Here is a 56,357-nt window from a genome sequence, read left to right as displayed (position 1 = left end):
CGTTTGACGGTTCAGTGGCGGTGGCGGGAGCCGGGCATGCGATGCATGAACAGCATCATGCCCATGCAGACCAAGCCCACGATCAGGGTGCCGCCGCCCGCACCGCGGGTCAGTGACCACAGGCCCAGTGCCACCAAGGGGAGGCACATCAGGAGCATGTGCCAGTGGTGCCCGCGGTGGCGCGATGGGGATTGGCCGGGCTCGGCGTCGCTGCCGGTCGGATGAGGATGCTGGTCGGCGGTATCGGTGTGCGGGTAGCCATGGTGTGTCATGGGTTGGGTCCTTTCATGGAAGACTCAGGGGTGGACGGGCAGTTGCGCTCCGGTGCGCACTCGAGGACTTCGTCGGGCGGGAGGGGGCTGCGCAGGGTGCCTCATTGTGAGTTCGAAGCCCACGTTCCCCAGCCGCGCGCGCAGCTCTGAACCGGTCGCGGCGTCAGCCGGCGTGACGGTAAGGAGTGATTCGCCGGATGGGATGAGACTCATCTTGACGCGCCGGATGCCGGGCAAGGCCCGGACGGCCTCGAGCGCACTTACCAGGCAGCGGTTGCAGGTGAGTCCGCGTACCCCGTAGGTGGTCTGGTTCCTGTTCGTCATGTCCACACTCCAACTCGTCTGCTAGTTCCCATGATCAACCGGCGGTGTTGAGACTTGGTATGGCTGGGATCAAGTTCGCGACAAGACTGGCGCTCGCTGCGCCTGCTGGCTCGTTCTCCCTTCCCGCCGCGCCTGCCCACTTGGCGGGTCGGCCGCGTTGTGCCCCTCCGTTGGGGGTGAGCCGGTGCCGTCGGCAGCCGGTGCAGCGTTCGGGCACGGCGGGACGGGCGATACGGGGTGTTCCGGGAGTGTTGTTACCGCGTCACAGCGACGAGACGCGGCCGGCCGTCCTCCCTAACATCGGTCGACGTGGTGGAGTCGGTCACCACCCAGTCCATGGTTGAAGGATCCGCTTCGGCGCGGACCGCCGTGGTGGTGGGGGTTCCGGGAGGCGAGGCGCCTTCAGAGGGCGCTGTGCGGCTCGGTGGTGGTGGGGTGTGGCGGTCGTAGGGTGATCCACATCGCCGCCAGCACGGCGAGGAGCCCGAGCGCGGTCCACCCGCGCGGGCGTTCACCGAGCAGGGCGGCGGCCAGGACGATGCCCAGGATGGGGGTGAGGAAGGTCCAAGTGGTCAGGGTGTCCAGGCGGCTGTGGCGGGCCTCGGCGAACCACGCCACCGTGGTCGCCGCGGTGCCCACCAGCGCGAGGAACGCCAGCGACAGGACGAAGCGGGGGGTCCAGGCGATCACCGGTGCGCCCTCTGCGGCCGCTGCCAACACCACCAGCCCGGCTCCGCCGATCAGTAGGTGCCACGCGGTTGCCGTGACCAGGTCCAGCCCGGCCAGGCGGCGGGACAGCAGCGTGCCGGCGGTCACGGCCGCCGCCGAGAGCAGCGATAGGGTCGCGCCGCTACCCCCGCCGCCGGGTACCGCGACCAGGACGAGTCCGGCGAAGCCGACGACGAGGGCGGCCGTCGTCCGGGTGGAGAGCCGCTCGCCGTAGAGCCGCCAGGCCGGTAGGAGGATCAGGAGGGGCTGGGCGTTGGCGAGCACCGCGGCGGTGCCGGTCGCGCCACCAGCGACCCCGGCGAACATGGTGGCGAAGGCGAGGGTGACGTTGACCAGCCCGAGGACCGTGACCAGGCCCCAGGCACGTGCGCCGCGCGGGGGCGGGCGGTGCTGGATGGAGCCCAGGGCCAGCAGGGCGAGGCCGGCCACGAGGGCACGCAGTGCGGCGTACCACAGCAGCGGGGCGTCGCGCAGCCCCCATTCGATCACGACGAAGCACGCCCCCCAGGCGGCGGTGATCCACAGCATCCGCAACGGCTTCGGTCCCCGGGCCACCGCTCCGGCCGGCGCAGCGGTGGTGCCAACAGGGACGTCCACGCCATCCCCGTCAGCGGGTCCCGGCCGGGACCGGTATGATCGGCTCTTGGACCGCGCGCTGGGGCGCGCCCGGGGTTTGTTGCGCGGGCAACCTGAGCCGCTTGAGCAGCAGGGCGTTGAGCGTGACTATGACCGTGGAACCCGACATCGTCAGGGCCGCGATCTCCGGACGCAGCATTAGGCCGAAGGCGGGGTAGAACACCCCTGCAGCGATGGGCAGCGCGATGGCGTTGTACCCGATCGCCCAGGCCAGGTTCTGGCGTTCCTTCCGTACGGTGCCCTTGCCGATGCGCAGCGCGATGGGGACGTCCAAAGGATCGGAGCGCATCAGGACGAGGTCGGCGGTCTCGATCGCCACATCCGTGCCGGCTCCGATCGCGATGCCGATGTCGGCCTTGGCCAGCGCCGGGGCATCGTTGACGCCGTCACCCACCATAGCCACCGACTTCCCTGCCTGCTGGAGCTCGGCGATCTTGTCGGCCTTGTCCCCGGGCAGGACCTCAGCGATGACGGTGTCGATGCCGAGCTGCTCGGCGATGCGCAGTGCGGTGGCCTCGTTGTCGCCGGTGAGCATGACGACTTCGATCCCGGTCTCGTGCAGGGCCGCGACGGCCGCGGCGGCTGTGTCTCGAGCCGCGTCGGCCAGCGCGATGACACCCACCGCGCGCCCGCCCACCGCCGCCAGCACCGCGGTGCGCCCGGACGCGGCCAACTCGTTCCGCCGCTCGGCCAGGTGCCCCAGGTCGACGTTCTCCGCGATCATGAGGCGCAGGTTTCCCACCAGGACTCGGCGCCCGTCAACCGTGGCCGTGGCACCGTGGCCCGGGACGTTGAGGAACTCGCTTGCGGCCAGTTCGGGCACGCCGCGCTCGGCGGCGTAGTTGTCGATCGCACGGGCGAGTGGGTGTTCAGACTCGCGTTCGACGGCGGCGACGAGGGCCAGCATCTCCTGCTCGCTCATGCCGGCGGTGATGATTTCGGTGACCTCCGGCTCGCCCTTGGTCAGGGTGCCGGTCTTGTCCATCACCACCGTGTCGATCCTCGCCGTGCCCTCCAGCGCGGTGGCGTTCTTGAACAGCACCCCCCGCTTGGCGCCGAGCCCTGTGCCGACCATGATCGCCATCGGTGTGGCCAGCCCCAGCGCGTCGGGGCAGGTGACCACCACGACGGTGATCGCGAGCAGCATCGCGACAGGGACCCCGGCCCCGGCGAGCATCCACACGGTGAAGGTCACGGTGCCGCCGATGAGGGCGACGAACACCAACCAGAACGCGGCCCGGTCGGCGAGGCGTTGCCCGGGGGCCTTGGAGTTCTGTGCCTCTTGGACCATCTTCACGATCTGCGCTAGCGCAGTGTCCGCGCCGACCTTCGTGGCCCGTGCCCGCAAGGTGCCTGTGGTGTTGATCGAGGCGCCGATCACCTCCGCTCCGGGCGCCTTCTCGACCGGCATGGACTCTCCGGTCACCATCGACTCATCGACCTCGGACTCGCCCTCCTCCACGACTGCGTCGGTGGGGATCTTCGAGCCTGGCCGTACCAGCAGCAGATCGCCGACGACGACCTCGGCGGTGGGGACCTCCACGGGTTGGCCGTCACGAATCACCACGGCTTGGGAGGGGGCCAGCTGCAGCAGCGTGCGCACTGCGTCGTTCGCGCCGCCCCGGGCTCGCATCTCCAGCCAGTGCCCCAGCAGCACGAACGTCGTCAACACGGTGGCCGCCTCGTAGAAGACCTCACCACCGCCAGTGAGGGTGACCACCAGGCTGTAGAGCCAACCGGCCCCCACGGCGACCGCTACCAGGACCATCATGTCCAACGTCCTGGCCCGTAGCGCCCGGAAGGCGCCGTCGAAGAAGATCCACGCCGAGTAGAACACCACCGGCAGCGACAGGATCAAGGTGAAGACGTCGTCGCGCAGCCCGAACGCCAGCGGCGGGTTCAACCCCAGCACGTCACGCCCGAGCGGGGACCAGATCGTGATGGGGATCGCCAGGATCAAGGCAACCAAGAACCGGTTGCGCATGTCCCTGGCCATGTCCTCCATCGAGCCGCCACCATGGTGCCCGCCGTGGCCCATCACCGCCTGCGCGGAGCGGTCAACCTCATCCGCACCGCCACCGGGACCGGTGTGGCGGGCGTGGTCGTCATCATGCCCCGGCGGGCCTGGATGCGTGTCGGCCTGCCGTGCGTGGGCACCGTGCCCGGCGTGGCCGTCGGTCGGGGCGGGTTCGGCCATCGGGTGGCACATGTGCTCGGGCACCGACTGCCCAGTGCAGTGGTAGCCGCAGTCGTTGACCCAGCCGACCAGCTGGGCCACCGAGGTCGCGTCCGGGTCGTAGGTGACGGTCGCTGTCTGGGAGGCGGCGCTGGCCTCGACGGCCAGCACGCCGGGCAGTCCGCGTAACGCCTTCTCGATCACCGATTCGGAGGTGGCCCAGTGCAGGCCGCCGACCTCCAGGACCGTGGTCTGATTCTTCATGATCGGTCTTCCGTTCCAGTTTCGTGGCCAATAGTCGTGCGTCGACGGGTCGGCGATGCCTGCTCCCAGACTGGGGCGGGAAGGAACTCCCGGCGCATCCCCAGTGCGTCGTCTGTCATTTCGATCGAGGTGGCGCCCTCGGTAACGGTGCCGGCCAGCGCGCGGATGGCGTCGATGGTCTCGGGGACGACGATGGCCTCGTTGAAGACCTGGTAGGTCAGGAAGGCTTCATCCCCCTCGACCGTCAGGACGTCTTCCCACATGGCGACCTCCCACATGTCCCCGCGGGGCCGGCCGATGTCGCGCATGAGCTCGACGGTGGTGTTCAGGGCTGTGAGGCCGTCGGCCATGCGGATGAACGCGATTCTGGGGGCCGCACGCAGGGCATCAAGGACCTCCCCGCGGCTGGCGGGCCGGGTCAGCTGGAGGGTCCAGTAATGGTTGTGGGTCTGGGTGTGCGCCGCCTTCGCGGCCATGGTGACCACGTCCAGGTCGGGCAGCACTGTGCGGGCGTCCGGGCCCTGGTGGGACGGGATGGCGCCCTCGGGGACCATGGTGTTCATGATGCCGCCCTGATGGGACTCGCCCGGGTCGGTGGCCCGACGGATGAGCACCCCTCGGGCGCGGGCGAGGAGGTCTGCGTCCCGCAACGCGCCGAGGACGCGCACGATGCTGGTGGTGTTGCACGACACCACCCGCGTGGTGTCCCGGCCGAGTGCGGTGGCGTAGTTGGCTTGGGCGACGAAGGAGTGCCCGGTGGTCGCGTGGGACTCCCCACCCTGAAAGACCGCCTTGACCCCAGCCGTGCGGTAGATCGGCAGGTTGGTGGCGGCGATCTTCTTCGGGGTGGTATCAACGACCACGTCCACCCGTTCGAGCAGATCGGACAGGGTGCCCGCCAGGGGCACACCGGCCGGCTGCATCGCGGTGCGCGCATCTTCGTTGGCGGCGAACACGTCGAGTCCGAGCCCTACGGCAGTGCGCACGTGCCAGTCCGTGGCGACGTCGGCCACCCCGACGAGGACCATGTCCGGCATGGCCCGGACGGCGTCCGCGACCCTCTTTCCGATCACTCCGTAGCCGTTGACGGCAACCTTTATCTCCATATCAGTCTCCAGTGCTTGTTTCGTATCGTGTGTTTCTCTGAATCTGTGGCGCTCGTCGGTCGGTTCGATCGGCGGGTTGCTCCGCGTGCTCTTCTTTGGGCTCTCCGCCTGCCGCCGAGGACTGGGGCGAAGCGGAGGGTGGCGGTCTCCTCAGCTGCGCAGGAGGCGCCCGATCGCTGCGGACGCCTCCTGGACTTTGGCGTCTTGCAGCTCTTGGTCGCCGGACTCGACCGCCTCGGCGAGGCAGTGCTGCAGGTGGTTCTGGATGAGTACCAGTGCCAGCGACCGTAGCGCGCTGGAGGCGGCCGAGATCTGCGTGAGGGTCTGTATGCAGTACGTATCCTGATCGACCATGCGGGAGATGCCACGGATCTGGCCCTCGATCCGGTTGAGCCGGTTGATGAGCGCGTTCTTGTCGTCGGTGCTGGCCATGTCGATCGATCCCATCTCCCGCATGCTCTGCGCTCGGCTAGTGGTCGTGGTGGCCGGAGTGCGGGCCGTGGGGGGCCGTTTCGGGTTCCGGGTGTCCGTAGCGGTGGGGGTCCGCGTCGAACGTCGCTGCGCAGTGCGTGGAGCAGAAGTAGAACGTGTTGCCGTCTTGGTCGCGGGTGGCGGCGGCCTTTGCGGGCTGTACCTTCATCCCGCAGACGGGGTCGATGTGGGTGGGGGTCTTCTTCTTGCCGAACATGGTGGTGTCCTTTTCTGTGGTGGTGGTGGTGGCGGATACGGTGCCGCCGATTTCCACGACGGGCGTCGTGGCGTGCCCGGTCGGGCCGGGCTCCGGGATGGGGCGGGGCGTCCAGCCTCGCAGGCGGTTGGCGTTGGCGACGACGGAAAGGGACGAGAGCGCCATGGCGCCGGCGGCGATCATCGGGCTGAGCAGGATCCCGAAGAACGGGTACAGCAGGCCGGCCGCGATGGGGATGCCGAGGGTGTTGTAGAGGAACGCGAACACGAGGTTCTGTTTGATGTTGCGCATCGTGGCGCGGGACAGGTCGACTGCCGTGACGACACCCGAGAGGGCGCCGGAGATGAGGGTGATGTCGGAGGATTCGATGGCCACGTCAGTGCCGGTGCCGATCGCGGAGCCGACGTCGGCTTGCGCCAGTGCGGGGGCGTCGTTGATGCCGTCGCCGACCATGCCCACGACCTTGCCCTCCTCCTGGAGGCGGCGGACCTCGGCGGCCTTGTGTTCGGGCATCACCTCGGCGACGACGCGGCGGATCCCGACCTGGGCGGCGATCGCGGCCGCCGTGGCCCTGTTGTCGCCGGTCATCATGATCACTTCGATGCCGCGGGCTTGGAGGGCCGCGACCGCGGCGGGGGATCCTTCCTTGATGGTGTCGGCGACGGCTACCACCCCGGCGGCGCGGCCGTCGACCGCGACCAGCATCGGGGTCTTGCCGTCGGCGGCGAGCGCGTCGTGCAGGGGGAGCAGTGCCTCGTCGATCACTCTGCCTGCGGCGAGCAACCGGCGGTTGCCGACGAGGATGTCGTGTCCGTCGACCCGGCCGCGCACGCCTTGCCCGGTGATCGAGTCGAAGTCGTCGGTGTCGAGCACCGTGATGCCGCGCTCGACGGCGCCGGCGACGATCGCTGCGGCGAGTGGGTGCTCGGAGCTCTTCTCCACGGCGGCGACCCAGCCGAGCAGCTGGTTTTCGTCGTGGCCACCGGCAGCGGCGACGTCGGTGAGGATGGGAATGCCCTTGGTGATGGTGCCGGTCTTGTCGAGGATGATGGCGTCGAGCTTGTGCGCGGTTTCAAGTGCCTCGGCGGATCGGATCAGGATGCCGTGCTCGGCGCCCTTGCCGGTGCCGACAGTGATCGACATCGGAGTTGCCAGGCCGAGCGCGCAGGGGCAGGCGATGATCAGCACCGAGACCGCGGCGACGAGCGCGAACACGAACGCGGGCGGGGGGCCGACCAGGAGCCAGATCGCCAGCGTCCAGACGGCGATGATGATGACGACGGGGACGAAGTAGCTGGAGACCTTGTCCACCAGCCGCTGGATGGGGGCCTTCGAACCCTGTGCCTCGCGGACCAGCTTGATGATCTGGGCGAGCATCGTGTCGGCCCCGACGCGGGTGGCCTGGTAGCGCAGCGCGCCGGTGGAGTTGATCGTCGCGCCGATCACCGGATCGCCCACGGTCTTGGTCACCGGGATCGACTCCCCGGTCACCATGGACTCGTCGACGGCCGACGTCCCGGAGATCACCTCGCCGTCGACGGGGATCTTCTCGCCGGGCCGAATGAGCACCACATCGCCGACCTCAACCTCCTCGATCGGGATCTCCACCTCAGTGCCGAGGCGCAGGACCCGGGCGGTACGCGGCTGGAGACCGATGAGCTTGCGGATCGCCTCGCCCGTGCCCGCCTTCGCCTTCGTCTCCAGCAGGCGGCCCAGCAGGATGAGGGTGATGATCACGCCGACGGCCTCGTAGTACACCTGCTGCAACTCCGGAGGGAGGATCTGCGGAGCGAACGTCACCACCAGGCTGTAGCCGAATGCCGCCACCGTGCCGAGTGTGATCAGCGAGTTCATGTCGGCGGTGCGGTGCGACAGCGCCCGCCACCCGACGCGGTGGATCGGCCAACCGGACCACAACATCACCGGCGCGATCAGCGCCAGCTGCAGCCAAGGGTTCATCAGGAACTCCGGAACCCAGGTCACTCCGAACAGTTCGACACCCATCACCGCGACGAGGACGGGTAGAGTGAGCAACGCGCCGATGGAGACGCGCCGGGTCAAATCCCGGATCTCGGCGGCCCGCTCCGACTCCTCATCGTCATCGTCGGCGACGAGCGGCGACGCGTTCGCCACGGTGCCCGGCGTGGCCGCTTCCGATGCCGCTGCGTCGGGCTGTGCGAGGGCAGGTGGAGTCTCCGGCACAGCACCGGCGACCCGGATGAGGCCCGAGACCATGTTCATCCCACAGGCGAACCGGTATTCGCCGGCAGCCTCCGGGGTAAACTCCACCGCCGTGGTCCGGAATGCCGGCAGGCTAGCGTTGATCTTGAAGTCGGGCATCACCACCCGCGATGTGCATTCACCGCCCTCCTTGCGGTCGAACAGGATCCGCACCGGCATGCCTGGACGGACGCCCTCGATCACGCCGGGACTGTAGCCACCATCGACGGTGACCTCCACCACCTGCACCCCGTCCTCGACGTGCACGCTCCCAGCCTTCTTCGGACCGAAGAAGAACCACAACAGCAATGCAGTCAGCACTCCTGCGCCGACCAGAACAAGCCAAACCATCACGCCACCTCACTCGGAATTTCATACCCTGGGGGGGTATACAGCGAGACTACGGCGGGACTATGCGAACCGCAATGGCATCCGATCAAGGTTCGATCAAGATCCGTGCGCTGGTGCGAGGGGGTCAGAGCCTGCGGGCGGATCTTGACCGAATCTTGCCCGATCCCGGTCAAGCGCTTGACGCGGATCGGTCAGCGTGGAGTCGGTGGCGCGGCTGTGCGCCCTCGTGATTCGACGACGGGAGTCGACTGTGTGGCCTGAGCTGTTTTCGGTGTTCGGTGTGGGGGTCCAGTCCTATGGACTCAGCAAGGCGCTCGCCCTCCTGGTGGGCGCGTACCTTCTGGGCCGTTCTTTCCAGCGGATCGGATACGACAAGGAGGTGGGCCAGTCGATCGCGCTGTGGGCCACTCTCTGGGGCTTCGTCGGCGCCAAGGTGTACTTCCTCATCGCCAATTTCCAGCACTTGTCCTGGCACATGCTCGGCGGTTCCGGTTTCGTCTGGTACGGCGGCCTGATCGGCGGGACGATCGCGGTGGTCGTCATGACCCGGCGGAACGGGTTGTCGCTGCCGAAGGTCGCCGGGGCGATGGCGGCACCGTTGTCGGCGGCCTACGGCATCGGCCGGATCGGCTGTTTCCTTGCGGGCGACGGTACCTACGGCAAACCTACGGACCTGCCCTGGGGGATGGCCTTCCCCAACGGCGCGGTCCCGGTCGACGTCCCGGTCCACCCCGCCCAGCTGTATGAGGCGGCCGGGGCGTTCTTGATCGCGGGCATCTTGTGGGCGCTGGGACGCCGCGTCGGCCCGCTCACCGTGTTCGGCGCCTACCTCGCACTGAGCGGGACGGCCCGGTTGCTCGTCGAGTTCGTCCGGATCAACAATCCCATCCTGTTCGGCCTCACTGAGGCGCAGGTGTTCGGCATCGTCAGCATGCTCGCCGGCACCGCCTTGATCGTTCGTGAGGCCCTGCCCGGACCCACGCCACCCAGCGAGGACGGGGATCCGGCACAGGCCGGGAGGAACGCGCGGATCATGGCCGCGTCCACGACGACCCCGGTGGCCTGACGCGCCGCCGATCCTTGACGGAAGCCGGGTCGAGGCTTCACCGAATCCATACCTGCCGGCGGGAAAGTGGTCGTGGTGGCTCTCGTGCCGCCGATGACCAAAAGGAGACCCCACATGACCCCCACGAAGAGGATCGCCGCCCTCGTCGCAGCGGCTGCCGCACTGCTCGCCGTGACCGCTGTGCCAGCGGGCGCCGGGGAGCCCAGCGGGCGCCACTTCGCCGAGCACGTCCGGATGCACGCCTCCGAGACGGGCTTCAGCGGCACCCACAACCCTGGCGTCATGCATCAGGGGTTCGCGGGCTGGGACGCCCACCACAACAGCTAGGACACACCCATGATGGTCGAAACCGCCGTGGAAGTGATGGCTCCGGCTGAGCCCGCAGGTGGTGGCGCGCGCAGTCTCCTCGGCACGATCTGGGCTGGGGCCCGCGCCGCCGTCGGCGCGCTCATGGGGCTCGCCCCCCACGTGATGCACCACATCGGGTTCCTGGCCGGTGCAGCGATCCTCACAGGGTTCCTGGGCAACGCGGTGTTGTACGTGGCGGGGTTGCTGTTGAGCATTCCCCTCCTCCGCCGCCTCCGCCGACGCTTCGGGACCTGGAAGGCGCCCGCGATCGGTGTCGTGATCTTCTCGGTGTTGTTCGCCTTCTCGACGTTCGTCCTCGGCCCCCTGTTCAACCCTGACCCCGGGAGCGGGGATGAGCCTGACGCCCCGGCGCCTTCAGCGACGCCAGCAGAGGAGGAACACGACGGTCACCACGAGTGATCAGCCGTTTCGGGCACTCCAACACAAGCGAACCGCACCCCCGGCGAATGGCTGGGGGTGCGGTTCCACGTTGCCCGAGCTACCGAGCGATCGGGGATCCGTCAGTGCTCGTCGTGGCCGGCTCCGGTCGCGGTAGCGTATTCCGGCACGCTGATCTCGACGGTGCCCGGCCCGGGGGCCGGCGGCAGCGGGCTGTAGCTGATCCCGTTGGGCTTGTCGCCCACGGTCACCGTCGCCATGGTGGCCTTCGCGGTGAGGTCGATGACCGAGACCGTGTCGTCGTAGAGGTTGGTGACCCAGGCTCGCTGCCCCGTGGGCTCGATGACGACACCGTGCGGCCCGGACCCGGCTTGCACGGTGGACTCGACGGTCATGGACTCGGGGTCGATCATGGTCACGGTGGTGCCGGGAGTGTCGTCGGTACCTTGGTCCGCCGAGAGCAGCCGCGTCCCGTCGGCAGTGAGGTAAAGCTGCACCGGGGGGGCCGGGACCGCAACCGATCCGATGACCTGTTGTTCCGCGAGGTCGACCTTCACCACCGAGCTGGACCCGATGAGGGTCACGTAGACATATCTTCCGTCGGCGCTGACCGCCACCTGAGGTGGCGAGTCGCCCACGGGGATACTGGCCGCCACCGCGTTCGTAGCAGTATCGACGACGTCGATCGCGCCGGCCGTGGTGTTGGCGACGACCACGGTTGACCCGTCGGGACTGGCCCGCAGCCCGTGCGGGCCGGCGCTCAGGTCGATGGTGGCACGCAACTCGAGCGAGTCCGCCTCGTAGACGCTCATTGTGTCGTCGCCGGCGTTGGTGACATACACAGTCTCGCCGTCCGGTGTGACGATCACGTGTGCGGGACTCGTGCCGGTGGGTGCCGTCCCCCGCAGTTCGTAGGTCTCCGCATCCAGGGCCACGAGTGCGTTGTTGTGTCCGCTGATGGCCCAAACGGTGCTGCCATCGGGGCTCACCTGCACGTTGTGCGGGCTCTCGATTCCTGTCACGGTCGTGACGACCTCGCCGGTGGCGGCGTCCAGCGCGCTGAGCGAGTCCCCGTCCTCGTTGGCGACCCATACGGTGCCGTCGACGGACGCGATCTCCGGCGTCGACCCCGAGGCGGTTGCATCCTCAGTCGCCACGGTTGCGCCATCGTCTGTCGCCGCTCGCCCCGGTGTTGTCGTGCCGGGGTTCGGGTCGGTGCCCTCGCCTTGGCCGCAGGCGCTCAACGCCAGGGCCACAGTGGCGAGGACGGTGAGGGTCGCTGGTCTGCGCCAGCTCCGTTTGGTGGTGCGAATCACTGACTTTCTCCTTGTTCTTCGTGAAAACTCCCGCGATCACTGTGCGCGCACCGGATCTGGCCCGGGTGCGGATTCGGTGAAGATCCCGTCAAGATCCTGGCATGTCCCTACCCACGGAACCTTGACCGTTCCTGAACATTCCAGGCTTGGATCAGGACGATACCCAGGGGAGTATTGACTCATGACCGCTTTGAACCGCCGCCACCTACTCCTCGGCGCCACGGGTATCGCCGGGGCGGGACTCCTGTCCGCCTGCACGAGCCCCTCGAACAAGCCCGGCACTCCAGCGCCCGGCTCCGGTGCCTCTCGCTCGTACCCGGCCCCTTCGCTCGCTCCGGCGCCGGGGCGTTCCGTCGTACAGCAGACGTTGGCGCCGCGGCCGGTCACGCTCGACCTCGGCGGCCTGACGGCGAAGACTTGGGCGTACGACGATTCGAGCATGGGTGTGCTGCGCGGCACGGCTGGAGACCTGTTCAGGATCACGGTCGACAACCAGTTGCCCGCATCGACCAGCGTGCACTGGCACGGCGTCCGGCTGCACCACGCCGCCGACGGTGTGCCGGGGGTGACGCAGGACCCCATCGAGCCCGGCACGAGCTTCACCTACGAGTTCGTGGCACCGGACCCCGGGACCTTCTTCTTCCATCCGCACTCCGGCGTTCAACTCGACCGTGCCCTGTATGCACCCCTGATCATCGACGACCCCGACGAACCGGGGGCCTATGACGACGAGTGGATCGTGGTCCTCGACGATTGGACCGACGGCGTGGGCCGGGGCCCGGACGAGATCTTCGAGGAGTTCGCCGCGGAGAACGGCGCGGTCTCGATGGGCATGGGCCACGGGAACATGCGCGACATGGGGCACGGGGCATCCTCGCCCCTGGGGGATGCCGGGGACGTGGAATACCCGCACTACCTCATCAACGGACGCGTACCTGAAGCCCCCGCAACCTTCGAAGCCAAGCCGGGACAGCGCATCCGCATCAGGATCATCAACGCCGCCTCGGACACCATCTTCAAGCTGGCGTTGGGGGGCCACACCATGACCGTCACACACTCCGACGGATTCCCCGTCGAACCCGTCGATACCGCAGCCCTGTACATCGCAATGGGAGAGCGCTACGACGTGACGGTCACCCTGCGCGACGGGACCTTCCCGCTCGCGGCACGGCCCGAGGGCAAGACCGGGACCGCCCGCGCAGTCGTTCGGACGGCCTCGGGCGACGCGCCCTCGACGGATGCCCCGGTCCCGGAGCTCGACGGCGACGCCCTGCTCGGTACGCAACTACGCGCCGCAGCGCAGGCGCGCCTGCCCGACGGCGAGCCCGACGACACCTTCGATGTGGAACTCAACGGTCAGATGGACCCCTACGGTTGGGGCATCAACGGCCGCAAGTTCGGCGACCACGAACCACTCGAGGTGAGCCCCGACCGGCGCGTCCGGATGCGAATGACCAACATGACCATGATGGCCCACCCCATGCACATCCACGGCCACACCTGGGGACTCCCGGGCAGCGGAGGCCTCCGCAAAGACACCGTGCTCCTGACCCCCATGCAGGCCATCGAACTCGACCTCATCACCGACAACCCCGGCGAGTGGATGCTGCACTGCCACAACATCTACCACGCGGAAGTCGGGATGATGACGACGATGCGCTACGCCTGACGATCGATCAACCGCGCATCTCTGCGGCCCGTAGTAGGCAGGAAAGCTGAATCAGAAGCCCGTGAGCGTAGGAGCTCGCGCAGAGGAATCAGCCGCCACTGGGGAGCCGGGCTTGATGCCCACGTGACTGGAGCAGAGAATCGATCATGGCAGCACCCGACTTGTCTCGCTCAAGCTCGGGTACTTGGTACAGGTTAGCCATTGCCGCCGTTGTGTGACCAAAGCGGCGTTGCACCTCACGGTCAGTCATGCCTGCTTGCTTTGCGAGAGTGGCAGCGGTTGCCCGGAGATTGTGCAGGGTGAGCGTCGGACGGCCGATCTGCCTGGCAGCGCGCCGGTGCGCTGCTGCCAGCACCGTCTCGTTCATGATCTTGCCTGTACGGCGGGCCGGGAAGAGCAGCTCGTCGGGTGCGAAATTGTGGTTCTGGACCCAAGGCCGGAGGTAGTCCAGCACTGCGGCGGGTAGGTAGATGACGCGCTTCCCAGCCGGAGTCTTGGTGTCTGTGTAGTCGCGCTTGTACTCGCCCTCGGCCACCTGTTCCCGTCGGATGGCCCCGGCGACTCGGATGAAGCCCTGTTCCACGTCGAGATCGCGCCGACGCAGGCCACGTACCTCCCCAGATCGGAGGCCACCCAGGACGGCCACTGCCAGGGCTGGGCGGTAATATTCCTCCACCGCTTCGAGGTACGGCCCAATATCGCTTGCGCTGAGCGCCTCAGCTGCCCCCTTGGCTCGTGGTTTGCCGGCTCCGACGATGCGGCACGGGTTGGCCGCGATCAGCTCGTCGTTGACGGCGTCGTTCATGAGGTGCTTGAGGAGATCGTAGGCCTTCCCGTTCATGGTCGGTGTGTCCGGGAGAGCCTCGTGCCACTTGCGCACGATCGCGGCAGTGACGAGTGTGAGGGGTGTGTCCCCGAGCCAGCCGTCGATCCGGAGACGCAGGCACCGTCGGTAATCCTCGACGGTGCTGCCGACGATGGGCGACCTCGATCGGGTGGACCATGCCGCGATGCGCTGCTCGGCCCACTCGCCCACGGTGAGCGCTGCAGAGTCCTGTCGGCGCTGACGTACCTCCGGCGGTGTCCAGCCGTCTTGATCGATGAGTCGCTGCTCGGACGCCTGCCAATACCTCGCGTCCTGCAGGTGGGTGAAGGTCTTGGAATACCGCTTCCCGTCGGGGCCGAGGTAGCGAACCCGGTAGTTCCCGCTCGGAAGGAGCAGGATTCCGGGCGGAAGTCTGCGGGGTGCACGCGCCATGTTCGGGCTCCCTCCCCCGGTTCTCCGGGTCCAATCCGTGTCCAATCTGGGGCCAATCGGTACCCATTATGGCCTATTTCGTGACCAATTTGGGGCCACAGAGTGGTGCACGGTGGCGGAGGGTGGCGCAGCTTGGCGGAGTCGGAATCCCGCCTCACTACGTGTTTTGCATCCGTTTTGGCTTGTGCCAGGCGGTTCTCGAGTTGTGGAGCATAGGGGACTCGAACCCCTAACTTCCACCTTGCAAAGGTGGCACTCTACCAATTGAGTTAATGCCCCGAAGTGCGCGTGGCAAGTATAGGGGCACTTCCGGCCGACAACCAAAGCTGCGACGGGCGGGGCCACCGGCTGGTGGAGAGGCCACCCCACCCCGGCCACGCCGGATCCAGATCTGAGGTGGCGGACGGCCCCAAATCTAGATGTGGGGCCACCTAGATTTGAGGCTACCCCGGCCTCAGGAGCCAGGACCCAGGGGAAGGAGCGTCAGACGATGTCCTCGGCCTTCTCCCGCTCCGCGGATGCGGCCTCGTCGGTGCTCTGCTCTTCCGCAGCGAGCTCCGCCGCGATCCGCGCCCGGTAGTTCGCTTTCTCGGCCTCGGTCTTCTCGGCGTCCCAGCCCAGAGCTGCAGCCGCGACCTCGGCGACCTCGTCGACGGCCGCGCCACCGCGGTCACGCGCCTCGGAGTTGAGCCGCACCCGGGCGATGAAGATGTCCTCCAGGTGCAGGGCGCCCTCGACGGTGCAGGCGCGGTGCACCTCGGCGCGCAAGAACTGCGGTGCCGCCGCGAGGGGCTCACCCAAGGTGGGGTCGTCGTCGATGGTGGCCAGGAGTTCCGGCAGTTCAGAGCCGTAGCGCGACAAGAGGTGCTGCATCCGGTCCGCGGCGAACCCGTACTTGGCGCCCAGGCGACCCGCCTGGTTGCGCACGGCGTCGAGACCGTCGGCACCCAGCAGCGGCAGGTCGAACGTCACCGACCGACGTGTCTTGGCGTCGGACTCCCCCAGCGCGAAGTCCACGGCGTCCTCAGCCATCACGCGGTAGGTGGTCAACTTGCCGCCGGCGATGGCGACCATGCCCGGGATGACCTCGGTGACGGTGTGTTCGCGGGAGACCTTCGTCGACTTCGACTCGTCCAGCACCTTCGGCTGCAGCAACGGCCGGAGGCCGGCGTAGGTGCCGATGATGTCGTCGCGGGTCAGCGGGCGGGCCAACACCTCATTGGCGTGGGCCAGCACGTAGTCGATGTCGGCCGAGGTCGGCACCGGGTGCTTCAACTGCTCGTGCCAGGCGGTGTCGGTGGTGCCGATCACCCAGTAGTGCTGCCACGGGATGATGAACAGCACAGACTTCTCGGTGCGCAGGAACATGCCGGCCTTCGCCTTGATCCGCTCACGCGGGATCACGATGTGGATGCCCTTGGACGCCAGCACCTTCAGGCCGCCGGTGCCTCCGGCCATGTCCTGGGTCTCTTCGGTCCACACGCCGGTGGCGTTGATGATGCGCTTGGCCTTGATGGTCAGCTCGTCGCCGTTCTCCAGGTCCACCGCCTTCACACCGCTGGCGTGGCCGCGGTCATCCTTGAGGATGTCGGTGACCCGGACGCGGCTTGCAGCCTCGGCGCCGAACTTGGCGGCGGTACGGATCAGCGTGATGACCAGGCGCGCGTCGTCGACTCGAGCGTCATAGAACTCGATGGCGCCGGTGAGCGCCGACGGCTTGATGTCGGGGAAGTGGCGCATGGCGCCCTTCTTGGAGAGGTGCTTCTGCAGCGGCACGGTCTTCTTGAACCCGGCACCGATGACGGCCAGCGCGTCATACATCCCCACGCCGACGGCGGAGTAGGCCCGCTCGATCACCGGCGTCTTCAACGGCCACAGGAACGGCTGGGCCTCGACGAGGTGCGGAGCGATCACCGTCAACAGTCGGCCGCGCTCCTTCAGCGCCTCCGCCACCAGCTTGAAGTCCAGGTTGTAGAGGTAGCGCAGTCCGCCGTGCACCAACCGCGACGACCGCGATGACGTGCCCGAGGCCCAGTCCTGTCCCTCGATGACGGCGGTGCGCAGGCCTCGCGCGGCTGCGTCCAGCGCGATACCTGCACCCGTCACACCGCCGCCGATCACAAGGACGTCGAAGGTTTCTGACGACATGGCCGACAACGAGGCGGCACGCTGTTGGAGGGTCAAGACGGTCATGAGGGGCTCCTTTGCTCCTGCCCAGCTTCACCCCGCTGCACGATGTTTGCAACATCCGTGCACGTTTGTGCACGCAACGCCCTAGGATGAGGGAGGGGTTGCACCACTGACGTCGGCAAACCCCGCTGAGAAGGGGGAATGCATGGCGGAGGCAACAACCGAGACATTGCTCAAGGTGGCCCAGATGTACTACGTCCAATCAGAGACGATGGACGCCATCGCCCACCTGATGGGCGTGTCACGCTCCACCGTCTCACGGCTCCTGAAGGAGGCCCGCGACCGTGGCCTGGTCCGCATCTCCATCACGGATCCCAACCGCCCGCTGAGCCGGATCGCAGACCTGTTCCGCAAGCACTTCAACGTCGACGCCCACCTGGTGCAGGTCCGTCCCGGGGCGAGCAACATCTTCCGCCTCGACCAGGTCGCCCGGCTGGCCGCCAGCGTCGTCAGCGATGCGGTGACCAACGGCGACATCGTCGGCGTGGCCTGGGGCACCACCACCTCGGCCATCGCGGCCCACCTGAAGCCCCGCGAAGTGAGCGGCGTCACCGTGATCGGGCTCAACGGCGGCGCCAACTCTCAGACCACCGGGCTGCCTTACGTCGGCAACATCCTCCACCGCTTCGCCAACGCGTTCCGTGGGCAGGAGCAACTCATGGCCCTCCCAGCGTTCTTCGACGACCCGCGCACCCGTGAGGCGATGTGGCGGGAGCGCTCCACCCGCCACATCCTCGCCGTCCGCGCCGAGTGCAACGTCGCGCTTTTCGGCGTCGGCGGCCTCGACGCTGAACTGCAGAGCCACGTCTACGCCTCCAACTACCTCAGCCGGGAGGACCTCGACTCCCTAGTGCGCGACGGGGTGGTCGGCGACATCTGCACCGTCATGCTGCGTGAGGACGGGTCCTACCGTGACCTGGAGATCAACCGTCGCGCCACCGGCATGACCCCCGTTGAACTGCAGCGCATTCCCCGTCGGATCTGTGTCGTCAGTGGCCTGGCGAAGGCGGCCCCCGTGCTGGGAGCGTTGCGCGCCGGCGTGGCCACGGACCTGGTGATCGATGAGGACACCGCCCGGGCCGTACTGCACAGGATGAACCCCTCGCTCAGGCTGACATGAACAGGACATGAGCGGTTTGAAACCCTCCGCTTTTCTTCTGCATGCCACGACGGCGTTACCCTGTGCAGCATGTCCGATTTCATCCTCACCGACGTGACCGATGGCATCGCCCGCATCACCCTGAACCGTCCGAAGGCGATCAACGCCCTGACGGCCGACATGATGACGGCGATGTACGAGGCGCTCACGCAGTGGCACCACGACGACGACGTGACCGCCGTCGAGATCGCCGGGGCCGGCGAACGCGGCTTCTGCGCCGGCGCTGACGTGCGCGCACTGTCCACCGTCGTGGCCGAGGGCGGGTCCTTCCTGACCTTCCTCGAGACCGAGTACGCCCTCGATATGCTCATCGCGAACTACCCCAAGCCGGTGACCAGCTTCATGCGCGGCATCACCATGGGTGGCGGGCTCGGCCTCGGCGGTCACGCGGACCGTCGCATCGTCTACGCGGACACGGTCATGGCCATGCCGGAAACCAAGATCGGCTTCTTCCCCGACGTCGGCATGATGCTGCACCTGGCGCGCGCACGGGCGGTGGGTCGCCACGTGGCTCTCACGGCCGCCACGTTCACCGGTGGCGACGCGCTCCTGCTGAATCTGGCCGACGAATCGGCGGACGGCCCGCTGCCCGCCCCGTTGTTCGAGGCCGCGTGGATCCAGGAGTGCTACGAATCCGACGATCCGGTGGAGATCGCGCGCATGCTGGAGTCGCATCCGGACGAGGCCGCCCAGCAGGCCGCGCGCGAACTGCGCGCCCGCTCCCCCTTCGCCGTGCACGTGGCCATGCGGGCGCTGCTCCGCGCCGAGCGGCTCGGGCTCAGCGAGGTCCTCGACCAGGATCTCCGTCTGGCCGAGTCGGTGCTCACCGTCGACTTCGTCGAGGGTGTCCGCGCGCTACTGATCGACAAGGACAACAACCCGCAGTGGCGATGGAAGACTCTCGAAGAGGTTCCTCAAGAGGCGGTCGACGCCGTCTTCGCGTACCGCTCCAGCTGGAACTACTGACCCTCTGACAGAGAAACGGCCCGTCGCGTGACGGGCCGTTTCTCTCGCTTTTCGGTCAGGGGCGCGGCCTGCGGAGGGCCATGGCGACATTGACGAGCACGATGCCCGTCCACACGAGCAGCATGCCGAGGAAGCCCGACATGGATCCTGAGATTGCAGTCAGCGGAATGGCCATGACAAGCGACACGATGCCCACGGCGATCCGTCCGCTCTGACCTGCCCTGGCAGCTTCGGCCTCCTGCCGGCTGGCCACCATCTCCGCTTGGAAGCGCCGCTCCACGGTGGCCTCGATCTTGCGGGCCAGCGAATCCACGAGGGCCGGCTCGATGTCGGCCCCCATCTCCTTGCGGACCCCGAGCGCGGCGTGCAGGTCTTCGCGAGACAGTTCTTCAGACATGCTCCGACCCTAGTCCTGCGGCGACAGGCTGGGTATAGGGCGCAACCCTTACCGCGCCCTTATCCCAGGGGGCATCGCAACGCCCCTGAACGGAAGCGGCGATCTTGGCGGCAGCGCCTAGGATGGGGCCGATCCCTCCACCTCCAGGAAGTGTGCATGTCCGAGATCCACGACGTCATCATCATCGGTTCCGGCCCCGCTGGTTACACCGCCGCCATCTACGCGGCCCGCGCCAACCTCAAGCCGGTCATCTTCGAAGGCGCGCTGGATTCCGGCGGCGCACTGATGAACACCACCGAGGTGGAGAACTACCCGGGATTCGCGGAGGGCATCGACGGCCCGGACCTGATGATCGAGATGCGGAAGCAGGCCGAGCGCTTCGGCGCCCAGCTGATCACCGACGACGTGACCGCCGTCGACCTGACCGGTGAGGTCAAGATCGTCAAGGACTCCGACGACACCGAGTACCGGGCGAAGACCGTCATCCTGGCCATGGGGTCGGGCTACCGTCGTCTCGGGCTGCCGGACGAGGACCGCCTCTCCGGTCGGGGCGTGTCCTGGTGCGCCACCTGCGACGGCGCCTTCTTCCGCGACAAGCCCATCGCCGTCATCGGCGGCGGCGACTCCGCCATGGAGGAGGCCACCTTCCTGTCGCGCTTCGGCTCCAGCGTCGTCGTCGTCCACCGCCGCGACGAGCTGCGCGCCTCGAAGATCATGGCCGAACGCGCCATGCGCGACCCGAAGATCTCCTTCGCGTGGAACAGCCACATCAAGTCCATCAACGGCGACACCTCGGTGCAGTCGATCACCCTCACGGACAAGAACACCGGCGTGGACCGCGACCTCCAGGTCAACGGTGTCTTCATCGCCATCGGCCACGACCCGCGCTCCCAGCTGGTCAACGGCCAGGTGCACCTCGACGCCGAGGGCTACGTCCTCGTCGAGGGTCGTGGCACGGCCACCAACCTGCCCGGCGTCTTCGCGTGCGGAGACCTGGTGGACCACACGTACCGTCAGGCGATCACCGCCGCTGGCTCCGGATGCGCCGCCGCCCTCGACGCGGAGCGCTACCTCCAGGAACTCGCAGACGCTCAGGCGTAAGCTGCACTGCAGCCTGCTCTGTAGAATGACGGGGTTTTCGACTCCGCCGGCAGAGCAGGCGGCGCTCAACCAACGTGCAAGGAGAATTCCGTGGCAGTGACCGACGTGACGGAGAATACGTTCGCCGACGAGGTGCTGATGGCTGACAGCCTGGTGATCGTCGACTACTGGGCCGACTGGTGTGCGCCCTGCAAGCAGATGTCGCCCATCCTCGACGAGCTGGCCGCGCAGTACACCGACGTGAAGTTCGTGAAGGTCGACACCAACACGAACCCCAACCTCGCCGCGCAGCAGGGCGTGCTGTCCCTGCCCACGCTGCAGTTCTTCCAGAAGGGCCGCGTCGTCAACTCGCTCTCGGGCGCCAAGACGAAGAAGGCACTCACGAAGGCCATCGACGAGCTGCTCTGATGAGCTCCGGCGGCCACCCTGGACCCACCGAAAGCTGGACGGCGGTAACGCCTGAGCCTCCGGTGGGTTCGAGGCCGCCCATGCCCGCCTGGGTCAAGCCGGCGCTCGCCGGCGGGGTGGGTGTGCTTCTGCTCGCCGGTGGGCTGATCGGCGGCAGTCTCGCGGATCGCCCCGGGCAGACACCTTCCCCCTCAGCGAGCCCCTCGCCCGCGTTCCCCCTGGACACCCCACTGATGGTGGATGATCTGGTGCGCGGCGAGTCGAGCGAAAGCACCGGTCCCGGACCGGCCAACCAGCGCATCGTGCAGGCCGACTACACCGACGGTGAGAACACCGTCGTGTTCATCCTGTCGTGGCCGGAGCCGGATGTCGCGGAGTTCGTGGCCAACGCGGGCATCGAGATCGATGCTCAGACCCCATCCCCCACCGGAGGCTCTCGATACTGTGGGGTCTCCGAGGACACCGGCGAATCGGCGTGCGGTGAGGTGATCGACGAAGTGGGCGTGCTGCTCGTGTCAGTCACCGAACAGAGCGAAACCGCGGTCGCCGAAACCCTGGACCGCTTCAAGGAGGCGATCGGCCAGTGACCGACAACACCCGTCACGACACCCGGCTGGACCGGTTTGTCGACAACTACGCAGAGCGCACCAACGGCATGCGCGTCTCAGCCGTGCGCGCGCTGTTCGCCGTCGCCAACCGGCCGGAGATCGTCTCGCTCGCCGGTGGCATGCCCAACATCGCCGACCTCCCGCTGCTCGACATCGCGGATTCGATGGCGGAGATGGTGCGCACCCGCGGCATGCAGATCATGCAGTACGGCTCCGGCCAGGGTGAGCCGGAGTTCCGCGAGCAGATCCTGGACGTCATGGCACTCGAGGGCATCACGGCCCATCCGGACGACATCGCCATCACCGCGGGTTCGCAGCAGGGCCTTGACCTGGTCACCCGCATCTTCTGCAACCCCGGCGACGTTGTGCTGGCGGAGTCGCCATCGTACGTGGGTGCCCTGGGTACCTTCCTCAGCTACCAGGCCGAGGTGGTGCACGTCCCGTGTGACGACGAGGGGCTCAACCCGACGGCGCTGCGGGAGACCATCGCGCGCCTCACCGCCGAAGGCAAGCGCATCAAGTTCCTCTACACCATCCCCAACTTCAACAACCCCTCCGGCGTGACGCAGCCGCTGGCCCGCCGTCGCGAGATCCTCGAAGTCTGCCGCTCGGGTGGGGTGCTGGTGGTCGAGGACAACCCCTACGGGCTGCTGTCGCTGGACGCTGATCCCATCCCGGCCATGCGCTCCATCGACGAGGACGTCATCTACCTGGGTTCCTTCTCCAAGACCTTCGCCCCCGGCTTCCGGGTGGGGTGGGTGCTGGCCCCGCACGCGGTGCGGGAGAAGTTGGTGCTGGCCCAGGAGTCGGCGACGCTGTGCCCGCCCGTGTTCAGCCAGTTCGCCATCGGCAACTACCTGAAGAACCACGACTGGAAGCGCCAGGTGGTGGTGTTCCGCGACATGTACCGCGACCGTCGCGACGCCATGCTCAGCACGCTCCACGAGACGATGCCCACAGGCACTTCCTGGACCCAGCCCGCCGGTGGCTTCTTCGTGTGGGTGACCCTGCCCGAGGGCCTCGACTCGCAGGCCATGCTGCCCCGCGGTGTGAACGCACGGGTGGCGTTCGTCCCTGGCTCCGCCTTCTACGCCGACGGTCAGGGCGCGCGCAACGCCCGCCTCTCCTTCTGCTTCCCGCCGGCCGAGCGCATCCAACTGGGCGTCAAGCGATTCGCCGACGTCGTGCGGCGCGAACTCGAGGTGATGGCCACGTTCGGCGTGCACACCTCCCCCGTCGAACGACGCATGCCCGCCGGGCCGGCGCCAGACCTGAGCTGACAAGGAGTGATGTTGTGACCGTCATCGTGATTGCAGGGGGCCTCAGCCATGAGCGGGACGTGTCGCTGCGGTCCGGCCGACGCGTGGCGCAGGCTTTGCGCGACGCAGGCCGGGTCGTCGTGGAGACCGACGTCAACGCCGATCTGGTGGAACTCATGCGCCGCAACGAGGACGCCGTCGTGGTGCCCATGCTGCACGGGGGCCTGGGCGAGGACGGTGCGCTGCGCGAGGTGCTGGAGGTGCTGGGCGTACCGTTCGTCGGCCCCACTGGCGCCGCTTCCCGACTGACCTTCGACAAGTCTGTGGCCACCTCCGTCGTGAGGGCGGCCGGGCTCGCTGCCCCGCGCCAGATCGCGCTGCCCCACGACATCTTCCGCGAACTAGGCGCCCCGGTCCTCATGGCGGCCATCGGTCAGCAGCTCGGCTACCCGCTCATGGTGAAGCCCGCGCGGTCGGGCTCTGCGCTGGGAGTGACGAAGGTCGACGACGCGGCTGCGCTGCCGTCGGCTCTGGTGGCTGCCTACGCCTACGGGGCCGTTGCGGTCATCGAGCAGTACCTCAGCGGCACCGAGGTCGCCGTGACCGTCCTGGACGAGGGCAACGGCCCCGTCGCCCTCCCCCCGGTGGAGATCCGGCCAGAGTCCGGCGTCTATGACTACGAGTCCCGCTATACCGCCGGCGCCACCCGCTTCGTGACCCCGGCCCAGCTCGACGACGACGTGCTCACCGCTGCGCAGGAGCTGGCAGTCGCCGTCCACCGGGCGCTCGGGCTGCGTCACCTGTCGCGCGTCGACATGATGGTCACCGCTGAGGGGCCCGTGTTCTTCGAGGGCAACGTGGCACCCGGTATGACCGAGACGTCGCTGGCGCCGCTGGCGTTCGAGGCAGCAGGCCGTGAACTGGGAGAAGTCTTCGCCTCGCTGGTGGATCAGGCGACGCTGCGGTGAGCACCCGCCTGAAGCAGGCCCTCGCCATCGTGGCAGGCATCGTCGTGGCGCTCGTCATGATGTGGCTGGGGGTCTGGCAGATGGCGTCCTACCAGGAATCCACCCGCGACGTCTCGGCCGAGCGAGCCGCGGAGCCCCCCACACCGTTGTCCGAGGCGGTTGCCCCCGACGGTGTGGTGCAGGACATCTACGGCAAGCGGGTCACGTTCACGGGGGTCTACCTGCCGGAGTACGAGGCGACCGTCGGCACCGGGTCGCCCTGGCGGGTCCTGACGCTCATGGAGACGGCCGACAGCAGGTACATCGCCGTCGTTCGGGGCTCGGTGGACGCCGCCGACGCCAGCGAGGGTATTCCGGCACCTCCTGAGGGCACGCAGAGCGTCGAGGGCATCTTCCTCGCCCCGGATTTTCCCGAGGCCGGCGGTAGCGTACAGGCGGACTATCCTTCGGTCCGCATCCAGGAGCTCGCCCAGGAGTGGCCGTCGCCGTTGATCGCCGGCTACGTCACCCTGCCGGAGGCCGAGTCCGAGGCCCAGGGGCTCGAGGAGGCCCGTTTGGTGCTCCCCACGGCCGACGGCTCCCCCACGCACCGCGGCTACGCGTTGCAGTGGTGGGTGTTCGCCGCGGGGGCCATCGTCTTCGGGCTCTACTCGGCCCGCCAGCTCGGCAAAGCCAGCTGAACCCAGGCGGCCCGAGCTATCAGGGCCGCTCAGAGGCGCGCAGGGTCGCCCTCACGTTCTTCGTGGCGAAGTGCTCCGCCACGAAGCTCAGGAAGGGCACGGTGCCCGCCGCCATGATGGCGAGGAACCACTTGATCGACCACTTCACCCTGCGCCCCAGGTCGTACGCGGTGATGAGGAGCACGGCGTACAGCCAGCCGTGCGGGATGCCCGTCCAGCGGACCACCCTGTCGTCGTCCCAGATGTACTTCAGCGGCATCCCCACGCACACCAGGACGACGAGCAGGATTCCCACCACCCAGGCCATGACCCGATAGCGGGTCAGCGCGCTCTTCACTCCCTGCACGTCTTCGGCGTCGAGGACGAACCCCCGGGAGTTGTTGGACGCGCTCTCCTCATTGACCGTCATACGGGTTTCCATCCTTATCGTTTTGTCGATATACCGCTATAACACTTTCGCGCTTTATATCTTGCGTCCGTCCATGATCGCCATGATTCGGTCGAGATCCTCCCCCGAGGCGAACTCGATGGTGATGCGGCCCTTGTTCCGCCCGATGTTGACCTTCACCCGCGTGTCGAAGTGGTCGCTGAGATGGCCCGAGATCACGCGCTCGCGTTCGCTCGGCAGTTGCGGCCCGCGAGGGGTCGACTGCCGCGGGGTGGCCTTGTTGCGCCCTAGTGCCACGATCTCCTCTGTGGACCGTACTGACAACCCCTCGGCGATGATCCGATCCGCGAGGCGCTCCTGCGCCTCCGCGTCAACCAGGCCGAGCAGCGCCCGAGCGTGGCCTGCGGAGATGGTCCCCGCCGCCACCTTCAGCTGCACTCGTTCCGGCAGGCCCAGCAGGCGAAGCGTGTTGGAGATCTGCGGCCGGCTACGGTGGATGCGCTGCGAAAGCTCTTCCTGGGTGCAGTCGAAGTCGTCGAGGAGCTGCCCGTAGGCGCGCGCCTCCTCGATCGGATTCAGATTGGCGCGGTGGAGGTTCTCCAGCAGCGCGTCTCGCAGGAGCGCCTCGTCGTCAGTGCCGCGGATGATGGCTGGGATGGTCTTGCGCTTGGCCAGCTTGCTCGCGCGGAGGCGCCGCTCCCCCATGATCAACTCGAAGCCGTCCCCGACTCGACGCACGACGACCGGCTGAAGCACACCGAACTCGCGGATGGATGCAGCCAGTTCCGCCAGGTCGTCCTCGTCGAACACTGTGCGGGGCTGCTGGGGGTTCGGCCCGATCTTCTGAAGCGGGATCTCCTCGTAGACGGAACCGTCCTTGAGTTGCTCCGGTGCAGATTCACCATCCGTGCGGGCGAACAGGTCCCCGAGGCCCCTACCGAGCCCCGTGTTCTTAACTGCCATCAGGCGTCAGCCCTTTCTGCGCGGTTGGCGATTTCTTCGGCCGCTTCCTGGTAGGCGAGGGCGCCCACGTTCTTCGGCTGGTACGTCATGACTGTCTGACCGAAACTCGGCGCCTCCGCGATCTTCACCGAACGCGGAATCTCCACCTCGAGCGTCTCGTTGGGGAAGTGGCGCCGCACCTCCTCCGCGACGTCGCGCGAGAGGTTGGTGCGCGGGTCGTACATGGTCAACAGGATTGTGCTGAGCTGCAGGTCGTCGTTCAGGTTTCCCTTGACGCGATTGATGGTGTGCATCAGGTGCGAGACGCCCTCGAGCGCGTAGTACTCCGTCTGGATGGGCACCAGGATCTCGGTGGCGGCCACGAGCGCGTTCAACGTGAGGAGGCCCAGCGACGGGGGGCAGTCAAAGAAGATGTAGTCGACCCCGGATTCGTCGATGTAGGTACGGATCGCGTCACGCATCCGCATCTCGCGGCCGCGTTCGTTCACCAGCTCCAGCTCGGCCATGGCCAGATCGATGGCGGCCGGCAGAACGTGCAGGTTGGGGGAGTGCGGGGACGGCTGAGCGTGCTCGATGATGCCGATCTGCTCGGTCAACACCTCGTAGGTGCCCTTCGTGCCGGACTTGTGATCCACGCCCAGCGCGGTTGACGCGTTGCCCTGGGGGTCGATGTCGATGACCAGGACGTTGAGGCCGCCGAGGGCGAGCGCCATTGCGACGTTGACCGTCGTGGTGGTCTTGCCCACCCCGCCCTTCTGGTTCGCCACGACGAACACGCGGGGCTCAGCGGGGCGGGGGAGTGTGGGCGTCGGCGCCGCGTACTCGACCATCTCATCCCCGTACTCTTCCTCCAGGGTGGCCGTCGCGGCGTTGCTCAGCGCTCGGCGGGGTTGTGGGGGTGTTTCACGTGAAACATTGCTGTGGTCCTTCCACAACTCGTTCTCGTCCGTCACCTGCTTGCGCTTGCGGAAGAACAACGCCATTGAGTGGCCTCCTTGGGGATTCGTGAGAACTCTACCCAAGCGGCTGGTCGAACACGATTCGGGGAGGCCGTTTCACGTGAAACATTCAGTTTCGATGCCTGCATCCCTCCGTGAGCTGGCTCCCGCCGGCGGGAGTGGGCGAGAGGGCCCAGGCATCAGGCGCCTGCGCGCGTCACGCGGATGGCGCGCGTCCCCTCCACACCGGGAGCCGCCTGCAACTCCAGAACGTCCGCCCTCAGCCGGTTGTTCTTCAGCAGGTTCGCGGCATTGCGGATCTCCTCTTCAGCCGAGGCGCCCTTGAGCGCGAGCAACATGCCGTCAGGGGAGAACAGGGGTGTGGTCCAGCGCAGAAGCTTTTCCAAGGGAGCGACGGCCCGACACGTGACCACGTCGAAGCGCGCCTTGACCTCCTCAGCCCGGCCGCGACGCACCTCCACCCGATCACCGAGCCCCAGCTCTTGGACCGCGAGCTCCAGGAATTCACACCGCCGCTGGAGTGACTCGATCAGCGTGATGCGGAGGTCCGGACGGACGATGGCGAGCGGAATCCCAGGCAGCCCGGCTCCGCTCCCGATATCAGCGACATCCAGCCCGTGCGGGATGGCGTCCACGATCGCGAGCGAGTTGGCGACGTGTCGCTGCCACAGTTTGTCGCCCTCGCGCGGGCCCATGAGTCCCCACTCCATGCCGCGCGACGCCAATATATCGACATATTGCCTTAACTGTTTCTCGCTTTGCGGGTAAGTCCCGAACAAGCGCACAGCGATCGTCTGCTCGAGTTCCGAGGGGTCGTGTTCCATGGGCTCCATATGCCTAACAATGCCAAAAACGAATCGACGGCGGACCCGGCACTCAGCCGAGCCCGCCGTCGAACCAGGACGGGAAGGTCTGGTCAGACCTTCTGGACCACGACGCGACGGTTGGGGGCTTCGCCCTCAGACTCGCTCACGAGGCCGGCGGCTGCCACCTCGTCGTGGACGATCTTGCGCTCGTACGCGTTCATGGGCGCGAGACGCGCGGACTCGCCGGTCTCCTGCACCGCAGCGATCGCGTCCTTCGCCAGCACGATGAGTTCGGCGCGGCGGCGGGCGCGGAACCCGGCCACATCGACCATCAGGCGGGACCGGTTGCCGGTTTCGGTCATGACCACCAGGCGCGCCAACTCCTGGAGGGCTTCGAGGACCTCGCCGTCCTTGCCCACGAGTTGCTCGGAATCGGTGTCGATGGCCACGTAGGCGCGGCCCTCCTGCACCGAGTTCTCGATGTCGCCATCCAGGTCTGCGATGTCGAGGAGCTCTTCGAGGTAGTCGGCGACCAGGTCGCCCTCGGCCATCAGATCGGTGTCTTTGTCGGACATTGCGTCCATCCTTATCTCTCAGGTCGGAGGCCCCGCGTCGGCCGTGGCGTACACAGCCTCGGGCAACGGGGGTCCGGAGGGTCTACTTCTTCTTGCGGTTGGAGCGGGCCTGCTGCCGCGGCTGCTGCCGCTGCACGACCCGGCGTCCGTCATCGGAGGTGCGCACCGTCTGACGCGTGACCTGCTGGCGCGACACCTTCGGCGCGTCCTCGGCCACCGAGCCGTCGGCGGAGGCGTCATCAGCCGGCCTGCCAACCACGCGGGACGTCGAGACAGGCTTGGTCTTGCGCCGCTTGTCAGCACGCTGACGCACAACCTCGTCGGGATCAAGGCCCTTGGCCTTCATGCGGTCTTCCCAGTCGATGTAGGCCGGGGTGTTGGGCGCAGGGTTGTTACGGATGAGGATGGCCTGCTGGACCATCGTCCAGAGGTTGGACGTCAGCCAGTAGACGAGCACGCCGATGGGGATGAACGTTGCCGACATGGCGTACACGACGGGGAAGAAGTACAGCATCATCTTCTGCATCTGCGCGGCCTGGCCGGTCTGCGACTCCGGCGGCATGTTCTTGCGCATCAGCTGGAGCTGCGTGACGAAGAAGACCGCCACCATGGCCACCACGAGGAAGATGCCGATGACCTGCGTGGCGCCGAAGCTCTCGATGGGGAAGATGCGCTCGGCCAGACCGGCACCCCAGATGGTCGACTGCTGCAGCGAATCCACCAGATCCGGCCGGCTGGTGAACCAGTAGCCACGCGGGGTGTCGTCGGCCACACCCTGCAGCACGCGGAACAGCGCCAGGAAGATCGGCATCTGCAGCAGGAGTGGGAGGCAGGACGCCATGGGATTGACGCCCTCCTCCTTGTAGAGCTTCATCGTCTCCTGGCCGAGTCGCTCACGATCGTGCCCGAACTTCTTCTGCAGTTCGGCCACCTTGGGCTGCATCAGCTGCATGTTGCGGGCAGAGTTGATCTGCTTGACGAACAGCGGGATGAGAAGCGTGCGGATCAGCACGGTGAGCATCACGATGGCAAGGGTCCACGTGACGCCGGAGTTGGCACCGAACACGGGGCTCAGCACCTGGTGGAAGAACACCACGATGCCGGACACCGCCCAGTACAGCGGCTGCATCATCGCCGAGAGCAGACCGTAGAAACTGTCCCAGATGTTCAGCGAGACGAACAGATCGAGCATTAAGCCACCTCAGCTAGATGTGACGCCTGATCAGGCGTCGTGCTACGCGAATTCTCTTGTTCCCAGGCAGCAGCCTGCGGCGTGCCGGGAACGTAGTCGACCCCGCCCTGCGACCACGGGTGGCAGCGGGCGATCCGACCGATGGTCAGCACGGAACCCTTGAGGGCGCCGTGGGTCTCCAACGCGGTCAGCCCGTAGGCCGAACACGTGGGATGAAACTTGCAGACATCTCCGTACATGGGGGAGATGAACCGGCGCCAGCCCTTGACGAACCAGATGAGCGGGTACTTCAGCATGTACCGGCCTTCCGGAACGCGCGGCGCCAGGCGTCGGCGAAATCAGAGCCGAGCCGTGCCTCGTCGACGGCGGCCCCGGGCAGCGCCCGAACCACGACGTCTGTGGGGAACGGGCTTGTCAGCTCCGTGGCAAGGTGCCGGAGGCGCCGCTTGACGCGGTTACGCGTCACGGCGTTGCCCACCTTCTTGGAGACAACAAAACCCACCCGGGTGCATTCGGGTGGATTCTGCTGAGGGTGCCTCACGTGCACCACTACTGTCGGCGTTGCCGCTCTCGAGCCGTGCCTGACGGTGATGCCAAAGTCGCCGGGCCTCTTCAGGCGCTGCGATTTCGGCAGCACAGAGTCAGGCCGACAGCTCGATGCGACCCTTACGACGACGGGCGCTCAGGATGGCGCGGCCGGCGCGGGTACGCATGCGGGCGCGGAAACCGTGGTTGCGGCTCCGACGACGGTTGCTCGGCTGGAACGTGCGCTTAGTCATGGGATTACTCCCTCAAGATCGAAGGTTGAACGCTGCCCGTGGCCCGGGCAGGGGGAAGTGGCCGCCGAGATGGCGACTGGTCAACGATACGTGGACAACCCCTCGTTAGCCAAACCGGCGCAGTTCAGCCAGTCAACTAAACAAACTACATGATTGTAGTCCAGGCGACACTCCGGCAACACGCCGATTCTCCTTGCAGGATCGTTCTACGGGGACTAGTTTCATAAGTCTGTCTCCGGTTATCCACAGGCGGGGCAGCATTGGGCTTAGCTCGAGATCAGTTATACCCTCTTGTGGACAACTCTGTGGACGAGTGCGATGTGAGGCGGAAGAACCGCCCGGGAAGTGGGTGAGGTGACTCAATCACCGACGCCAGACCTGGCGGTGCTGTGGGAGGACGTGATCACGTCCGCTGATTTCCCCACTCGCGCCTGGCTACGCCGTACCCGGCCTGTGGACATGCACGGCTCGACGCTGATGCTCGCCGTCGGTGATGAACCCACCCGCGAACGCCTGGAGACGAAACTCCGCCCACAGATTGAGGACCGGCTGAGCGAACTTTTCGGCCAGCCCACCCACCTCGCGGTGATGATCAGCCCCGAGCTGGTGCCCGACGAGCCGGCTCCGGCCCCGCCGATGCCGGAGGAGCTGCCGCCGCAACCCATGCTCCCGCGCTCGAAGCCCCAGGAGGTGCGGCTCAACCCCCGCTACACCTTCGAGTCCTTCGTCGCCGGCTCGTCGAACCGCTTCGCGCACGCCGCGGCCGCCGCCGTCGCGGAGACCCCCGGCAAGTCCTACAACCCGCTGATGATCTACGGCCCGTCGGGCCTGGGCAAAACGCACCTGTTGCACGCCATCGGCCACTACGTCACCAGCTACTACGAGAACCTCCGCGTGAAGTACGTCTCCACGGAGGAGCTCACCAACGACTTCATCAACGCCATCTCCAACAACCGCACCGCCGAGTTCCGCTCGTCGTACCGCGACGTGGACGTGCTGCTCGTCGACGACATCCAGTTCCTGGAGTCGAAGATCCAGACGCAGGAGGAGTTCTTCCACACGTTCAACACCCTGCACAACGCCCAGAAGCAGATCGTGATGACGTCGGACCGGCCGCCGAAGCTGCTGGAGGCGCTGGAACCCCGGCTGCGCTCGCGCTTCGAATGGGGCCTCATGACCGACATCCAGCCGCCGGACCTCGAGACCCGCATCGCCATCCTCCGCAAGAAGGTCGCGCAACAGCGGTTGACTGCGGGCACGCAGGTGCTGGAACTCATCGCCTCGCGCATCCCCACCAACATCCGCGAGCTCGAAGGCGCCCTCACCCGCGTCGCCGCCCTGGCCAGCCTGAACGCGCAGGAGATCACCGAGGACCTCACGCAGCAGGTGCTCAACGACCTCATGCCAGAGGACGCGGCCCCGGTGGACGCGCAGACGATCATGGCGGCAACGGCGGGCTACTACGGCATCAGCCACGACGACCTCACAGGCGCCAGCCGGGTGGCCACCATCGCGTCGGCCCGTCAGGTGGCGATGTACCTCTGCCGGGAGATGACTGAGTTGTCGCTGCCGAAGATCGGCTCGAAGTTCGGCGGCCGGGACCACTCGACGGTGCTGCATGCCGTGCGGAAGATCACGGAGAAGATCGGCGTGGACAGGGACCTCTACAATCAGGTCACCGAGCTCACGAACCAGATCAAGCAGGCGTGACGGCTGGTCCCGTATACCTCTAGGGGTATAGTGGCAGTGTGAACCAGGAGGCCCCCATGCAGTTGAACCCCGGAGAGATGGAATCCGTCGTCCGCAGACTCAAGCGCGCCCAGGGCCAGCTGGGCGGCATCATCAAGATGATCGAGGAAGGCCGCGACTGTGACGACATCGTCACTCAACTGGCCGCCGTGTCCAAGGCCGTCGACAGGGCCGGCTTCTCGACGATCGCGGTCGGCCTGAAGCAGTGCCTCGAGCACCCCGACCAGGGGATGGACCAGGCGAAGATGGAGAAGCTCTTCCTTTCGCTCGCCTGACGGCCCAGCTTGTTGCTGAGCCGCCGCCCCGCCCAGGGGGCGGCCGCTCAGCAACCGCGTTCAGACTCTGGCCGCGGTTCCGGCCTTCCACGTCATGTACCCGCCGTCGAGGTTCAGCACCCGCCGGTCCCCGAGGATGAAGACCGCGGCATGGCTGCGGATACCCACCCCACAATGCACGATGAGGTCACCGTCGGGGATCTCATCCATCCGGTCCCGCAGCTCGTCCAGGGGCAGGTTCACCGCGCCGGCGATCGCGCCGCGCTCGAATTCGCTCGGTGTCCGCACGTCGACGACCGTGGCGCCGGCCTCCTGCGCAGCCTCCACCTCGTGCCACTGGATCGAGTTCTCCAGCCCACTGAGGCGGTTCTCCGCCACGTACCCCAACATGTTGACCGCATCCTTGGCAGAACCGAACTGCGGCGCGTAGGCCAGCTCGAGTTCCGCCAACTCCGGGGCCTTCAGGCCGCCGGCCATCGCGGTCGCGATCACATCGATGCGTTTGTCGACGCCGGATTCACCCACGCCCTGGGCGCCCAGGATCCGTCCGTCGGCGGGATCCACCAGCAGCTTGAGCGCCATCGTCGCCGCGCCCGGGTAGTAGGTGGCGTGCGAGGCGGGGTGCGTGTGGATGACGAGGTGCTCCTTGCCCACGGCCCTGAGCCGCTTCTCGCTCCAGCCGACGGAGGCCACCTGCAGGCCGAGGAGCCCGACGATCGCCGTGCCCATGACGGGCCTGGCGGGCACACCGCGGCCCGCGATGTCGTCGGCCACGCGCCTGCCCTGGAGGTTGGCCGTGTTGGCAAGCGGCACCAGCACCGCGTCGTCGTTCAGTGCGTCGTCCTTCTGGACGGCGTCACCCACGGCGTAGATCGACGGATCCGACGTCAGGTTGCGGGAGTCGACGACGATGCCGCCGAGCGAACCGACGTGCAGCCCGGCGGCGCGTGCGAGTTCGACGTCGGGGCGCACGCCGATGGCGGCCACGACGATGTCGGCAGGCAGGGTCGACCCGTCGGCCAGGGTGACGTCGGTCTCACCGATCGCGGTCACCGCTGCGCCGAGCCGCAGGTCCACGCCGTGTTCACGCAACCGGTCGTGCACCGGCGCCACCATCTCCGGGTCGAGCGGGGCCATCACCTGGTCCAACGCCTCCACCAGCGCGACCTTCATGCCGCGGTGCAACAGGTTCTCCGTGACCTCCAGGCCGATGAAGCCGCCGCCGATGACGACCGCGGTTCGCGCGCCCTGCACCGCAGCCACCATTGCGTCGGTGTCCTCGACGTTGCGCAGCGTCAACGCGCGGCCGATGCCCGGGATGGGCGGCTGCACGGGGCGGGCGCCGGGGGAGAGCACGAGCTTGTCATAGCCGAGTTCGGACTCCTCTCCGGTGGCCACGTCACGCACGATGACCACCTTGCGCGCCCTGTCGATCCGCACGGCCTCCGTCCCGACACGCACGTCGATCCGGAACCTCTCCCACAGCGATTCCGGCGTCTGCAGCAGCAGGGCCGACCGCTCCTCGATGATGCCGCTCACGTGGTACGGCAGCCCGCAATTCGCAAAAGACACATACCCACTCCGCTCGAGGACCACGATCTCCATGTCCTCGTCGAGTCGTCGCAACCTTGTCGCCGCGCTCATTCCGCCGGCGACTCCTCCAACCATCACTGTTCTCACGGGGGACACTATACCCCCCGGGGTAGGTACCCCCGGGGGTATCATGCTATCGTTCAGGTGTAGTGATCGTCTGCGCCTGGCAGACGCTCAGAATTCGTCGAAAGGACCTCATCCATGTGCCGACCTGTCAACTGCAAAGTTTGCGGCAAGACCACCTGGGCCGGCTGCGGCCAGCACATCTCCGACGTCAAGCGCGGGGTGCCCTCTGCCCAGTGGTGCGACGGGCAGCATCCCGGTGAACAGAAGGTCGGCCTCCTGGGCCGCTTCCTCGGCCGCTGATCTGCCCTGTTCCCGGGTCCGTGCGGCCTGGGGACAACATGTTGACGGCACGCTGTCCCAAGCTGTGGATGGGGGTGTGGATAACTCCACACCCCCATTTTCATCCCCAGATACTCCACGTGTAGTTTGCATCTGCCCACACACCGTCCACATGCTCCGAACTGGCAGGACAAGGGGCGATGCGCGTTATCCCCAGAGTCCACAGGCGCTATGAGTACATCTGGAATGTAACTACAGAAAGATCATCAAAGCACCGGGTGTGGACAGAGGCACAGACGAGTACGCCGAACGCCACAAACCAACCGGCACCCACAGTTACACTCACCTGCGTGACCGACGACGACCGTAGCCGCATTGACGACCACCTCCAGCGGGGCATGGAGGCCGAACTGGCCAGCACCCGCGAAGAGCTGACGAAGGCTGCCGCGCACGCTGCCCGCATGGAGGGCGAACTCTTCGCCGTCGCCCAGCGCCTCACGGCCAAGGAGGCCGAACACGAGGCGGCCCTCAAGGCCCTGGCCAAGATGCGCGACGAACTGTTCGAGGCCCGCTCCAAGGTGGAGGAGGCCGAAGGGGAGATCGTCGAACTGAAGAACCGACTCGCCGCAAGCCCTGCGTCGCCGAAGCCGAATCTCGCCGAGCGCGCCGTCCGCAAGGTCGTGCGCACGGTGAAGCGATGACCGAGCTCGAGGGCCAGCTCGCCTCGGCCGACTACGTGCTGCTCACACCGTCGTACCCCAGGCCGTGGCGCAGTGGCCGCGAATTCGTCCGGACGCGGGCCAAGGCCTACCAGGCGGCCGGGCTCAGCGGTGTCGTCGTGGATTCATCGCTGCGCGCGGGCAGCACCCCCGAGGCCGGCACGGACGGCGAACTGCCGGTGTTGTCGGTCCCCCCGGAGGAGCTCACACGCGTCCTCGACGCCGCTGCGGAGGCCGAGCGGCCCGTGCTCGCGCACTCCCCGGAACCGAGCACCATCCACGCGCTACTCGACCGTGTCCCCGCGCAACGCCTGGCCGTCTGGTTCCACGGCTACGAGGTGCGCGACTACCGCCGGCTCGCCGGAAACCACGACAGCCGCGAGCTCGCCTCCATCCGCACCGCCCGGGACGAGCTGAACCGCGCCCGGTTCGAGGCGGCCGCCAGGCTCTTCACCGACGCTGCGGCCACCGTCGTGTTCGTCTCGGATTTCCAGCGCCAACTGGCCGCCCAGGACGTCGGCGTCGCGGCCGGCAACGCCCAGGTGATCCCCAACCACATCGACGGCGACACCTTCGTGGCCCGGGTGCGTCAGCCGGAAGAGGCCGCCCAGCTGCTTGTGCTGCGCAGCTTCGCGGAACGCAACTACGGCAACGACATCGCCCTGCGCGCCCTCGAGGTGCTGGCGGAGGAACCCGGCTTCGCCGAGCTCACCGTCACGGTGCGCGGCTTCGGCCGCCACTTCCGCGACGAGACCGCCGGCCTGCGTCGTCACCGCAACGTGACCGTGGAGGAGCGCTACTCCTCGCCCATCGAGATGGCCGCCGCGCACCAACGGCACGGGGTGTTCCTGTGCCCGACGCGCTTCGACACCCAGGGCGTGATGCTCGGCGAGGCGATGGCCAGCGGCATGGTCACCATCACCAACCCGGTGGCCGCCATCCCCGAATTCACCGACGACGCCTCGAGCCTGCTGCCCCGCGCGGAGGACCCCTGGGCCTTCGCCGATGCGATCCGCCACCTGCTGGCCAACCGCCAGCTGATGCCCGAACTGTCGGTGGCCGCGGCCGAACGGGTCCGCGCCCAGTGCGGCCGCGCCGCCACCATTGACCGCGAAATCGACCTCATCGGAGGCCTGTCCGCATGACGCACCGCACCCCGGTCCTGATCTCCGACGACCCGGTCGCCGCCCACATAGCCGGCGCCCGTGGCTGGAAGGTGCTGAAGCGCGACGGCCAGCTCCTGCGCTTCGACGGCCTGGACCCGGCCCAGACGCTGGCCCTGCCGCCGCTGCCGTTCAGCGTCCACGACGGATCCCTCGACGCCGCCACCGTCGGGGGGTGGGACAACCTGCTCAACTGGCTCCAGAAGCACATCCACGAGCCGATGCCCGTCGTCGCGCCGGACGAATGGGCCGCTGAGCTCGCGCTGTGGGCGGCTGCCTCACGCGGTTGGCCGTTCGGCGTCTGGATCGACGGGGCACCGCCGCTCCACACCCCCACTGCCGCAGCCTGCATGTTGGCCAACGAGGGCCTGTTCGCGCCTAAACCGGAGGCGCTGACGGACCTGGCGAAGAGGTGGAGGGAGCCGTTCTCGGAACTGCCCGCCACGCCGCTCATCGACGTGGACGAGAAGCCCACCCCGCGCGAGGAGCTGCGTGATCTCGGGGTCACGCGCGTGCTGGTGGTCAGCCACCACGACGAACCCACGCTGCCGACGACGCCCGGCCTCGCCGTCGACCTCGTCACCGCCGTGCGTCGCCCGGGGGCCGGGGAACGCACCCACTACGTGCCGGACCTCGGCGCCCCCGGCCTGACGAACTCGCCCGGCGCGCTGCCGGCGTGGGCGGCCATCGCGTTGGCCGGCGACCGTGAGCGGCCCGTTGCCGCCTCAGACCACATCGGTGGCTACTGGCGCTGGCAGTTGGAGAAGTACTTCGACGCCAGGGCGGACCACTACGACGTGGTCTACCTCACCGGCGAGCAGTACGTGGCGGCGGATTTCGCGCTGTACGCCAAGCGGCGTTGGTACGCCCGGATCATCGACGGCACCACCGCCACCCAGCGGTACACGTCGGAGGCCGAGCAGGAGCAGGTCGCCTACGACTCCGCCGGCTGGGCGATGCAGGTCGACGCGGTGCTGGGCGGGGAGGAGTCGCCCGAGGAGATCGCAGCCCTGGCGTTCAGCCTCGGTGAGCACGTTTTCCCGACCCGCTAGTCTCGAATGGTGAGCATCGCAGCGCGGGCCGAAGGCCTCACCAAGATCTACGGAACCGGCTCTGCCGTCGTGACGGCACTGTCCTCCGTGGATTTCGAGATCCGCGCGGGCGAATTCACCGCCATCATGGGCCCGTCGGGGTCCGGCAAATCCACCCTGATGCACCTGATGGCCGCTCTGGATACGCCCACCGCGGGCGAGGTCTGGATCGGCGACACCGCCGTCGGGCCGCTCGGCGACACCCCGCTGACGGAGTTGCGCCGCGACCGCATCGGCTTCATCTTCCAGGCGTTCAACTTGGTGCCCACGCTCACGGCCCGCGAGAACATCACGCTGCCGCTGGCGATCGCCGGCAAGAAGGTCGATGCGGAGTGGTTCGACCGCATCGTCGACGTACTGGGCCTGGCGGACCGGCTCACCCACAAGCCCTCGGAGCTCTCCGGCGGCCAGCAACAGCGGGTGGCGTGCGCCCGGGCCCTGATGAACCGCCCGGACATCGTGTTCGGCGATGAGCCCACCGGCAACCTGGATTCCACGTCGGCCGCGGAGGTGCTCGGCTTCCTCAGGCGCTCCGTGGACGAGTTCGGCCAGACGGTGGTCATGGTCACCCACGACGCCCACGCCGCCAGCTACGCAGACCGCACCGTGTTCCTCTCCGACGGCCGCATCGTCCACGAGATGCGCGGCGCCACGCAGGATCAGCTGCTCAGCGCGATGGCCACGCTGTACCCCCGCCACGACCAGCCCGCCGCGGCGGGCCCCGTGGTGTACCGGGACGGAACGGCCGCCTCCATGAACGCTCCGGTCGGTGACGAGGTCGAGGAAGAATCCACCGTCGAACGCTCCATCGCCCGCCGCGCCCTGCTGGACTGACCCATGTTGCGGGCCACGCTGAAATCCGTCTGGGCGCGCAAGGTGCGCCTCATCATGAGCGCCCTGTCGATCGTGCTCGGGGTGGCGTTCGTCGCCGGTTCGCTGATGTTCACCAACATGTTGTCGTCCAGCTTCGACTCGCTGGTCAAGGGGTCGCTGGCAGACGTCAACGTGTCGTTCGAGGCCACCGGCATCTCGGGGTTCGAGAACAACCCCGGCGTCCCGCCCGCGTTGTTGACGGACGAGGATGTCGCCGCCGTCGAGGCGATCGACGGGGTGGTGCGCGTCGAGCCCATGGTGTCGAACACGCAGGTGTACCCGCTCGACGACGACGGCCGCGTGCTGGCCTTCTCGGGTGCTCCCGGCCTGGGCATGAACTGGCAGGACGCCACGTCCTCCGACGGTGTGGCCGGCGCCCGGATCATCGACGGCCGTGCCCCCACCGCCGACGACGAGGTGGTCCTCGACCCCGCCACCGCGGCACGCGGGGGGTATGTGATCGGCGAGACACTGGATGTCGCCACCCCGCGCACCGGGATCCGCTCCTACACGCTGGTCGGCACCGGCACGTACGGCGCGGGCAGCACCGTCGGCGCGAGCTACCTGTTCTTCACCCTCCCCGAGATCCAGGCGATCGCACAGGACGGGCGCCCCGGTTCGTACGCCATGTGGGTCCAGACCACCCCGGAGGCCGATGCCGCCGCGGTGGCACAGGCGGTCCAGGAGGTGCTCCCCGACGGGTTCGTCGCGGAGACGGGGGATGAGCTGGCCGAGGGCATCGAGGAGCAACTCAACGTCGGCCTGGGCTTCGTCAACATCTTCCTGCTGGTCTTCGCGGGGATCGCCCTCCTCGTGGCCGCACTGCTGATCCTCAACACGTTCTCGATCCTGGTGGCGCAGCGGGCGCGCGAGCTCGCCCTGTACCGCGCCATCGGCGCCACCCGCCGCCAGGTGAGCGGGACGGTGCTGATCGAGGCGCTGTTCATCGGCCTGATCGGCGCCACCCTGGGCCTGGCCGTCGGCTACGGCCTCGCCTGGGGCATCCTCGGCCTGATGCGCGCCTTCGGCATCGACCCCGGGGACATCACGCCGACGGTCACCTCCTCGGCCATCATCGCGTCCTACGCCATCGGCGTCGTCATCACGCTCATCGCCGCCTACCTGCCCGCCCGCCGCGCGTCGCAGACCCGCCCAGTGGAGGCCATGACCAGCGCCGCCCAGTCCGGGCCCGAGCGCCTCGGCGGCCTCCCACTGTTCGGGGTGGCGCTGATCGAGCTGGGCGTGGCCGCCATGGTGATCGCCCTGTGGCTCGACGTGCCGCAGCCGCTCATCTGGTTCGGCGCGGGGGCCGCCGCGCTGCTGATCGGCATGGTGATCGCCGCGGCGGTCATCGGGGCGCCGCTGATCTGGCTGTTCGGCAGGGGGTTCCGTCTGCTGTTCGGCGAGGTGGGCAAGTTGGCGCAGCTGAACTCCGTGCGCCAGCCCCGCCGCACCGCGGCCACGGCCGCGACGCTGATGATCGGCCTCGCGCTGGTGTCCACCGTCGCCATCCTGGCCGCCAGCACCACCACGTCGCTGCGCAACCAGCTCACCGAGGACCAGCGCGGCGACTTCGTCATCGCGCCGCTGGCCTACCAGCCCTTCGACGCGAAGCTCTTCGACGCCGCCAGGGAGGTCGACGGGGTGTCCGACGTCTACGCCGGGTACCGGGGTGCGGCTCAGGTGGAGGGGATCGACGAGCCCACCAGCCTGTTCGGCCTGACACCCGAGGGCCTGGAGCGGGGCACCAGCCTCGACGTCACCGTCGGGTCGCTGAGCGAGGAGGGCGGGGAGCCGCCCGTCGTGCTGTCGGCCGACTACGCCAACGAGCACGGCTTCACGCTCGGCGAGGTCATCGACCTGGTCGGCCCCAAGGGCACCGCCGCCGTGCTCGTCACCGGCCTGCACGAGGAGGGCGCGGCGCTCCCCATCGGCGACATCGTGGTGACCCCGGACACGTTCGCGGAGGTCGCCGATGCGTCGATGGTCCAGCAACTGGTGGTCTTCATCGACGACGACGCGGACCCGGCCGCGGTCAGGGCCGGGCTCGAGGAGGTCACCGAGGAGGTGCCCACCGTCGTGGTGTCCGACGTGCAGGAGTTCGTGGAGAGCCGCGTGGCGCAGTTCGACCAGATCTTCGCCACCCTGTACGCGCTGCTCGCGCTCGCCGTCGTGATCTCGGTGCTGGGGATCGTCAACACCCTCGGCCTGTCCGTCATGGAACGGGTGCGCGAGGTGGGGCTCCTCAGGGCCGTCGGCATGACCAGGCCGCAGGTGCGGCGGATGGTCACGCTCGAGGCCGTGCTCGTCGCAACGCTGGGCGCCGTCCTGGGGGTTGTCCTGGGGGTGGCGTTCGGCGCGGCACTCGTGACGCTCCTGCGCGACCAGGGCATCGGCACGCTGGTCATCCCCTGGGTGCAGTTGCTGGTCTTCGTGGTGGTCGCCGCCGCCGTGGGTGTCCTGGCCGCGATCGCCCCCGCCCGCCGGGCCAGCCGGCTGGCGATCCTCGACTCCATCGCCGTCGACTGACGACGCGTTCAACCAACGTCTGGGTATGATGCTGGCGACGAGCTTTTTGGGTAGAACGACAAAGGTGTGACACGTGAAGATTCGAGTTGAACGCGAGGCGCTTGCCGACGCCGTGGCCTGGGTGGCGCGCAGCCTGCCCAACCGCCCCACCGCTCCCATCCTGGCAGGCATGCTGCTGGAGGCGGACGGCGACGGCCTGACGCTGAGCAGTTTTGACTCCACCACGTCGGCCAAGGTCACGCTTCCGGCCCAGGTGAGCGACGAGGGCCAGGTGCTGGTCTCCGGCCGCCTGCTCTCGGACATTGCGCGTTCGTTGCCGAACAAGCCGGTGGACCTCAACGCAGACCACACCAAGGTGGAGCTGACCTGCGGTTCCGCGCGCTTCACGCTGCAGACGCTGCCCGTCGACGAGTACCCCACCCTGCCGGACATGCCCACGCAGACCGGCACCGTGGACGCGGCTGTGTTCGAGAAGGCCGTCGGCCAGGTGTTCGTGGCGGCGGGCCGCGACGAGCTCCTCAACGTGTTCACCGGCGTGAAGATGGAGATCAACGGCGAGAACCTGTCGCTGCTCGCCACAGACCGCTACCGCATGGCGCTGAAGGAACTCACCTGGAACCCCACCAGCCCGGGCCTCGAGGGCAACGTGCTGGTGCCGGGCAAGGTGCTCGCTGACACCGCCAAGTCCATGACTTCGGGGGACACCGTCACCATCTCGCTGTCCACCACCGAGGCCGAGGGCGAAGGCCTCGCCGGCTTCGTCGGCGAGGGCTCGAAGGGTTCGCGTCAGGCCACCACGCGCCTGCTCAGCCAGGCGTTCCCCAAGGTGCGCCACCTCATGGACGTCTCCGCCACCGTCAGCGTCCGCATCGACACCGCAGACCTGCTGGCCGCGGTCAAGCGCGTCGCCCTCGTCGCGGAACGCAACACGCCGCTGCGCATGCGCATCAACGAGGACCACATCACGCTCGAGGCCGCCACGGGGGACCAGGCGCAGGCCGTCGAGGCCATCGACGCGCAGATCGAGGTCGTCGGCGACGAGCAGTCCATCACGGATGCGGGCTTCAACCCGCACTACCTGCTGGACGCGCTCACCGCGCTCGACGCCCCCTTCGCGCACTTCTCGTTCACGCTGCCCGGCAAGCCCTGCCTGATCATGGGCCTGCCCAGCATCGATGCGGACCCGTTGGGCGATTACCGCCACGTCATCATGCTGATGCGCCTGCCCAGCTGACGTGTTCGTCACTGAGCTCGCGCTTGCTGATTTCCGGAACTACCACGAGGCCCACCTCGAGCTGACCTCCGGCGTCACGGTCTTCGTCGGCGCCAACGGCCAGGGTAAGACCAACCTGGTCGAAGCCATCGAGTACCTGTCCACCATGTCGTCGCACCGCGTGTCGACGACGGCCCCGCTGATCCGCGCCGGCGCGTCGTCGGCGATCATCAGGGCGAGGGTTCAGGCCGCCCGCGACGACGACCGGTTGATCTGGCTCGAGCTCGAAGTGGTGCCCGGCAAATCGAACGTGGCCCGGCTCAACCGGGCGCCGTTGCAGCGCCCGCGCGAGTTGGTGGGGGCGCTGCGCACCGTCGTGTTCTCCCCGATGGACATCGCCATCGTGCGGGGAGACCCGTCAGACCGTCGCGGGTGGCTCGACTCGCTCGTCGTGACCCGGTGGCCGCGCATGGCTGGGGTGAAGCAGGATTTCGACAGGGTGCTGCGGCAACGCAACGCGCTGCTGAAGTCCATGTCCGGTCGCTCCCAGGTGTCGCAGGGCGGGGACGAGGACATCACGCTCGCCGTGTGGAACGAGCAGCTCGCGGCGCTGGGCGCCGAGCTCCTGCACGCCCGGCTCGACACGCTTGCCGACGTGCTGCCGTACGCCCAGCGCGCGTACGAAACCATCGCCCCGAAGAACAACCAGATCGACGCGGTCTACAAGAGCGGTCTCGACCTGGCCGATGTCGCCGCGGCCGAGGACGTGCGTGCGGAGCTGCAGCGCAGGCTGCTTGAGGCCATGGACCGCCTGCGCGGCGATGAACTGCACCGCGGCATGACGCTGGTGGGCCCGCAGCGCGACGACGTGGAGCTGTCCATCGGAGAACTACCGGCGAAGGGGTACGCGTCGCACGGCGAATCCTGGTCGCTCGCCCTGTCCCTGCGGCTGGGGGGCTTCTCCCTGGTGCGCGACGACGGCACGGAGCCGGTCCTGGTGCTCGACGACGTGTTCGCCGAACTCGACGTGGCCCGACGCGAACGGCTGGGCGCCGCCATCGCCGACGCCGAGCAGGTGCTGATCACCGCCGCCGTCGGCGCCGACGTGCCGGACTTCCCGGCCGAGCGCCGGTTCACGGTGAACGCCGGCACCGTCGCCCCGTCCCAGGATGCGCAGTCCGGATTGTCCGATCACCCTGAGGAATCGCGGGGCTGAAAGGGCCGGGGGTACCGTGATCTGGTTGACGCTGGGCAGGGGCCCGGCGGGAAGGTACCCGGCATGATCATCGACACCCTCGACCACAGGTCGCGCTACGCGGACATTCCCGGATTGGCGGAGATCCTCGACACCATCATGGGCCTCGGCACCGATGTCGAGCCCGGCACCATCGAGCTCGCGGAGGAGATCGGCGCGGTCAACATCTTCTCGTACGACGCTGCCGACCCCGAGGTGAAGACCCAGTTCGAGGCGCACCGTCGCTTCGCCGACGTGCACGTGGTCCTCGAGGGCGAGGAGACCATCAAGCTCGCGGCGCTCGACGCGCTGACCCCGGCCACCGAGTTCGACGAGGAGACCGATTTCGGACTCCACGAGGGCCCGACCACCGTCACCGTCAACCTGCAGCCGGGCTGGTTCGTCGTCGCGTTCCCCAACGACGCGCACCTCCCCGGTGTCTGGACCGACGGCCCCAGCCGCGTGCTGAAGGCCGTGGGCAAACTCCGCGTCGCCTGACCCCCCAAAGCGGCACCCTCCGTCCTGCCGGGGACTAACCTGGCAGGTAGGAGGCGTGACATGGCGAAGAAGCGTGACATGGCGAAGAAGAAGTTCGAGGATCTCCCTGGTTGGGTGCGGGCGCTGATGGGGCTCGGCGGAACGGCCGACGTGGTGCTGCGCATCGCGGCCATGATCGATGTCGCCAGGCGCGACAAGGACGAGGTCAACGGCCCCAAGGCTGTCTGGCTGCCCGCGCTGGGCGCCGTCAGCTCCATGGGGCTGCTGCCGCTGGCGTACTTCCGCTGGGGTCGCCGGGGGCCCGCGAAGTAGCAGGGCGGAAGGGCATGGTATTCATGTCCCCATGCCTCACTCCCGCCTCGCCCTCGCCGCCGTCGTCGCGCTTGCCCTGAGCGCCTGTTCCGGCGCGACGGAACCTCCAGCGCCGGAACCCACCACCGCCTCCACAGAGGCCTCGACCACCGCGTCGCCCACCCAGGAGGCCGTGCCGGTGGAGCTGCCGGACACCCCCGTCGGTGAGGCCGCGCAGTGGGTGCTGGACCTGCTGGCGGCCGACGCCGGGCCCACCGCCGAGGAGGCGGAGGAGCGGCTGGGCGACGAGTTCCTCGGCCAGGTGCCCGCAGACCAGGTCGGGCAGGTGTTCGCGCAGCTCCGCGAGGAGGGCCCCTTCACGCTGGTCAGCTGGGACGGCACCGACACCCAGGGCACGGCAGAACTCGATTCGCCGGCCACGCCCGTGCTGATGATGATCGCGCTCAAGGACGGCAAGATCGACGGTCTCATGTTCGTGCCCAACGAGAAGGCGCCGGAGATCCAGGAGCCCGCGGAGGCGTCCCAGTTGCTGCTCGACAAGGCGCCCACCTCGTCGTTCCTGCTCGCGGAGGTGACCCGCACCGGCGATACCCCGGAGTGCACACCCATCGAACAGCGCGACGCCGACAAGGTGTTGCCGATCGCCTCGATGTTCAAGCTCTACGTGCTGGGCGCCGTGGCCACCGCCGTCGAGGACGGTACGTTGACGTGGGAACAGGAGTTGACGCTCACCGAAGGCCTCAAGTCGCTGCCCACCGGCAACCTGCGCAACGAACCGGCCGGTACGAAGGTCACCGTCGAGAAGGCCGCGCTGGAGATGATCTCCACCAGCGACAACACCGCCGCGGACCTCCTGATCGACGCCGTGGGGCGCGAGGCCGTGGAGGCCGAGCTGGAGAAGATGGGGCACCACGCACCGGAGCTCAACCGGCCGTTCCTCACCACCCGCGAGGCCTTCCAGATGGCCGGCGACCAGGGCATCCGCGCCAAGTGGGCGGCCGCCTCCAACGGCTACAACGACGCCACCGTGGCGGTCTCCGAGGCCCAACGCGCGGTCCTCTCCGGCCTGCCGGAGTGGGACCTCACCTACGACGAGACCACCATGGGCAGCCCGTTCTGGGACGAGGGGATCGACTGGTACGCCACCGCCGCGGACCTCTGCGCGGCCCACGTCAACCTCCAGCAGCGCGCCGCCACGGAGCCGGGCAAGCCCGTGCGCGGCATCCTGGCCGCCTATCCCGGCATCGAGGTGCCCGGCGCGGTCTACATCGGCTTCAAGGGAGGGTCGGTGCCCGGCGCGCTCGGCCTGTCGTTCTACGTGGAGGGGCCGGAGAAGATCCGGGTCCTGGTTCTGCAGAGCGCCGGCGACACCCCGGAATCGGTGCCGCAGTCGAATTGGATGGCCAGCCTCGCCGAGAACACCCTGGGATAGGTGCCGCCCGGGAACGTCGCTGCGGAGACTAAGCTGGACCCATGTCCGAGCCGCACGATCCCACGGGGCTCGAGTTGGCGTCGGAGATCGCCCGCGCCACCGTCGAGGCCTCTGAATACGGCGTCGTGCTGCCCGAACCCGCCCCGCCGCGCACCCCGCGGCGCACGAGGCGGGTGTTCGAGCAGGAGCGCAGCAGTGCGCACCCGGACGACCGCGACCCCAAGCTCGTCGGCGATGTGCTGAACGAGGTGGTGCGCAAGCGCGGCTGGAAACGCCGGATCAACCTGTCGACGGTGTTGCGCCGCTGGCCCGAACTGGTGGGCGAGTCGAACGCCGCGCACTCCAAGCCGGTGAACTATGACGCGGGGGTGCTGATCGTCGACTGCGACTCGACGGCGTGGGCCACCGCCATGCGGTACGCCGCGTCCCAGTTGGTGGCCAAGCTCAACGCGGCGCTGGGCGAGCAGACCGTCCTGCGCGTCGAGTTCCGCGGCCCGAAAGCCCCCAACTGGAAGAAGGGGCTGCGGTCCGTCCAGGGCCGGGGCCCCCGCGACACCTACGGCTGAGCCGCCGTCCGCCACGCCGGGTCGACGGCGACGAGGGTCACGTCGGAGAGCCTGCCCGCATCGACGGTGGCGGTCATGAAGGTGCCCACCGGCTGTCGGCGACGGTCGGTGGGCGAGCCGGGGTTCAGGAGCCGCATCCCCGCCGGTGTCACGGTGTCCCAGGGGATGTGGGAGTGGCCGAAGACCAGGACGTCGGTGTCCGGGAAGGCGGCGTCCATCCGCTTCTCGCGCCCGGCCGCCGGCCCCGTCTCGTGGACGACGGCGAACCGCACCCCGCCGATGACCGTCCTGGCGACTTCGGGTAGTCGCTGACGCAGGACCGCGCCGTCGTTGTTGCCGTGCACGCCGACGTGACGACCCCCGGCTCGGCGCTCCACCTCGTCGAGGAGCGCCGGCTCGACCCAGTCGCCTGCGTGGAGGACGACGTCGGCGGCCTCGATGGCTGCCCAGAGCTCCGGCGGAAGGTCGTGGGCACGCTTGGGCAGGTGCGTGTCGGCGAGGATCACCAGCTTGTGCATGTCGCCATCGTAAGTGGGGGCACGGAAGCAGTGCTGTACTGGTCAGATGAGGATCACGGTCACTGGAACCAGCCGCGTCAAGGTGCGCGCCGAGTGCGCGCAGGTGTCGTTCTCCGTCGGCCGACGGGGTGCGGACCACGACGCCGTGATCGGCGAGGTCGCGGCGGTGGCCAAGCAGGTGCGGTCCCTCCTCGACGAACTGACCCCTGAGGACGACGGCGATCAGGCTCACCTGTCGGGCCTGCGGACGTGGACCGACTTCTCGGGCGCGGGTGAGCCGCAGCATGTCGCCCAGCTGGACGGCTCCGTGATCGTCTGGGAACTCGACGACCTCGGCGACTTCCTCGGCCGCTTCGCCGCGGTCGACGGCGTCACGGTGGACAACGTCCAGTGGAAACTCACCCAGGACACCCGCGACGCCATCGAGCCAGAGGCCATCCGCGACGCCTTCCAGGATGCACGGCAGCGCGCCAGGTGGATCGCCGCCGCGGCCGGGCGCCAGGCGCCGGAGCCGGTGGCGGTCACCGACGGGGGCGAGCCGCCGTCGCTGCACTACAGGCAGGCGCTCCTCCGGGCCGACGGCACCGCCGCCCTCGACCTGGATCTCGACCCCGTCGACGTGGAGATCAGCGTCGCTCTCACTGTCGAGTTCGAGGCCGCCGAGGGCTGATTCCCGGGATCGGCGGTCATTATCGCCACCTTTCCCCTCCTGGCGCTGTGATGAGCTGAATTACACGCCGTGGATTCTCAGTTGCCCTTCCAATTGGTCCTCGAAGGTGATTCGATGGTTTGAGTAGTCATTGACGACGGCTTGGGGGGCTGGGAGCAAGATGAAACTGCGAGGCACCACCTCAGTGTTGGCCGCCGCTGTTGCAGTGGGTCTGGTTGCGCTAGTCGGTGCAAGCAGCGATGAGCAGGTCATCGAAGCAGTGCCCGCCCCCGCCGCGATCATCCAGAGCCCACCGGCACCCGCTCCGGGCATCGGCCACGCGCGCGCCAGCGTCCAGGAAGTGTTCGGCGAAGAATTCACGGATCCGCTGGGCGTCTACGCCGTCGAGGGCGGCTACCAGACCTGGCGGGTGCCCGGCGGGGAAGACCTCGGCTTCGATCCGCACAACGCGCCCACGCCTGAGGTCATCCAGCCCGACGGGGTGAAGGAACTCGATCCCGTCGTCGTGCCCCTGCCCGTTGCCCCGGCCACCATCCCCGTCACGACGGTGGAGTCCGTCGGCACCCAGAAGGCGGGCGCGCTCCTCTCGCCACCGGTGCGCGGGCGCTCGTCGTCGAAGTTCGGCATGCGGTTCCACCCCGTGCTACGCGTGTACAAGCTGCACACGGGCCACGACTGGGCGGCCCCCTGTGGCACCCCGGTGGGTGCCGCCGCTGCCGGCACCGTCGTCGGCACCGGTTGGGCCGGCGGCAACGGCGTGCAGGTCAAGATCGACCACGGCAGGCTGGGCGGCTACCGCGTCGTGACCACCTACAACCACCTCTCGTCCATCGGCGTGAAGGTGGGGCAGAAGGTCTCCGCCCTGCAGGGCGTGGGCCGCGTCGGCAGCACCGGGTACTCCACGGGTTGTCACCTGCACTTCGAGGTGATCGTGAACGGGCAGTTCACTGATCCCATCCCGTGGCTCAACGGCAAGCCCGGCGTCGTCGACCTCTCGGTCATGATGACGCTGGCCCCCGGAACGCCCTCGTCGAGCGCGTCGCCGTCGCCTTCACCGTCGCCTTCCCCCTCGCCGAGCCCTTCCCTGTCGCCGTCGGTCCCCGGCCAGCCCTCGGTGAGTGCCACCTCGGAGCCGCCGCCCGCGCCCGAGCCCGGTGACACGTCGGCCGCCGGGCCGAAGCCCTCCACCCCGGCACCGGGTACCACGTCGAACCCGCCCAGCACCTCCGCGCCGGGGACGACACCGGCACCCACGCCCACCACGACGTCTGCGGCACCGAAGCCCAGCCCCTCGGCCAGTGCGACGACGAAATCGCCTGAGCCGAGCCCCGTCACCTCGTCGCCACCACCGCCACCGCCACCCCCTCCTCCGTCGTCAACGCCGCCGGCGCCTTCGCCCGAGCCCTCCCCGACGCCGGTACCCAGCCAGACGGTGACGGAGTCTCTGAGCGAAGTTCCGTCGACGCCGGCCGCTCCCTCGCCCACCGTGGCTGAGAGCGTGACGGTCAGCGCTGAGGCGTAGCCCAAGACGGTCCCGGGCTCAGTCGTTGAGCCGGGCGGCCATCCAGTCCACCAGCGGGGCGGACCCTCGCCAGATCTCGCGGACCTCCTCGGCGAACGCCTCCACCCCCGTGGCCGTCTCCTCGCGCATCGCGCTCAGCGACCGGTGCCGCAGCAGCCTGATCCGGGGATGCGCCTTCGTGAAGCCCCGCGGCGCGGTGGCGAGGGTCTGCCCCGTGATCAGCCACCCGTCGCGCTCGAGGCCCTCAATCATCGTCTGGAGCTGGCCGCCCGAGCGCTCGTCGTCAATCGCGGCGCGGAAGCGGGCCAGCGCCTCCGGCTCCGCGCGGTAGAAGCCGCCCCCGGCGAAGGCCTCCTCGGCGTTGACCTCGACGTAGAAACCGCAGGCCGGCGCCATCGCCACGTACGCGCCCTGGTGGGTCTTGTAGGGCGACTTGTCCTTGGCGAACCGCACATCTTTGTGGGGGCGGTACACCTTGGCCTCCCCGAACTCCTCGGCCAGCGCGGCCACCACCCGGGTCAGCGGGCCGCGCACTTCGTTGTCGTAGCGCGCCTTGTTGGCGAGCCAGAAGTCACGGGTGTTGTCGAACTCGAGTTCGCGGTAGAACTCGGCGGCAGGGAGGGGGAACGTGTCCATGTCCCAGATTCTGCCCCCTGGCCGGCCGACGGTGCCCTCCGGCGGTTCGATCACGCGCCGATCTGCGGCCCTACGGCCCCCCGAGGGATAGGGGACCACGTCTCAGCCCCCGTTGGAACGCCCAAACGCGCAATAAGTGCGAATGAACGCCCATCCTGCGTCGTTAATGCGTGGTTTTGCGCGCACTCGCGGTAGTATTGGCACGTTCAACGGCGCTGGGGCAATCCCGGCGCCACTTTGTGTGGACAGGAGCAATGTGTCGGACGACGTGACCATGGATGAGGACCTCACCCCCCAAGCGCGGATGGAGGGACTCCAAGATTCAGCAGACATCACCGTCTCCGGATCTTACGACGCCGACCAGATCTCCGTCCTCGAAGGCCTTGAGGCGGTGCGCAAGCGCCCCGGCATGTACATCGGTTCCACCGGTGAACGCGGCCTGCACCACCTCGTCTACGAGATCGTCGACAACTCCGTCGATGAGGCCCTCGCCGGGTACTGCGATTCCATCGAGGTTGAACTCCTCGATGGCGGCGGCGTCCGCGTCAAGGACAACGGCCGTGGCATCCCGGTCAAGGAACACCCCGTGGAGAAGATCCCCACGGTCACCCTCGTGCTGACAGTCCTGCACGCCGGCGGCAAGTTCGGCGACGGCGGCTACAAGGTCTCCGGCGGCCTCCACGGCGTGGGTTCCTCCGTCGTGAACGCGCTGTCGGAGCGCATGATCGTCGACGTGCGCCGCGACGGGTACCGCTGGCACCAGGAGTTCGAGTACGGCACGCCCGTCACGGAGCTGGAGCGGATGGAGGCCACGGACGAGACCGGCACCACCATCGCGTTCTACCCCGGCCACGACATCTTCGAGACCACGTCCTACAACTACGAGACGTTGTCCACCCGGTTCCGCGAGATGGCTTTCCTGACGAAGGGGCTGCGCCTCTCCCTGCTCGACCTGCGCGCCGAGCGCCAGGTGGCAACGGGCGATGACGGCGAAGTCGACACCCCCTACGACGAGTTCCTCTACAACGACGGCCTCATCGACTACGTGAAGTACCTCTCGGGCAGCAAAGAGGCCATCCACCCCACCGTCATCGACGTCGAGGCCCACGCCCCCGAGGCTGGCATGGGCGTCGAGATCGCGATGCAGTGGAACACCTCCTACGCGAGCAGCGTCTACACCTTCGCCAACACCATCAACACGCATGAGGGCGGCACCCACGAAGAGGGCTTCCGCGCCGCGCTGACCGGCACGGTGAACCGCTGGGGCGAAACCTGGGGCCTCATCAAGAAGCGAGAGGACCGCGTCTCCGGCGACGACATCCGCGAGGGCCTCACCGCCATCCTGTCGATCAAGGTTTCGGAGCCGCAGTTCGAGGGCCAGACCAAGACCAAGCTGGGCAACACCGAGGCCCGCACCTTCGTCCAGCGCGTCCTCAACGACCGCCTGGGTGACTGGTTCGAGCGCAACCCCGCCGAGGGCAAGGACATCGTCCGCAAGTCGCAGGCGGCGGCCGCGGCCCGCATCGCGGCCCGCAAGGCGCGCGACATGGCCCGCTCCCGCAAGGGCCTGCTGGGCGGCTCCGGCCTGCCCGGCAAGCTCGTGGACTGCCAGTCGACGGACCCCTCCGAGTGCGAGCTGTTCATCGTGGAGGGCGACTCCGCAGGCGGTTCCGCCCGCGGTGGTCGTGACCCGCGCACGCAGGCGATCCTCCCCATCCGAGGCAAGATCCTCAACGTGGAGAAGGCCCGCATCGACCGCATCCTTGCCAACAAGGAGGTCGAGGCCATCATCAACGCCCTCGGCGCGGGCATGCAGGAGGACTTCGACCTCAACAAGCTGCGCTACCACAAGCTGATCCTGATGGCTGACGCCGACGTCGACGGTGCGCACATCCGCACGCTGCTGCTGACGCTGTTGTTCCGCTTCCTGCGCCCCATGATCGAGGCCGGGCACGTCTTCCTCGCGCAGCCGCCGCTGTTCCGCATCCGGTGGTCGAACTCGGCGCACGAACTGGCCTACAACGACACCGAGCGCGATGCGCTGCGCGACGCCGGGCTCGCCGAAGGCAAGAAGCTGCCGCAGGTCAACCCCATCCAGCGCTACAAGGGCCTGGGCGAGATGAACGCAGATGATCTGTGGGATACCACGATGGACCCGGAGAACCGGATCCTGCTGCAGGTCACGCTCGACGACGCCGCCATGGCGGATCAGATGTTCTCGATCCTCATGGGTGAAGACGTCGAGCAACGCCGCACGTTCATCCAGCGCAACGCCAAAGACGTGCGCTTCCTCGACATCTAGCCGTTCCCGGCCGGAGCCCCCACACTTTCACACTCCCCTCAAGCCCCGAAAGGTTCACTGACGCATGGCTGACGACGTCGACAAGGACGAACTCAAGGCACCCGCGCTGGGCCGCATCGATCCCATCGACCTGCAGGTCGAGATCCAGAACTCCTACCTCGACTACGCGATGAGCGTCATCGTCGGGCGTGCGCTGCCCGACGTGCGCGACGGGCTGAAGCCCGTCCACCGCCGCGTGCTCTACGCCATGTGGGACGGCGGCTACCGCCCTGACCGCGGGTGGAACAAGTGCTCCCGTGTCGTCGGTGAGGTGATGGGTCTGTACCACCCCCACGGTGACTCAGCGATCTACGACGCCCTCGTGCGTCTCGCGCAGCCGTGGGCCATGCGCCTGCCGCTCGTGGCGGGTCAGGGCAACTTCGGCAGCCAGGGCAACGACAAGGCCGCAGCCATGCGGTACACCGAGACCAAGATGGCCAACCCCGCCGTCGAGATGGTGCGCGAGATCGAGCAGAATACCGTCGATTTCCGTGCGAACTACGACAACCGCGAGCTGGAGCCGACGGTGTTACCGGCCCGGTTCCCGAACCTGCTGGTCAACGGCTCCACGGGTATCGCGGTGGGCATGGCCACCAACATCCCCAGCCACAACCTGCGTGAGGTCAACGACGCGGTGCAGTGGGCGCTGGCCAACCCCGACGCGTCGCGCGAGGAACTGCTCGAAGCCGCCATCCAGCGCATCCAAGGGCCAGACTTCCCCGGCGGCGCACTGATCGTCGGGCGTTCGGGCATCGAAGAGGCATACCGCACCGGGCGCGGCTCGGTGACGATGCGCGCGGTCATCGGCATGGAGGAGGACCGCAACGGTCGCCAGCTCCTCGTCATCACGGAGCTGCCCTACATGGCCAACCCCGACACGCTGGCGCTGCGCATCGCAGACCTCGTCAACTCTGGCCGCCTGACGGGCATCGCCGACATCCGCGACGACACGTCGGCGCGCACCGGCCAGCGTCTGGTGATCGTGCTCAAGCGCGACGCCCAGCCGCGTGTCGTGATGAACAACCTGTACAAGCACACGTCGCTGCAGGACACGTTCGGCTGCAACATGCTGGCCATCGTCGAGGAGGTGCCCCGCACCCTTCGCCTCGACCAGTTCATCTCGCTGTGGATCAAGCACCAGCTCGAGGTCATCCGGCGCCGCACGCAGTGGCAGTTGGATGAGGCCGAGCGCGCCGCCCACCTCGACCGCGGCCTGGTCAAGGCACTCAACATGCTCGACGAGGTCATCGCCCTCATCCGCGCCAGCGCCACCGCTGATGCGGCCAACCAGGGCCTGCAGGAGCTGCTCGACATCGACGAAGTGCAGGCGCGCTTCATCCTGGACACCCAGCTGCGCCGCCTGGCGTCGATGGAAATCCAGAAGATCGTCGACCGCTTGGCCGAGCTGGAGCGTCGGATTGCCGACCTGAAGGACATCCTTGGCGACGAGGCCCGGCAGCGTCGGATCATCGCAAGCGAGTTGCAGGAGATCGTCGACAAGTACGGCGACGAGCGCCGCACCCGGATCGTCGCGGCTGATGGGGATTTTTCCGATGAGGATTTCATCCCCAACGACGACGTCGTGGTCACCATCACGCACGGCGGCTACGCCAAGCGCACCCGCGCGGATCTGTACCGCGTGCAGAAGCGCGGCGGCAGGGGCGTGCGCGGTGCGTCGCTGCGTGCCGACGACGAGGTGGCGCATCTCTTCACCACCACCAACCACCAGTGGATCCTGTTCTTCACCAACTTCGGCCGCGTATATCGCAGCAAGGTCTGGCAGTTGCCGGAGGCTGGTCGGGACGCGAAGGGCGGCCATGTCGCCGGGCTGATGAGCTTTCTGCCCGACGAGCGGATCGCCCAGGTGTTGACCATCGACTCCTATGAGGATGCGCCCTACCTGCTGCTGGCCACGAAGAACGGCCTGGTCAAGAAGACGGACCTGAAGGCGTACGACTCGCCGCGCCAGGCCGGCGTCATCGCGATCAACTTCCGCGAGCAGGGCGACGAGTTGATCGGCGCGTCGCTGGTTTCCGAGTACGACGACGTCCTGCTGATCTCGCGCAAGGGCCAGGCCATCCGCTTCCGGGCAGACGACGAGCAGTTGCGTCCGATGGGGCGCGCCACGTCCGGTGTGACGGGCATGAAGTTCCGCTCGGGCGACGAGTTGCTGTCGATGGCTGTGCTCCGCGCCGATGAGGATCAGTCTGAACAGTACGTGTTCACGGTCACCGACGGTGGCTACGGCAAGCGCACCTCTGTCAGCGAGTACCGCGTCCAGGGCCGTGGCGGCCTCGGCATCAAGGCCATGAAGCTGAACGAGGACCGCGGCAAGCTCGTCGGTGGCCTGATCGTCGGCGAGCATGACGAGGTCATCGCGATCAAGGTCTCCGGCCAGGTCACCCGCTCGGCCGTCTCCGACGTGCCGGCGAAGGGCCGCGACACCATGGGCGTGAAGTTCGTCGGTGTCCGCGGTGAGGACGAGGTCAGTGTGATCGCGCTGTATCCCGAAACCGAGGTCACCGAAGACGAGGTGGCTACGGAGGAGCCGGCAGACGGTAGCGTAGGGGAAACCGTGGTCGAGGAGGCGACGGAAGTGAGCCCGGAGGAGACCGTCGATGAGTGATGCGCCGCGCTGGCCCGGGGCCGACGGACGCCCCGGTCTTGACTTCTCGCCCTACCGGTCGGACAAGCCGGCTGAGCCGGCGAAGTCGTCGCAGTCGGCTCCTGAGCCGGACACCCGCGCACAGCGCCCCGTGGGGGCGCCGTCGGAGCAGGGCAAGCCCGCCGACGACGGGAAGCCTCCGTCGGTGGCGCCCAGGGTCGCCGAGCGCGCGGCCCGTGCCGCCCAGGAGTGGGCGTCGATGCCGGTGACGCCGGCGTTCGGTTCCGCGCCGACGGCTCGCACGGCACCGGTGCCGCCGCCCGGCGCCAAGCAGCCCTCCATGCAGGGTCGCCCCGGCGGCCCCGCACCCCTCGGGGCACCGACGCGGGGTGGCGCCACCGTCGTTCCCCCGGGCCGTCGTAGCGCGAGTGAAGCCGAGGACGCGGATCCGCTGCCGCTGGCTGAGGTCGCCGAGCCGAAGGTGGAGAAGGGTGCAGCGCCTGTTCGCACCACGCGCCGCCCGCGCCGCACCCGGAAGGCTCGGCTGCGGCTGGCACGGATCGACCCGTGGTCCGTCATGAAGACGACGTTCCTCTTCGCGATCGCCTTCGGCATCATGCTCGTGGTGGCCACGTTCGTGATCTGGTCCGTGCTGGCAGGGGCCGGCACGCTGGAGTACGTCAACACGCTGCTCAACCAGCTGCTGGGCGACCAGGACACCGAGTTCGACGTGACCCAGATCCTGAGCGTGAACCGCATCCTCGGGTTCTCCTCGATCGTCGCGGCCATCAACGTGGTGATCATCACGGCCTTGGCCACTCTGTTCGCCTTCCTGTACAACCTGGCTGCCACCGTGATGGGCGGCCTCGAGGTCACCCTCGCCGAAGACTGATCCCTGGTCCGTCAGGGACCTTCCAGCGCAACCCCGGCCGTGAGCAATTGGATAGGCTCACGGCCGGTATTGCGTCGTTTTGTCGGCGGGCGGATTCAATCGGTGGGTGCAACACCAACTAGTTTGGCCAGTTTCTCAGCAGGGGTCTCGTAATCCAAGCCCTTCCGGGGGCGGGTGTTGAGTTCGTACTCGGCCGCGGCGACTTCTGCGTCGGTGACACGGGTGAAGTCGGTGCCCTTGGGGAAGTACTGACGCTTGAGTCCGTTGCTGTTTTCGTTGGTGGGACGCTGCCACGGGGAGTGGGGATCACAGAAGTACACCTTGCAGGAGGTCTCGTCGGTGAATCGGTGATGGGCGGCCATCTCTACGCCCTGGTCCCAGGTCAACGAGCGCCACAGCGAAGCGGGTAACTCTCGGGCCATGATCGTGAGGATGTCGGTGACGGTGAAGGTGTCATGGACACAGACCCGCCGCATCATCGTGTACTTCGTGTGACGCTCATCGAGGGTGACCAGCGCGGAGCGTAGATCCGACCCGATGATCAGGTCACCTTCCCAGTGGCCTGGCACCCGCTTGTCGTCAGCCTCCTCGGGACGTTTCGCCAGGACCGCGTCCTCCCCGATCCAGCCCCGGGGTTTAGCAGGCAGCTTCGATCTCGGTCGACGTTTGCTGCGGCCCTGACGTAACGCCTTGTCAACCGTCAATTCGTGACGCAGTGACCCGGCGGTCTGGATGTAGAGCGCCTGGTAGATCGTCTCGTGACTCACCCACATGTCCTCCCGGTCAGGGAATTCGAGTTTCAACCGGCCCGAGATCTGCTCGGGAGAATCACGCCGCTTCAACCGCTCGACCACCTCAGCACGCACCGCGCTACCAGGGGCCAGTTTCCCAGGCTTCGGCCGTTTCCGGGCCTGGTCGGCACGTGTCTGCGCGGGACGCCACCGGTACTTACCCTCAACGGATCCGCGTTGACGCTCCCGCCACACCGTCGAACGGGCCACCCCCAACTCGGCAGCGATCCACGTGTCACCACGTCCCTCGCTCAGCCGGATCGCGATCACCATCCGACCCGCCTGAGTCAGCCTGCCATTGCAATCGACCCAGTCCCCCTCGGGCACCCGACGCGGCTCCCGCGCCGCCCGCGGCCGCAGCTCGGGCACACCCCCGAGCCGCCCATGCTGCAACTTCACACCCTCGAGTTTGGCCCACCTCCACACCATCCCAGGCGAGATACCCAACCCCCGTGCGACTTCTCGCGCACTGAGCCCCTCAGCCAACCCGGCAAGGGCAACCCCACGCTTCTCCGCGACCGACACAACACATCCCCTTCAGATCTGTTGCACTCACCCCCTGAACTCGCG

The 56,357-nt window shown here is 67.9% G+C and carries 53 protein-coding genes, 1 tRNA gene and 1 pseudogene; 31 read left to right on the top strand and 24 right to left on the bottom strand.

The window, feature by feature from the left end; translation table 11 throughout:
• Positions 1-11 precede the first annotated feature (11 nt).
• From ACZK4S_RS14390 to ACZK4S_RS14365, 6 genes are all read right to left on the bottom strand, one after another.
• Positions 12-272: a hypothetical protein gene (locus tag ACZK4S_RS14390; RefSeq protein WP_463644752.1), complete on the bottom strand. Its 261-nt coding sequence runs from the start codon at positions 270-272 to the stop codon at positions 12-14.
• A 726-nt stretch (positions 273-998) separates the two neighbouring features.
• A complete protein-coding gene (locus ACZK4S_RS14385; protein WP_459396586.1) occupies positions 999-1,922 on the bottom strand; it encodes a DMT family transporter in 924 nt (307 codons plus the stop codon).
• A 10-nt stretch (positions 1,923-1,932) separates the two neighbouring features.
• Complete coding sequence (locus ACZK4S_RS14380) at positions 1,933-4,401, bottom strand: heavy metal translocating P-type ATPase (RefSeq protein ID WP_463644751.1); 2,469 nt, start codon at positions 4,399-4,401, stop codon at positions 1,933-1,935.
• Positions 4,398-5,507 carry a type II glyceraldehyde-3-phosphate dehydrogenase gene (locus tag ACZK4S_RS14375; RefSeq protein WP_463644750.1) on the bottom strand — a complete coding sequence of 370 codons (1,110 nt, stop codon included), beginning with the start codon at positions 5,505-5,507 and terminating at the stop codon, positions 4,398-4,400. The genes ACZK4S_RS14380 and ACZK4S_RS14375 overlap by 4 nt, the downstream gene beginning before the upstream one ends.
• 150 nt (positions 5,508-5,657) lie before the next feature.
• Complete coding sequence (locus ACZK4S_RS14370) at positions 5,658-5,954, bottom strand: metal-sensitive transcriptional regulator (RefSeq protein ID WP_463644749.1); 297 nt, start codon at positions 5,952-5,954, stop codon at positions 5,658-5,660.
• A 22-nt stretch (positions 5,955-5,976) separates the two neighbouring features.
• Positions 5,977-8,766, bottom strand: coding sequence for a heavy metal translocating P-type ATPase (locus tag ACZK4S_RS14365; protein ID WP_463644748.1), 2,790 nt, complete (start codon positions 8,764-8,766; stop codon positions 5,977-5,979).
• A 250-nt stretch (positions 8,767-9,016) separates the two neighbouring features.
• Here ACZK4S_RS14365 and ACZK4S_RS14360 point away from each other — a divergent pair, with 250 nt between their 5' ends.
• The 3 genes from ACZK4S_RS14360 (at position 9,017) to ACZK4S_RS14350 (ending at position 10,600) form a co-directional block, all read left to right on the top strand.
• Entirely contained in the window at positions 9,017-9,832 is an 816-nt protein-coding gene (locus ACZK4S_RS14360; protein ID WP_463644747.1) for a prolipoprotein diacylglyceryl transferase, read from the top strand.
• Between the two features lie 114 nt (positions 9,833-9,946).
• Positions 9,947-10,159, top strand: a complete 213-nt coding sequence (locus tag ACZK4S_RS14355; protein ID WP_076061689.1) for a hypothetical protein — start codon at positions 9,947-9,949, stop codon at positions 10,157-10,159.
• Between the two features lie 9 nt (positions 10,160-10,168).
• Positions 10,169-10,600 (top strand): hypothetical protein, encoded by a 432-nt coding sequence (locus tag ACZK4S_RS14350; protein ID WP_463644746.1) that lies wholly within the window; start codon positions 10,169-10,171, stop codon positions 10,598-10,600.
• 101 nt (positions 10,601-10,701) lie between these two features.
• On the opposite strand, the gene ACZK4S_RS14345 is transcribed toward ACZK4S_RS14350, so the two are convergent.
• Positions 10,702-11,895: a YVTN family beta-propeller repeat protein gene (locus ACZK4S_RS14345; RefSeq protein ID WP_463644745.1), complete on the bottom strand. Its 1,194-nt coding sequence runs from the start codon at positions 11,893-11,895 to the stop codon at positions 10,702-10,704.
• Positions 11,896-12,076: 181 nt separating this feature from the next.
• Here ACZK4S_RS14345 and ACZK4S_RS14340 point away from each other — a divergent pair, with 181 nt between their 5' ends.
• On the top strand, positions 12,077-13,564 hold the full coding sequence (locus ACZK4S_RS14340; RefSeq protein ID WP_463644744.1) for a multicopper oxidase family protein: 1,488 nt from the start codon (positions 12,077-12,079) through the stop codon (positions 13,562-13,564).
• Positions 13,565-13,652: 88 nt separating this feature from the next.
• On the opposite strand, the gene ACZK4S_RS14335 is transcribed toward ACZK4S_RS14340, so the two are convergent.
• The 3 genes from ACZK4S_RS14335 to ACZK4S_RS14325 all read right to left on the bottom strand — a co-directional run bounded on the left by ACZK4S_RS14335 (position 13,653) and on the right by ACZK4S_RS14325 (position 17,015).
• Positions 13,653-14,822, bottom strand: coding sequence for a site-specific integrase (locus ACZK4S_RS14335; RefSeq protein ID WP_076061681.1), 1,170 nt, complete (start codon positions 14,820-14,822; stop codon positions 13,653-13,655).
• Between the two features lie 206 nt (positions 14,823-15,028).
• Positions 15,029-15,101, bottom strand: a tRNA-Ala gene (locus ACZK4S_RS14330).
• Between the two features lie 204 nt (positions 15,102-15,305).
• Positions 15,306-17,015, bottom strand: coding sequence for a glycerol-3-phosphate dehydrogenase/oxidase (locus tag ACZK4S_RS14325; RefSeq protein WP_463644743.1), 1,710 nt, complete (start codon positions 17,013-17,015; stop codon positions 15,306-15,308).
• A 142-nt stretch (positions 17,016-17,157) separates the two neighbouring features.
• Here ACZK4S_RS14325 and ACZK4S_RS14320 point away from each other — a divergent pair, with 142 nt between their 5' ends.
• Together ACZK4S_RS14320 and ACZK4S_RS14315 are read left to right on the top strand one after the other, a co-directional pair.
• Positions 17,158-18,132: a sugar-binding transcriptional regulator gene (locus tag ACZK4S_RS14320; protein ID WP_076061677.1), complete on the top strand. Its 975-nt coding sequence runs from the start codon at positions 17,158-17,160 to the stop codon at positions 18,130-18,132.
• Positions 18,133-18,201: 69 nt separating this feature from the next.
• Positions 18,202-19,137 (top strand): enoyl-CoA hydratase/isomerase family protein, encoded by a 936-nt coding sequence (locus ACZK4S_RS14315; protein WP_463644742.1) that lies wholly within the window; start codon positions 18,202-18,204, stop codon positions 19,135-19,137.
• Positions 19,138-19,192: 55 nt separating this feature from the next.
• Here the strand turns inward: ACZK4S_RS14315 and ACZK4S_RS14310 are convergent, their stop codons facing one another.
• Positions 19,193-19,534, bottom strand: a complete 342-nt coding sequence (locus tag ACZK4S_RS14310; RefSeq protein ID WP_076061672.1) for a hypothetical protein — start codon at positions 19,532-19,534, stop codon at positions 19,193-19,195.
• Positions 19,535-19,690: 156 nt separating this feature from the next.
• Here ACZK4S_RS14310 and trxB point away from each other — a divergent pair, with 156 nt between their 5' ends.
• The 6 genes from trxB to ACZK4S_RS14280 all read left to right on the top strand — a co-directional run bounded on the left by trxB (position 19,691) and on the right by ACZK4S_RS14280 (position 24,558).
• Positions 19,691-20,635, top strand: a complete 945-nt coding sequence (gene trxB, locus ACZK4S_RS14305) for a thioredoxin-disulfide reductase (protein WP_182763107.1) — start codon at positions 19,691-19,693, stop codon at positions 20,633-20,635.
• A gap of 90 nt (positions 20,636-20,725) precedes the next feature.
• Positions 20,726-21,043, top strand: coding sequence for a thioredoxin (gene trxA / locus ACZK4S_RS14300; RefSeq protein ID WP_076061668.1), 318 nt, complete (start codon positions 20,726-20,728; stop codon positions 21,041-21,043).
• Between the two features lie 80 nt (positions 21,044-21,123).
• Positions 21,124-21,630 (top strand): hypothetical protein, encoded by a 507-nt coding sequence (locus ACZK4S_RS14295; RefSeq protein ID WP_076061666.1) that lies wholly within the window; start codon positions 21,124-21,126, stop codon positions 21,628-21,630.
• Positions 21,627-22,931 carry an aminotransferase-like domain-containing protein gene (locus tag ACZK4S_RS14290; RefSeq protein WP_463644741.1) on the top strand — a complete coding sequence of 435 codons (1,305 nt, stop codon included), beginning with the start codon at positions 21,627-21,629 and terminating at the stop codon, positions 22,929-22,931. The genes ACZK4S_RS14295 and ACZK4S_RS14290 overlap by 4 nt, the downstream gene beginning before the upstream one ends.
• 14 nt (positions 22,932-22,945) lie before the next feature.
• A complete protein-coding gene (locus ACZK4S_RS14285; protein WP_459396555.1) occupies positions 22,946-23,878 on the top strand; it encodes a D-alanine--D-alanine ligase family protein in 933 nt (310 codons plus the stop codon).
• Positions 23,875-24,558, top strand: coding sequence for an SURF1 family protein (locus tag ACZK4S_RS14280; protein ID WP_463644740.1), 684 nt, complete (start codon positions 23,875-23,877; stop codon positions 24,556-24,558). Before ACZK4S_RS14285 ends, ACZK4S_RS14280 begins: the two co-directional genes overlap by 4 nt.
• A gap of 19 nt (positions 24,559-24,577) precedes the next feature.
• On the opposite strand, the gene ACZK4S_RS14275 is transcribed toward ACZK4S_RS14280, so the two are convergent.
• The 9 genes and pseudogenes from ACZK4S_RS14275 to rpmH form a co-directional block, all read right to left on the bottom strand.
• The gene (locus ACZK4S_RS14275) at positions 24,578-24,967 is read right to left on the bottom strand and encodes a DUF3817 domain-containing protein (RefSeq protein ID WP_463644739.1); all 390 of its coding nucleotides are present in this window, start codon (positions 24,965-24,967) and stop codon (positions 24,578-24,580) included.
• 54 nt (positions 24,968-25,021) lie between these two features.
• Positions 25,022-25,909 (bottom strand): ParB/RepB/Spo0J family partition protein, encoded by an 888-nt coding sequence (locus ACZK4S_RS14270; protein WP_463644738.1) that lies wholly within the window; start codon positions 25,907-25,909, stop codon positions 25,022-25,024.
• Complete coding sequence (locus ACZK4S_RS14265) at positions 25,909-26,892, bottom strand: ParA family protein (protein WP_459396559.1); 984 nt, start codon at positions 26,890-26,892, stop codon at positions 25,909-25,911. Before ACZK4S_RS14265 ends, ACZK4S_RS14270 begins: the two co-directional genes overlap by 1 nt.
• A gap of 155 nt (positions 26,893-27,047) precedes the next feature.
• Positions 27,048-27,692: a 16S rRNA (guanine(527)-N(7))-methyltransferase RsmG gene (gene rsmG, locus ACZK4S_RS14260; protein ID WP_076061816.1), complete on the bottom strand. Its 645-nt coding sequence runs from the start codon at positions 27,690-27,692 to the stop codon at positions 27,048-27,050.
• Between the two features lie 92 nt (positions 27,693-27,784).
• Complete coding sequence (locus ACZK4S_RS14255; RefSeq protein WP_463644737.1) at positions 27,785-28,258, bottom strand: Jag family protein; 474 nt, start codon at positions 28,256-28,258, stop codon at positions 27,785-27,787.
• Between the two features lie 73 nt (positions 28,259-28,331).
• Positions 28,332-29,441: a membrane protein insertase YidC gene (gene yidC / locus ACZK4S_RS14250; RefSeq protein WP_463644736.1), complete on the bottom strand. Its 1,110-nt coding sequence runs from the start codon at positions 29,439-29,441 to the stop codon at positions 28,332-28,334.
• 41 nt (positions 29,442-29,482) lie between these two features.
• Positions 29,483-29,725, bottom strand: a pseudogene (gene yidD, locus ACZK4S_RS14245) (membrane protein insertion efficiency factor YidD); the annotation flags it as partial.
• 5 nt (positions 29,726-29,730) lie between these two features.
• On the bottom strand, positions 29,731-30,078 hold the full coding sequence (gene rnpA / locus ACZK4S_RS14240) for a ribonuclease P protein component (protein WP_076061648.1): 348 nt from the start codon (positions 30,076-30,078) through the stop codon (positions 29,731-29,733).
• 4 nt (positions 30,079-30,082) lie between these two features.
• Positions 30,083-30,220 carry a 50S ribosomal protein L34 gene (gene rpmH, locus ACZK4S_RS14235; protein ID WP_076061646.1) on the bottom strand — a complete coding sequence of 46 codons (138 nt, stop codon included), beginning with the start codon at positions 30,218-30,220 and terminating at the stop codon, positions 30,083-30,085.
• A 354-nt stretch (positions 30,221-30,574) separates the two neighbouring features.
• Here rpmH and dnaA point away from each other — a divergent pair, with 354 nt between their 5' ends.
• Both dnaA and ACZK4S_RS14225 read left to right on the top strand, forming a co-directional pair.
• Entirely contained in the window at positions 30,575-31,930 is a 1,356-nt protein-coding gene (gene dnaA, locus ACZK4S_RS14230; protein WP_369819261.1) for a chromosomal replication initiator protein DnaA, read from the top strand.
• Positions 31,931-31,968: 38 nt separating this feature from the next.
• The gene (locus tag ACZK4S_RS14225) at positions 31,969-32,244 is read left to right on the top strand and encodes a metal-sensitive transcriptional regulator (protein ID WP_463644735.1); all 276 of its coding nucleotides are present in this window, start codon (positions 31,969-31,971) and stop codon (positions 32,242-32,244) included.
• Positions 32,245-32,304: 60 nt separating this feature from the next.
• Here the strand turns inward: ACZK4S_RS14225 and ACZK4S_RS14220 are convergent, their stop codons facing one another.
• Positions 32,305-33,912 (bottom strand): FAD-dependent oxidoreductase, encoded by a 1,608-nt coding sequence (locus tag ACZK4S_RS14220; protein WP_463644759.1) that lies wholly within the window; start codon positions 33,910-33,912, stop codon positions 32,305-32,307.
• A 126-nt stretch (positions 33,913-34,038) separates the two neighbouring features.
• Here ACZK4S_RS14220 and ACZK4S_RS14215 point away from each other — a divergent pair, with 126 nt between their 5' ends.
• From ACZK4S_RS14215 to ACZK4S_RS14160, 12 genes are all read left to right on the top strand, one after another.
• Positions 34,039-34,203, top strand: a complete 165-nt coding sequence (locus tag ACZK4S_RS14215) for a DUF8730 family Cys-rich protein (protein WP_182763093.1) — start codon at positions 34,039-34,041, stop codon at positions 34,201-34,203.
• A 329-nt stretch (positions 34,204-34,532) separates the two neighbouring features.
• Positions 34,533-34,883, top strand: coding sequence for a hypothetical protein (locus ACZK4S_RS14210; RefSeq protein WP_076061639.1), 351 nt, complete (start codon positions 34,533-34,535; stop codon positions 34,881-34,883).
• Positions 34,880-36,046 carry a glycosyltransferase family 4 protein gene (locus ACZK4S_RS14205; RefSeq protein ID WP_076061636.1) on the top strand — a complete coding sequence of 389 codons (1,167 nt, stop codon included), beginning with the start codon at positions 34,880-34,882 and terminating at the stop codon, positions 36,044-36,046. Before ACZK4S_RS14210 ends, ACZK4S_RS14205 begins: the two co-directional genes overlap by 4 nt.
• The gene (locus ACZK4S_RS14200) at positions 36,043-37,116 is read left to right on the top strand and encodes a hypothetical protein (protein ID WP_463644734.1); all 1,074 of its coding nucleotides are present in this window, start codon (positions 36,043-36,045) and stop codon (positions 37,114-37,116) included. The genes ACZK4S_RS14205 and ACZK4S_RS14200 overlap by 4 nt, the downstream gene beginning before the upstream one ends.
• A 6-nt stretch (positions 37,117-37,122) precedes the next feature.
• The gene (locus ACZK4S_RS14195; RefSeq protein ID WP_083665506.1) at positions 37,123-37,989 is read left to right on the top strand and encodes an ABC transporter ATP-binding protein; all 867 of its coding nucleotides are present in this window, start codon (positions 37,123-37,125) and stop codon (positions 37,987-37,989) included.
• A gap of 3 nt (positions 37,990-37,992) precedes the next feature.
• On the top strand, positions 37,993-40,557 hold the full coding sequence (locus ACZK4S_RS14190) for an ABC transporter permease (RefSeq protein ID WP_463644733.1): 2,565 nt from the start codon (positions 37,993-37,995) through the stop codon (positions 40,555-40,557).
• 73 nt (positions 40,558-40,630) lie between these two features.
• Positions 40,631-41,791 carry a DNA polymerase III subunit beta gene (gene dnaN / locus ACZK4S_RS14185; protein WP_463644732.1) on the top strand — a complete coding sequence of 387 codons (1,161 nt, stop codon included), beginning with the start codon at positions 40,631-40,633 and terminating at the stop codon, positions 41,789-41,791.
• Position 41,792: 1 nt separating this feature from the next.
• Positions 41,793-42,986, top strand: coding sequence for a DNA replication/repair protein RecF (gene recF / locus ACZK4S_RS14180; protein ID WP_076061627.1), 1,194 nt, complete (start codon positions 41,793-41,795; stop codon positions 42,984-42,986).
• 63 nt (positions 42,987-43,049) lie between these two features.
• Complete coding sequence (locus ACZK4S_RS14175) at positions 43,050-43,502, top strand: NanQ anomerase/TabA/YiaL family protein (RefSeq protein WP_463644731.1); 453 nt, start codon at positions 43,050-43,052, stop codon at positions 43,500-43,502.
• 60 nt (positions 43,503-43,562) lie between these two features.
• Positions 43,563-43,814: a hypothetical protein gene (locus tag ACZK4S_RS14170; protein WP_143570953.1), complete on the top strand. Its 252-nt coding sequence runs from the start codon at positions 43,563-43,565 to the stop codon at positions 43,812-43,814.
• Between the two features lie 31 nt (positions 43,815-43,845).
• A complete protein-coding gene (locus ACZK4S_RS14165) occupies positions 43,846-45,246 on the top strand; it encodes a serine hydrolase (protein WP_463644730.1) in 1,401 nt (466 codons plus the stop codon).
• Positions 45,247-45,287: 41 nt separating this feature from the next.
• Positions 45,288-45,812 carry a DciA family protein gene (locus ACZK4S_RS14160; protein ID WP_463644729.1) on the top strand — a complete coding sequence of 175 codons (525 nt, stop codon included), beginning with the start codon at positions 45,288-45,290 and terminating at the stop codon, positions 45,810-45,812.
• Here ACZK4S_RS14160 and ACZK4S_RS14155 read toward each other — a convergent pair.
• Positions 45,803-46,330: a metallophosphoesterase family protein gene (locus ACZK4S_RS14155; RefSeq protein WP_463644728.1), complete on the bottom strand. Its 528-nt coding sequence runs from the start codon at positions 46,328-46,330 to the stop codon at positions 45,803-45,805. The two genes, ACZK4S_RS14160 and ACZK4S_RS14155, sit on opposite strands and share 10 nt — an antisense overlap.
• Before the next feature lie 46 nt (positions 46,331-46,376).
• Here ACZK4S_RS14155 and ACZK4S_RS14150 point away from each other — a divergent pair, with 46 nt between their 5' ends.
• Both ACZK4S_RS14150 and ACZK4S_RS14145 read left to right on the top strand, forming a co-directional pair.
• Entirely contained in the window at positions 46,377-47,000 is a 624-nt protein-coding gene (locus ACZK4S_RS14150; RefSeq protein WP_463644727.1) for an SIMPL domain-containing protein, read from the top strand.
• A gap of 160 nt (positions 47,001-47,160) precedes the next feature.
• Positions 47,161-48,522: a M23 family metallopeptidase gene (locus tag ACZK4S_RS14145; protein ID WP_463644726.1), complete on the top strand. Its 1,362-nt coding sequence runs from the start codon at positions 47,161-47,163 to the stop codon at positions 48,520-48,522.
• 18 nt (positions 48,523-48,540) lie between these two features.
• Here the strand turns inward: ACZK4S_RS14145 and ACZK4S_RS14140 are convergent, their stop codons facing one another.
• Entirely contained in the window at positions 48,541-49,158 is a 618-nt protein-coding gene (locus ACZK4S_RS14140; protein WP_463644725.1) for a DUF2461 domain-containing protein, read from the bottom strand.
• A 166-nt stretch (positions 49,159-49,324) separates the two neighbouring features.
• Between ACZK4S_RS14140 and gyrB the strand changes: the two genes are divergently transcribed.
• From gyrB to ACZK4S_RS14125, 3 genes are all read left to right on the top strand, one after another.
• The gene (gene gyrB / locus ACZK4S_RS14135; RefSeq protein ID WP_369819268.1) at positions 49,325-51,460 is read left to right on the top strand and encodes a DNA topoisomerase (ATP-hydrolyzing) subunit B; all 2,136 of its coding nucleotides are present in this window, start codon (positions 49,325-49,327) and stop codon (positions 51,458-51,460) included.
• 64 nt (positions 51,461-51,524) lie between these two features.
• Positions 51,525-54,125 carry a DNA gyrase subunit A gene (gene gyrA, locus ACZK4S_RS14130; RefSeq protein ID WP_463644724.1) on the top strand — a complete coding sequence of 867 codons (2,601 nt, stop codon included), beginning with the start codon at positions 51,525-51,527 and terminating at the stop codon, positions 54,123-54,125.
• Positions 54,118-54,996 carry a DUF3566 domain-containing protein gene (locus tag ACZK4S_RS14125; protein WP_463644723.1) on the top strand — a complete coding sequence of 293 codons (879 nt, stop codon included), beginning with the start codon at positions 54,118-54,120 and terminating at the stop codon, positions 54,994-54,996. The genes gyrA and ACZK4S_RS14125 overlap by 8 nt, the downstream gene beginning before the upstream one ends.
• A gap of 95 nt (positions 54,997-55,091) precedes the next feature.
• On the opposite strand, the gene ACZK4S_RS14120 is transcribed toward ACZK4S_RS14125, so the two are convergent.
• Positions 55,092-56,060, bottom strand: a complete 969-nt coding sequence (locus ACZK4S_RS14120; protein ID WP_386086559.1) for an IS30 family transposase — start codon at positions 56,058-56,060, stop codon at positions 55,092-55,094.
• Positions 56,061-56,357 lie beyond the last annotated feature (297 nt).

This window comes from Tessaracoccus zhenghani, from assembly GCF_055326325.1.
This window is presented reverse-complemented; position numbering and strand designations above follow the sequence as displayed.

What these genes read in the sequence shown, in the direction of transcription:
- ACZK4S_RS14350 (WP_463644746.1), top strand. Translation starts at nt 10,169, where the DNA reads ATGATGGTCGAAACCGCCGTGGAAGTGATGGCTCCGGCTGAGCCCGCA.
- ACZK4S_RS14220 (WP_463644759.1), bottom strand. Translation starts at nt 33,912, where the DNA reads ATGGTTGGAGGAGTCGCCGGCGGAATGAGCGCGGCGACAAGGTTGCGA.
- ACZK4S_RS14335 (WP_076061681.1), bottom strand. Translation starts at nt 14,822, where the DNA reads ATGGCGCGTGCACCCCGCAGACTTCCGCCCGGAATCCTGCTCCTTCCG.
- ACZK4S_RS14140 (WP_463644725.1), bottom strand. Translation starts at nt 49,158, where the DNA reads ATGGACACGTTCCCCCTCCCTGCCGCCGAGTTCTACCGCGAACTCGAG.
- ACZK4S_RS14165 (WP_463644730.1), top strand. Translation starts at nt 43,846, where the DNA reads ATGCCTCACTCCCGCCTCGCCCTCGCCGCCGTCGTCGCGCTTGCCCTG.
- ACZK4S_RS14200 (WP_463644734.1), top strand. Translation starts at nt 36,043, where the DNA reads ATGACGCACCGCACCCCGGTCCTGATCTCCGACGACCCGGTCGCCGCC.
- ACZK4S_RS14390 (WP_463644752.1), bottom strand. Translation starts at nt 272, where the DNA reads ATGACACACCATGGCTACCCGCACACCGATACCGCCGACCAGCATCCT.
- ACZK4S_RS14355 (WP_076061689.1), top strand. Translation starts at nt 9,947, where the DNA reads ATGACCCCCACGAAGAGGATCGCCGCCCTCGTCGCAGCGGCTGCCGCA.
- ACZK4S_RS14295 (WP_076061666.1), top strand. Translation starts at nt 21,124, where the DNA reads ATGCCCGCCTGGGTCAAGCCGGCGCTCGCCGGCGGGGTGGGTGTGCTT.
- ACZK4S_RS14175 (WP_463644731.1), top strand. Translation starts at nt 43,050, where the DNA reads ATGATCATCGACACCCTCGACCACAGGTCGCGCTACGCGGACATTCCC.
- gyrA (WP_463644724.1), top strand. Translation starts at nt 51,525, where the DNA reads ATGGCTGACGACGTCGACAAGGACGAACTCAAGGCACCCGCGCTGGGC.
- gyrB (WP_369819268.1), top strand. Translation starts at nt 49,325, where the DNA reads ATGCGTGGTTTTGCGCGCACTCGCGGTAGTATTGGCACGTTCAACGGC.
- ACZK4S_RS14270 (WP_463644738.1), bottom strand. Translation starts at nt 25,909, where the DNA reads ATGGCAGTTAAGAACACGGGGCTCGGTAGGGGCCTCGGGGACCTGTTC.
- ACZK4S_RS14315 (WP_463644742.1), top strand. Translation starts at nt 18,202, where the DNA reads ATGTCCGATTTCATCCTCACCGACGTGACCGATGGCATCGCCCGCATC.
- ACZK4S_RS14365 (WP_463644748.1), bottom strand. Translation starts at nt 8,766, where the DNA reads ATGGTTTGGCTTGTTCTGGTCGGCGCAGGAGTGCTGACTGCATTGCTG.
- ACZK4S_RS14120 (WP_386086559.1), bottom strand. Translation starts at nt 56,060, where the DNA reads ATGGTGATCGCGATCCGGCTGAGCGAGGGACGTGGTGACACGTGGATC.
- ACZK4S_RS14160 (WP_463644729.1), top strand. Translation starts at nt 45,288, where the DNA reads ATGTCCGAGCCGCACGATCCCACGGGGCTCGAGTTGGCGTCGGAGATC.
- rpmH (WP_076061646.1), bottom strand. Translation starts at nt 30,220, where the DNA reads ATGACTAAGCGCACGTTCCAGCCGAGCAACCGTCGTCGGAGCCGCAAC.
- ACZK4S_RS14150 (WP_463644727.1), top strand. Translation starts at nt 46,377, where the DNA reads ATGAGGATCACGGTCACTGGAACCAGCCGCGTCAAGGTGCGCGCCGAG.
- ACZK4S_RS14320 (WP_076061677.1), top strand. Translation starts at nt 17,158, where the DNA reads ATGGCGGAGGCAACAACCGAGACATTGCTCAAGGTGGCCCAGATGTAC.
- ACZK4S_RS14325 (WP_463644743.1), bottom strand. Translation starts at nt 17,015, where the DNA reads ATGACCGTCTTGACCCTCCAACAGCGTGCCGCCTCGTTGTCGGCCATG.
- yidC (WP_463644736.1), bottom strand. Translation starts at nt 29,441, where the DNA reads ATGCTCGATCTGTTCGTCTCGCTGAACATCTGGGACAGTTTCTACGGT.
- ACZK4S_RS14190 (WP_463644733.1), top strand. Translation starts at nt 37,993, where the DNA reads ATGTTGCGGGCCACGCTGAAATCCGTCTGGGCGCGCAAGGTGCGCCTC.
- ACZK4S_RS14170 (WP_143570953.1), top strand. Translation starts at nt 43,563, where the DNA reads ATGGCGAAGAAGCGTGACATGGCGAAGAAGAAGTTCGAGGATCTCCCT.
- ACZK4S_RS14275 (WP_463644739.1), bottom strand. Translation starts at nt 24,967, where the DNA reads ATGACGGTCAATGAGGAGAGCGCGTCCAACAACTCCCGGGGGTTCGTC.
- ACZK4S_RS14310 (WP_076061672.1), bottom strand. Translation starts at nt 19,534, where the DNA reads ATGTCTGAAGAACTGTCTCGCGAAGACCTGCACGCCGCGCTCGGGGTC.
- ACZK4S_RS14265 (WP_459396559.1), bottom strand. Translation starts at nt 26,892, where the DNA reads ATGGCGTTGTTCTTCCGCAAGCGCAAGCAGGTGACGGACGAGAACGAG.
- ACZK4S_RS14375 (WP_463644750.1), bottom strand. Translation starts at nt 5,507, where the DNA reads ATGGAGATAAAGGTTGCCGTCAACGGCTACGGAGTGATCGGAAAGAGG.
- ACZK4S_RS14380 (WP_463644751.1), bottom strand. Translation starts at nt 4,401, where the DNA reads ATGAAGAATCAGACCACGGTCCTGGAGGTCGGCGGCCTGCACTGGGCC.
- ACZK4S_RS14205 (WP_076061636.1), top strand. Translation starts at nt 34,880, where the DNA reads ATGACCGAGCTCGAGGGCCAGCTCGCCTCGGCCGACTACGTGCTGCTC.
- rsmG (WP_076061816.1), bottom strand. Translation starts at nt 27,692, where the DNA reads ATGGAACACGACCCCTCGGAACTCGAGCAGACGATCGCTGTGCGCTTG.
- ACZK4S_RS14145 (WP_463644726.1), top strand. Translation starts at nt 47,161, where the DNA reads ATGAAACTGCGAGGCACCACCTCAGTGTTGGCCGCCGCTGTTGCAGTG.
- ACZK4S_RS14125 (WP_463644723.1), top strand. Translation starts at nt 54,118, where the DNA reads ATGAGTGATGCGCCGCGCTGGCCCGGGGCCGACGGACGCCCCGGTCTT.
- ACZK4S_RS14370 (WP_463644749.1), bottom strand. Translation starts at nt 5,954, where the DNA reads ATGGGATCGATCGACATGGCCAGCACCGACGACAAGAACGCGCTCATC.
- trxB (WP_182763107.1), top strand. Translation starts at nt 19,691, where the DNA reads ATGTCCGAGATCCACGACGTCATCATCATCGGTTCCGGCCCCGCTGGT.
- ACZK4S_RS14340 (WP_463644744.1), top strand. Translation starts at nt 12,077, where the DNA reads ATGACCGCTTTGAACCGCCGCCACCTACTCCTCGGCGCCACGGGTATC.
- ACZK4S_RS14215 (WP_182763093.1), top strand. Translation starts at nt 34,039, where the DNA reads ATGTGCCGACCTGTCAACTGCAAAGTTTGCGGCAAGACCACCTGGGCC.
- ACZK4S_RS14195 (WP_083665506.1), top strand. Translation starts at nt 37,123, where the DNA reads ATGGTGAGCATCGCAGCGCGGGCCGAAGGCCTCACCAAGATCTACGGA.
- ACZK4S_RS14255 (WP_463644737.1), bottom strand. Translation starts at nt 28,258, where the DNA reads ATGGACGCAATGTCCGACAAAGACACCGATCTGATGGCCGAGGGCGAC.
- ACZK4S_RS14155 (WP_463644728.1), bottom strand. Translation starts at nt 46,330, where the DNA reads ATGCACAAGCTGGTGATCCTCGCCGACACGCACCTGCCCAAGCGTGCC.